The organism is Massilia frigida, from assembly GCF_011682175.1.
Classification (GTDB): domain Bacteria; phylum Pseudomonadota; class Gammaproteobacteria; order Burkholderiales; family Burkholderiaceae_D; genus Telluria_A; species Telluria_A frigida.
Genome location: NZ_WHJG01000041.1, coordinates 1 through 56,125, shown reverse-complemented (window position 1 = coordinate 56,125; position 56,125 = coordinate 1). Strand labels below are relative to the sequence as shown.

At 64.6% G+C, this 56,125-nt stretch carries 54 protein-coding genes and 1 riboswitch (1 of these 55 cut by a window edge); of the genes, 34 read left to right on the top strand and 20 right to left on the bottom strand.

From position 1 onward, the window contains the following. The 6 genes from F2P44_RS28005 to F2P44_RS27980 all read right to left on the bottom strand — a co-directional run. Nucleotides 1-70: the beginning of a DUF2147 domain-containing protein gene (locus F2P44_RS28005; protein ID WP_167091944.1), read on the bottom strand. It extends 386 nt beyond the left edge of the window; only the first 70 of its 456 coding nucleotides appear in the window; the start codon lies at nt 68-70; its stop codon lies off the left edge, out of view. A gap of 165 nt (nt 71-235) precedes the next feature. Continuing rightward, nucleotides 236-922, bottom strand: coding sequence for a hypothetical protein (locus F2P44_RS28000; RefSeq protein WP_167091941.1), 687 nt, complete (start codon nt 920-922; stop codon nt 236-238). Between the two features lie 320 nt (nt 923-1,242). Next, nucleotides 1,243-4,053: a valine--tRNA ligase gene (locus F2P44_RS27995; RefSeq protein WP_167091938.1), complete on the bottom strand. Its 2,811-nt coding sequence runs from the start codon at nt 4,051-4,053 to the stop codon at nt 1,243-1,245. Nucleotides 4,054-4,143: 90 nt separating this feature from the next. Further along, a complete protein-coding gene (locus tag F2P44_RS27990) occupies nt 4,144-4,812 on the bottom strand; it encodes an SRPBCC family protein (RefSeq protein ID WP_229423793.1) in 669 nt (222 codons plus the stop codon). Then, nucleotides 4,809-5,930, bottom strand: coding sequence for an MGDG synthase family glycosyltransferase (locus F2P44_RS27985; RefSeq protein ID WP_229423792.1), 1,122 nt, complete (start codon nt 5,928-5,930; stop codon nt 4,809-4,811). Before F2P44_RS27985 ends, F2P44_RS27990 begins: the two co-directional genes overlap by 4 nt. A gap of 85 nt (nt 5,931-6,015) precedes the next feature. Then, nucleotides 6,016-7,581, bottom strand: a complete 1,566-nt coding sequence (locus tag F2P44_RS27980; protein WP_167091935.1) for a S8 family serine peptidase — start codon at nt 7,579-7,581, stop codon at nt 6,016-6,018. A 379-nt stretch (nt 7,582-7,960) separates the two neighbouring features. Continuing rightward, nucleotides 7,961-8,066: riboswitch (TPP riboswitch) on the top strand. Nucleotides 8,067-8,136: 70 nt separating this feature from the next. Between F2P44_RS27980 and thiC the strand changes: the two genes are divergently transcribed. The 18 genes from thiC to F2P44_RS27890 all read left to right on the top strand — a co-directional run bounded on the left by thiC (nt 8,137) and on the right by F2P44_RS27890 (nt 27,088). After that, a complete protein-coding gene (gene thiC, locus F2P44_RS27975) occupies nt 8,137-10,062 on the top strand; it encodes a phosphomethylpyrimidine synthase ThiC (protein WP_167091932.1) in 1,926 nt (641 codons plus the stop codon). 2 nt (nt 10,063-10,064) lie between these two features. Then, entirely contained in the window at nt 10,065-10,271 is a 207-nt protein-coding gene (thiS, locus tag F2P44_RS27970; RefSeq protein ID WP_167091929.1) for a sulfur carrier protein ThiS, read from the top strand. Nucleotides 10,272-10,287: 16 nt separating this feature from the next. Beyond that, the gene (locus tag F2P44_RS27965; RefSeq protein WP_167091926.1) at nt 10,288-11,094 is read left to right on the top strand and encodes a thiazole synthase; all 807 of its coding nucleotides are present in this window, start codon (nt 10,288-10,290) and stop codon (nt 11,092-11,094) included. Nucleotides 11,095-11,111: 17 nt separating this feature from the next. Then, nucleotides 11,112-11,849, top strand: coding sequence for a bifunctional hydroxymethylpyrimidine kinase/phosphomethylpyrimidine kinase (thiD, locus tag F2P44_RS27960; protein WP_167091970.1), 738 nt, complete (start codon nt 11,112-11,114; stop codon nt 11,847-11,849). Between the two features lie 20 nt (nt 11,850-11,869). Next, a complete protein-coding gene (gene thiE / locus F2P44_RS27955; RefSeq protein ID WP_167091923.1) occupies nt 11,870-12,517 on the top strand; it encodes a thiamine phosphate synthase in 648 nt (215 codons plus the stop codon). Between the two features lie 36 nt (nt 12,518-12,553). Further along, on the top strand, nt 12,554-13,189 hold the full coding sequence (locus F2P44_RS27950; RefSeq protein ID WP_167091920.1) for an ANTAR domain-containing response regulator: 636 nt from the start codon (nt 12,554-12,556) through the stop codon (nt 13,187-13,189). A gap of 303 nt (nt 13,190-13,492) precedes the next feature. Then, nucleotides 13,493-14,080: a DNA-binding transcriptional response regulator gene (locus F2P44_RS27945; RefSeq protein ID WP_167091917.1), complete on the top strand. Its 588-nt coding sequence runs from the start codon at nt 13,493-13,495 to the stop codon at nt 14,078-14,080. Nucleotides 14,081-14,082: 2 nt separating this feature from the next. Beyond that, nucleotides 14,083-14,493: a response regulator gene (locus F2P44_RS27940; RefSeq protein ID WP_167091914.1), complete on the top strand. Its 411-nt coding sequence runs from the start codon at nt 14,083-14,085 to the stop codon at nt 14,491-14,493. A 90-nt stretch (nt 14,494-14,583) separates the two neighbouring features. Further along, nucleotides 14,584-15,690 (top strand): S-(hydroxymethyl)glutathione dehydrogenase/class III alcohol dehydrogenase, encoded by a 1,107-nt coding sequence (locus F2P44_RS27935; protein WP_167091911.1) that lies wholly within the window; start codon nt 14,584-14,586, stop codon nt 15,688-15,690. A gap of 281 nt (nt 15,691-15,971) precedes the next feature. Continuing rightward, the gene (locus F2P44_RS27930; protein WP_167091908.1) at nt 15,972-16,421 is read left to right on the top strand and encodes a hypothetical protein; all 450 of its coding nucleotides are present in this window, start codon (nt 15,972-15,974) and stop codon (nt 16,419-16,421) included. A gap of 93 nt (nt 16,422-16,514) precedes the next feature. After that, nucleotides 16,515-16,955, top strand: a complete 441-nt coding sequence (locus F2P44_RS27925; RefSeq protein WP_167091905.1) for a hypothetical protein — start codon at nt 16,515-16,517, stop codon at nt 16,953-16,955. Nucleotides 16,956-16,963: 8 nt separating this feature from the next. Beyond that, complete coding sequence (locus F2P44_RS27920; RefSeq protein WP_167091901.1) at nt 16,964-19,642, top strand: class III lanthionine synthetase LanKC N-terminal domain-containing protein; 2,679 nt, start codon at nt 16,964-16,966, stop codon at nt 19,640-19,642. 266 nt (nt 19,643-19,908) lie between these two features. Beyond that, on the top strand, nt 19,909-21,861 hold the full coding sequence (locus F2P44_RS27915; protein WP_167091898.1) for a M56 family metallopeptidase: 1,953 nt from the start codon (nt 19,909-19,911) through the stop codon (nt 21,859-21,861). A gap of 109 nt (nt 21,862-21,970) precedes the next feature. Further along, nucleotides 21,971-22,375 (top strand): hypothetical protein, encoded by a 405-nt coding sequence (locus F2P44_RS27910; protein ID WP_167091895.1) that lies wholly within the window; start codon nt 21,971-21,973, stop codon nt 22,373-22,375. A 135-nt stretch (nt 22,376-22,510) separates the two neighbouring features. Continuing rightward, on the top strand, nt 22,511-22,930 hold the full coding sequence (locus F2P44_RS27905; protein WP_167091892.1) for a hypothetical protein: 420 nt from the start codon (nt 22,511-22,513) through the stop codon (nt 22,928-22,930). Nucleotides 22,931-23,051: 121 nt separating this feature from the next. Further along, nucleotides 23,052-23,438 carry a BlaI/MecI/CopY family transcriptional regulator gene (locus F2P44_RS27900; RefSeq protein WP_167091888.1) on the top strand — a complete coding sequence of 129 codons (387 nt, stop codon included), beginning with the start codon at nt 23,052-23,054 and terminating at the stop codon, nt 23,436-23,438. Then, a complete protein-coding gene (locus tag F2P44_RS27895; RefSeq protein ID WP_167091885.1) occupies nt 23,428-24,714 on the top strand; it encodes a M56 family metallopeptidase in 1,287 nt (428 codons plus the stop codon). The genes F2P44_RS27900 and F2P44_RS27895 overlap by 11 nt, the downstream gene beginning before the upstream one ends. Before the next feature lie 61 nt (nt 24,715-24,775). Further along, nucleotides 24,776-27,088, top strand: coding sequence for a UvrD-helicase domain-containing protein (locus tag F2P44_RS27890; RefSeq protein ID WP_167091882.1), 2,313 nt, complete (start codon nt 24,776-24,778; stop codon nt 27,086-27,088). 39 nt (nt 27,089-27,127) lie between these two features. Here F2P44_RS27890 and F2P44_RS27885 read toward each other — a convergent pair whose 3' ends face one another. The 3 genes from F2P44_RS27885 to F2P44_RS27875 all read right to left on the bottom strand — a co-directional run bounded on the left by F2P44_RS27885 (nt 27,128) and on the right by F2P44_RS27875 (nt 29,354). Further along, nucleotides 27,128-27,901, bottom strand: a complete 774-nt coding sequence (locus tag F2P44_RS27885; protein ID WP_167091880.1) for a BPSS1780 family membrane protein — start codon at nt 27,899-27,901, stop codon at nt 27,128-27,130. Next, nucleotides 27,898-28,857: a homoserine kinase gene (locus tag F2P44_RS27880; protein ID WP_167091877.1), complete on the bottom strand. Its 960-nt coding sequence runs from the start codon at nt 28,855-28,857 to the stop codon at nt 27,898-27,900. Before F2P44_RS27880 ends, F2P44_RS27885 begins: the two co-directional genes overlap by 4 nt. Before the next feature lie 77 nt (nt 28,858-28,934). Beyond that, complete coding sequence (locus F2P44_RS27875) at nt 28,935-29,354, bottom strand: hypothetical protein (RefSeq protein WP_167091874.1); 420 nt, start codon at nt 29,352-29,354, stop codon at nt 28,935-28,937. Between the two features lie 632 nt (nt 29,355-29,986). Between F2P44_RS27875 and polA the strand changes: the two genes are divergently transcribed. The 6 genes from polA to F2P44_RS27845 all read left to right on the top strand — a co-directional run bounded on the left by polA (nt 29,987) and on the right by F2P44_RS27845 (nt 36,728). Beyond that, nucleotides 29,987-32,731, top strand: a complete 2,745-nt coding sequence (gene polA / locus F2P44_RS27870) for a DNA polymerase I (RefSeq protein WP_167091871.1) — start codon at nt 29,987-29,989, stop codon at nt 32,729-32,731. Nucleotides 32,732-32,781: 50 nt separating this feature from the next. Further along, the gene (locus tag F2P44_RS27865; protein WP_167091868.1) at nt 32,782-34,035 is read left to right on the top strand and encodes a DUF4382 domain-containing protein; all 1,254 of its coding nucleotides are present in this window, start codon (nt 32,782-32,784) and stop codon (nt 34,033-34,035) included. 129 nt (nt 34,036-34,164) lie between these two features. Then, nucleotides 34,165-34,983 (top strand): ZIP family metal transporter, encoded by an 819-nt coding sequence (locus F2P44_RS27860; RefSeq protein WP_167091866.1) that lies wholly within the window; start codon nt 34,165-34,167, stop codon nt 34,981-34,983. 220 nt (nt 34,984-35,203) lie between these two features. Further along, nucleotides 35,204-35,470: a beta/gamma crystallin-related protein gene (locus F2P44_RS27855; protein ID WP_167091864.1), complete on the top strand. Its 267-nt coding sequence runs from the start codon at nt 35,204-35,206 to the stop codon at nt 35,468-35,470. Nucleotides 35,471-35,551: 81 nt separating this feature from the next. After that, nucleotides 35,552-35,824: a beta/gamma crystallin-related protein gene (locus F2P44_RS27850; protein WP_167091862.1), complete on the top strand. Its 273-nt coding sequence runs from the start codon at nt 35,552-35,554 to the stop codon at nt 35,822-35,824. A 118-nt stretch (nt 35,825-35,942) separates the two neighbouring features. Further along, nucleotides 35,943-36,728, top strand: coding sequence for a UCP032817 domain-containing protein (locus F2P44_RS27845; RefSeq protein WP_167091860.1), 786 nt, complete (start codon nt 35,943-35,945; stop codon nt 36,726-36,728). 59 nt (nt 36,729-36,787) lie between these two features. On the opposite strand, the gene F2P44_RS27840 is transcribed toward F2P44_RS27845, so the two are convergent. From F2P44_RS27840 to F2P44_RS27825, 4 genes are read right to left on the bottom strand one after another with little or no spacing between them, the layout of a single operon-like run. After that, nucleotides 36,788-37,639, bottom strand: coding sequence for a sulfurtransferase (locus tag F2P44_RS27840; protein ID WP_167091858.1), 852 nt, complete (start codon nt 37,637-37,639; stop codon nt 36,788-36,790). An 8-nt stretch (nt 37,640-37,647) separates the two neighbouring features. After that, nucleotides 37,648-38,571 (bottom strand): DMT family transporter, encoded by a 924-nt coding sequence (locus tag F2P44_RS27835; RefSeq protein WP_167091856.1) that lies wholly within the window; start codon nt 38,569-38,571, stop codon nt 37,648-37,650. A 17-nt stretch (nt 38,572-38,588) separates the two neighbouring features. After that, a complete protein-coding gene (locus F2P44_RS27830; RefSeq protein WP_167091854.1) occupies nt 38,589-39,491 on the bottom strand; it encodes a DMT family transporter in 903 nt (300 codons plus the stop codon). Nucleotides 39,492-39,501: 10 nt separating this feature from the next. Beyond that, nucleotides 39,502-40,602 (bottom strand): aromatic ring-hydroxylating oxygenase subunit alpha, encoded by a 1,101-nt coding sequence (locus tag F2P44_RS27825; protein ID WP_167091851.1) that lies wholly within the window; start codon nt 40,600-40,602, stop codon nt 39,502-39,504. 314 nt (nt 40,603-40,916) lie between these two features. Between F2P44_RS27825 and F2P44_RS27820 the strand changes: the two genes are divergently transcribed. From F2P44_RS27820 to F2P44_RS27800, 5 genes are all read left to right on the top strand, one after another. After that, nucleotides 40,917-41,177 carry an exodeoxyribonuclease VII small subunit gene (locus tag F2P44_RS27820; protein ID WP_167091848.1) on the top strand — a complete coding sequence of 87 codons (261 nt, stop codon included), beginning with the start codon at nt 40,917-40,919 and terminating at the stop codon, nt 41,175-41,177. Beyond that, on the top strand, nt 41,174-42,064 hold the full coding sequence (locus F2P44_RS27815) for a polyprenyl synthetase family protein (RefSeq protein WP_167091845.1): 891 nt from the start codon (nt 41,174-41,176) through the stop codon (nt 42,062-42,064). The genes F2P44_RS27820 and F2P44_RS27815 overlap by 4 nt, the downstream gene beginning before the upstream one ends. Next, nucleotides 42,065-43,933: a 1-deoxy-D-xylulose-5-phosphate synthase gene (gene dxs / locus F2P44_RS27810; protein WP_167091842.1), complete on the top strand. Its 1,869-nt coding sequence runs from the start codon at nt 42,065-42,067 to the stop codon at nt 43,931-43,933. A gap of 202 nt (nt 43,934-44,135) precedes the next feature. Continuing rightward, nucleotides 44,136-44,957 (top strand): MBL fold metallo-hydrolase, encoded by an 822-nt coding sequence (locus F2P44_RS27805; RefSeq protein ID WP_167091839.1) that lies wholly within the window; start codon nt 44,136-44,138, stop codon nt 44,955-44,957. A 2-nt stretch (nt 44,958-44,959) separates the two neighbouring features. Then, complete coding sequence (locus F2P44_RS27800) at nt 44,960-45,352, top strand: nuclear transport factor 2 family protein (protein WP_167091836.1); 393 nt, start codon at nt 44,960-44,962, stop codon at nt 45,350-45,352. A gap of 115 nt (nt 45,353-45,467) precedes the next feature. Here the strand turns inward: F2P44_RS27800 and F2P44_RS27795 are convergent, their stop codons facing one another. The 3 genes from F2P44_RS27795 to F2P44_RS27785 are packed head-to-tail and all read right to left on the bottom strand — an operon-like array spanning nt 45,468 to nt 47,323. Next, entirely contained in the window at nt 45,468-46,400 is a 933-nt protein-coding gene (locus F2P44_RS27795; RefSeq protein WP_167091833.1) for a hypothetical protein, read from the bottom strand. Then, nucleotides 46,401-46,763 carry a YfeK family protein gene (locus F2P44_RS27790; protein ID WP_167091830.1) on the bottom strand — a complete coding sequence of 121 codons (363 nt, stop codon included), beginning with the start codon at nt 46,761-46,763 and terminating at the stop codon, nt 46,401-46,403. Nucleotides 46,764-46,768: 5 nt separating this feature from the next. Beyond that, the gene (locus F2P44_RS27785) at nt 46,769-47,323 is read right to left on the bottom strand and encodes a cob(I)yrinic acid a,c-diamide adenosyltransferase (RefSeq protein ID WP_166892667.1); all 555 of its coding nucleotides are present in this window, start codon (nt 47,321-47,323) and stop codon (nt 46,769-46,771) included. 73 nt (nt 47,324-47,396) lie between these two features. On the opposite strand from F2P44_RS27785, the gene F2P44_RS27780 reads away from it, so the two are divergent. From F2P44_RS27780 to glcF, 3 genes are read left to right on the top strand one after another with little or no spacing between them, the layout of a single operon-like run. Next, nucleotides 47,397-48,878, top strand: coding sequence for an FAD-linked oxidase C-terminal domain-containing protein (locus F2P44_RS27780; RefSeq protein ID WP_167091827.1), 1,482 nt, complete (start codon nt 47,397-47,399; stop codon nt 48,876-48,878). A 1-nt stretch (nt 48,879) separates the two neighbouring features. Continuing rightward, the gene (gene glcE / locus F2P44_RS27775; protein ID WP_167091824.1) at nt 48,880-49,947 is read left to right on the top strand and encodes a glycolate oxidase subunit GlcE; all 1,068 of its coding nucleotides are present in this window, start codon (nt 48,880-48,882) and stop codon (nt 49,945-49,947) included. Next, nucleotides 49,947-51,173 carry a glycolate oxidase subunit GlcF gene (gene glcF, locus F2P44_RS27770; RefSeq protein WP_167091822.1) on the top strand — a complete coding sequence of 409 codons (1,227 nt, stop codon included), beginning with the start codon at nt 49,947-49,949 and terminating at the stop codon, nt 51,171-51,173. Before glcE ends, glcF begins: the two co-directional genes overlap by 1 nt. Nucleotides 51,174-51,175: 2 nt before the next feature. Here the strand turns inward: glcF and F2P44_RS27765 are convergent, their stop codons facing one another. The 4 genes from F2P44_RS27765 to F2P44_RS27750 all read right to left on the bottom strand — a co-directional run bounded on the left by F2P44_RS27765 (nt 51,176) and on the right by F2P44_RS27750 (nt 54,300). Beyond that, nucleotides 51,176-51,385 carry a hypothetical protein gene (locus tag F2P44_RS27765; protein ID WP_167091819.1) on the bottom strand — a complete coding sequence of 70 codons (210 nt, stop codon included), beginning with the start codon at nt 51,383-51,385 and terminating at the stop codon, nt 51,176-51,178. Nucleotides 51,386-51,621: 236 nt separating this feature from the next. Next, nucleotides 51,622-52,107, bottom strand: coding sequence for a glutathione peroxidase (locus F2P44_RS27760; protein WP_167091816.1), 486 nt, complete (start codon nt 52,105-52,107; stop codon nt 51,622-51,624). After that, nucleotides 52,104-53,240, bottom strand: a complete 1,137-nt coding sequence (locus F2P44_RS27755) for a PilT/PilU family type 4a pilus ATPase (RefSeq protein WP_167091813.1) — start codon at nt 53,238-53,240, stop codon at nt 52,104-52,106. The genes F2P44_RS27760 and F2P44_RS27755 overlap by 4 nt, the downstream gene beginning before the upstream one ends. Nucleotides 53,241-53,256: 16 nt before the next feature. Next, nucleotides 53,257-54,300, bottom strand: a complete 1,044-nt coding sequence (locus tag F2P44_RS27750; RefSeq protein WP_054266383.1) for a type IV pilus twitching motility protein PilT — start codon at nt 54,298-54,300, stop codon at nt 53,257-53,259. 91 nt (nt 54,301-54,391) lie between these two features. Between F2P44_RS27750 and F2P44_RS27745 the strand changes: the two genes are divergently transcribed. Together F2P44_RS27745 and proC are read left to right on the top strand one after the other, a co-directional pair. Beyond that, nucleotides 54,392-55,093 (top strand): YggS family pyridoxal phosphate-dependent enzyme, encoded by a 702-nt coding sequence (locus tag F2P44_RS27745; protein ID WP_167091810.1) that lies wholly within the window; start codon nt 54,392-54,394, stop codon nt 55,091-55,093. A gap of 23 nt (nt 55,094-55,116) precedes the next feature. Beyond that, nucleotides 55,117-55,932: a pyrroline-5-carboxylate reductase gene (proC, locus tag F2P44_RS27740; RefSeq protein ID WP_167091807.1), complete on the top strand. Its 816-nt coding sequence runs from the start codon at nt 55,117-55,119 to the stop codon at nt 55,930-55,932. Nucleotides 55,933-56,125 lie beyond the last annotated feature (193 nt).

The following is a 56,125-nucleotide window of genomic DNA, read 5'->3' as shown; positions in this document are numbered from 1 at the left end:
GCGCCAGTGCCAGGGCCGGCGTCATGGCCAGCATCGCGGCGATCAGGGTGGCTGTTGTCAGTGCTTTCATGGTGTCTCCAGTATTGTTGGTTTGTCCAGCGTTGCTAGTGTAGCAAACTGGCTTTGCACTGGAGCCACAACTTTGTATCAGCTTGTGAGGGCTTTTACCGGGACCGGCACGGCGCGCACCGTCCCCGGATGAGGCAGCCCCGCGACCGGGGGCCACCTGCGGCACTCAGGGTGCCGTGATGATCGCAACGATCTCGTTGCGGGTGCCGGCCACCAGCGTGCCCGTGGCGCCCTGTTCTTCGGTGCGGATCCAGCCGAAGCCTTTCGCCATCCACCCCACGGCAAGCTGGCCCTGGACATCGGACGCCCCGGTTATTTTGCAGGTATTGGCAAAGATCCGGCCCGCCACGGTGATGGTCTCGAATCCGGCGAACGTCAATTCATCGTTGACGGCCTTGACTTCGGTGGTGAGCGAGTTGGCCCTGGTAATTGTCTCGGTGAAGTGCAATACGATGGCCTGGCCCGGTACCTTGTTCAAGACCATGGCCGCCTCTTTGGAATAGACGTATTTGTCCTCGTACACACCGGCTTCATTGTACTGGATCAGTCCCAGCGGCGTGAAGACCTTGCCGTCGAACGCATTGTAGACTGCGCCCAGGCGCGTGCCGTTCTCGCGCAGATAGACGTCGGCATACGCCATCGCGCCTTCAAACATCTCCTGGACGATCATGTGGGTGTACTTGTCGGTCGTCGTGAATTTCACGCCCGGCGTACGCTCGTAGCAGTCGGCGAAGGCGGGTGCCGCCGGCACCACCACGGGCTTGGCCGGCGCGGTATTGTTATCGGACGAGCCGCCACCGCAGCCGGCAACGAGGACGCAGGACAGGGCGATGCCCCAGGCTGAATGTTTCATGTACTTCCTTCTTCTTAAAAAATCGTTGTGCGCGGCGCGTCCGTGGAAATCCATCGTGACAACGCCGCTGGCCCGGCAGACGGTGTTTGCCGCCTGCGTGGACCGTTGAATGATGTTGTTGTGCGCGTCAAAAATGCTGCTCGTGCACGCACACGCGGGATCGGGCAACAGGGAATCGGCCGACGCTGAACGCCGACGAAGCGGAACGAATCAGGAACGCGCCGGCTCGCGCGGCGCTCGCATGAACATGCCCCCCGCGCCGGGTGTGGCGCTGGCGCGGGGAGACGGGGTGCGCGACTTGAAGCGCGCTACACGGCGCCTTACGCCGCCGGCAGCTTGGCCAGCTGCTCGCGCAGTTTTTCTATCGTGGCCGAGAAATTGACCAGACGTTCTTTTTCCTGCGCCACCACCGCCGCAGGCGCGCGCGCGACGAAGCTTTCGTTACCCAGCTTGCCGTTCACCTTGGCGATCTCGCCTTCGATGCGGGCGATTTCCTTCGCCATGCGCTCGCGTTCCGCCGCCACGTCGATCTCGACCTTGAGCATCAGCTTGGTGGCGCCCACCACCGCCACGGCCGCCGGCGATTCCGGCAGCGTGTCGACGATGTTCACTTCCGACAGCTTGCCCAGGGTCTGCACGTAGGCCGCATAGCTTTCCAGGCGCGCGCGGTCGGGGGCATCGGCCGCTTCCACGATCAGCGGCACGCGCATCGACTCCGGCAGCTTCATCTCGCCGCGCAGGGTACGGGTGCCATCGGTCAGCGCCTTCAACTGGCCCATCCACTCTTCCGCGCGCTCGTCGATGAGCGCCGGATTAGCTTGCGGATACGGCTGCACCATGATCGAGTCGCCGGCCGGGTTGAGCTGCTTGCCCGCCAGCGGCGCGACGGTCTGCCACAGCGTTTCGGTCACGAACGGGATGATCGGATGCGCCAGGCGCAGGATCACTTCCAGCACGCGCAGCAGCGTGTTGCGGGTAGCGCGCTGCTGGCCTTCGCTACCGTGCTGGATCTGCACCTTGGCCATTTCCAGGTACCAGTCGCAGTAGTCGTACCACACGAACTTGTGGATGGCCGAGGCGATGTTATCGAAGCGGTAGTCGTCGAAGCCCTTGGCCACTTCCATTTCGGCGCGCTGCATGGTCGACAAGATCCAGCGGTCGCCCTGCGACAGGTCGGCATCGGCCGGCACGCCGCAATCCTTGTCCTGGGTGTTCATCAGCACGAAGCGGGTGGCGTTCCACAGCTTGTTGTTGAAGTTGCGGTAGCCTTCGGCGCGGCCCAGGTCGAAATTGATGTTGCGGCCCAGCGAGGCATAGCTGGCCATCGTGAAGCGCACCGCATCGGTGCCATAGGCCGCGATCCCTTCGGGGAATTCCTTGCGCGTGGCCTTGGCGATCTTTTCGGCGTCGCGCGGATTCATCAAGCCGGTGGTGCGCTTCTCGACCAATGCTTCCACGTCGATGCCGTCGATCAGATCGATCGGATCGAGCGTATTGCCCTTCGACTTGGACATCTTCTGCCCGCTCGAATCGCGCACCAGGCCATGCACGTACACGGTCTCGAACGGCACCTTGCCGGTGAAGTGCGCGGTCATCATGACCATGCGCGCAACCCAGAAGAAGATGATGTCGAAGCCCGTCACCAGCACCGACGATGGCAGGAAGGTCTTCAGGTCGACCGTCTCTTCCGGCCAGCCCATGGTGGAGAAGGGCACCAGCGCCGACGAGAACCAGGTATCGAGCACGTCGTCGTCACGGCGCAGCGGCGCCGTCACGCCGGCTGCCAGCGCCTTGGCCTTGGCTTCTTCCTCGGTCTTGGCGACAAAGATATTGCCGGCATCGTCGTACCATGCCGGGATCTGGTGGCCCCACCACAGCTGGCGCGAGATGCACCAGTCCTGGATGTTGTTGAGCCACTGGTTGTAGGTGGTGTTCCAGTTCTCCGGCACGAACTTGATCTCGCCCTGGGCGACTTTGTCGAGCGCGACTTCGGCGATCGATTTACCCGGGAAGAAGGTGCCTTCCGGCGCCGGCTTGGTCATGGCCACAAACCACTGGTCGGTCAGCATCGGTTCGATGACCACGCCGGTACGGTCGCCGCGCGGCACCATCAGCTTGTGCGGTTTGACTTCCTGCAGCAGCCCTTGCGCATCGAGGTCGGCCACGATCTTCTTGCGCGCCACGAAACGGTCCAGGCCACGGTAGGCTTGCGGCGCTTCATCGTTCATCTTGGCGTCGAGCGTCATCACGCAGATCATCGGCAGCTTGTGGCGCTGGCCGACCGCATAGTCGTTCAGGTCGTGCGCCGGGGTGATCTTCACGCAGCCGGTGCCGAAGGCCTTGTCGACGTATTCGTCGGCGATGATCGGAATCTCACGGTCCGTCAGCGGCAGCTTGAGCATCTTGCCCACCAGCGCCTCATAGCGCTCGTCGGTCGGATCGACCGCCACGGCGACGTCGCCGAGCAGCGTTTCAGGACGCGTGGTGGCGACCGTGAGGTGGCCGCTGCCGTCCGCGAACGGATAGCGGATGTACCACATCGAGCCGTCTTCTTCTTCCGATACCACTTCCAGGTCCGACACGGCGGTGCCCAGTTTCGGGTCCCAGTTCACCAGGCGCTTGCCACGGTAGATCAGGCCCTGCTCGAACAAACGCACGAAGACGTCGGTAACGACTTTCGAGCGCGGCTCGTCCATCGTGAAGTATTCGCGCGCCCAGTCGGGGGAGGTTCCCATGCGGCGCATCTGGCCGGTGATGATGTTCCCCGACTTTTCTTTCCATTCCCAGACTTTTTCGACGAATTTTTCGCGGCCCAGGTCATGGCGCGAGATTTTCTGCGCATCGAGCTGGCGCTCCACCACGATCTGGGTGGCGATGCCGGCGTGGTCGGTGCCCGGGACCCAGGCGGTATTGAAGCCGCGCATGCGGTAGTAGCGGGTCAGGCCATCCATGATGGTCTGGTTGAACGCGTGACCCATGTGCAGGGTGCCGGTGACGTTCGGCGGCGGCAGCTGGATGCAAAACGACGGCTTGTCGGCGTCGGTGGTCGCGGCGAAGTAGCCGCGTTTTTCCCACTCCGCGCGCCAGTATCGTTCAATGTCGGCGGGCTCGAAAGATTTGTCTAATTCCATGGTTTGTCGTGTATTTTTGCGAAAACGTACATTATAGAGGACTGCCGCCAAGCCGCAGCCCAGAATGCCGGCCGGCCTGGCCGCGGACAGTTATTGCGCCGCGGCGCGCTGGCGCAGCGCTTCCAGGGTTTTGGGCATGCTGCCACGGCTCATGCTGTCGACGATCCAGCCCAGTCCCAGCGGCACCGGACCCGGATCGGTGTACACCATGTACTTGACGACGGTCTTGGTTTTGTCCGCGGCGTGGGGTGCCAGCAGCCAGAAACCGGTGGTGTCGGCGATCGCTTCCTCGGCCTTCACACCTTCCCACGGCAGCATTTTCCACGACAGCTGGCAATGATAGGCGGTCACCTTCGGCTCCATGCGCAGGCGGTATTTCTTGACCTTCCCGAGCGGGAGCTTGAGCGTCATGTCGACCTGCGCCGCGTCATCCTTGCGCAGCACCGCCACCTTCTCGACGTTGGGCATGAAGCTCGGGTAGGCCGCGTAATCCTGGATCATCGCGCACAGCTTCGGCACGGGGGCGTTGATGATGGTGGCGGCCATGAAGGCCTTGCCGGGCTGGCCGGGCTTGCTGACGTCGGCGAGGGAGACCACCGTCGCGGTCAGTTTGGCGGTGTCGATGCCGGGGTCCGCGTAAGCGCCGGCGCAGGCGGCGGACAGCGCCGCGTACAAGAATAGTCTGGTCGTGGTCATGAGGCGTTTTTCTGAGTTGGTCAGGCTGGTGGCGTTCATGGTAATCGGTCCGCGTGCGCTCATGCCGGCTGGCCCAGCACCTGGGCCAGGACAACGCCGGCCGCATGCGGGCGGCCCAGCGCGCGCGCGCGTTCGCCCATGGCGGCCAGCTGGCCGGGATGCGCCAGCAGGTGGGCGATGCGGTATTCCAGCGTCGGCCCATCGACCGCCTTGAGCGCGACGCCCTGTTCGAGCAGGTAATCGGCGTTGCGCTCCTCCTGCCCCGGAATCGGCGAGTTGACGATCATCGGCAAGCCCATGGCCAGGCATTCCGAACTTGTCAGCCCGCCCGGCTTGGTGATCACCAGGTCGGCGCAGGCCATCAGGCGTTCCACGTGATTGGTAAAGCCCTGCGCCAGCAGGCGCCCCGGATAGCGCGCTTCGAGCAGCTTGAGCGCCGCCAGCGCCTTGGCGTTTTTGCCCGCCAAAACGATCAGCTGGAAGCTGCCCTCAAGGCCCAGCAGGCGTTCGGCCACGGTCTCCAGGCTGCCCAGGCCCGCACCGCCGCCCATCAGCAAAAAGGTGGTGGTGCCCGGATCGAGCCCGAATTCGCGCGCGCACACGGCGCGCTCAGGCACCTGGCCGAAGGCCGGCATGATCGGAATCCCGGTGACGTGGATGCGTTCCGGCGCGATGCCGCAGCGCCGCATGCGATACGCCACTTCCTCGTTGCCGGCGAAGTAGCCGGCCATGTTCTCGTGCACCCACATGCGGTGCAGGTCGAAGTCGGTCACCTGCACCCACACCGGGGTCGTGAAACCGCGCTTGCGGATCGCGCGCGCCAGGATCTCGGCCGGCAGGAAGTGGGTGCAGACGATGGCGTCCGGCCGGGCGTCTTCGATAGCCTGCATCAGCGCGCGCGTATTGAGGCGTTCCAGGCCGCGCCGCAATTGCTGCATGGTGCTGTCCGGGCGCGCATCGTTGCTGGCCTGGTACAGGTAGCCCCACAGCGCCGGCGCCTTGTTGACCAGCTTCAGATAGAACTCGGTGTACAGCTTGCGAAAGCCGGACGTCACGTAATCCATCACGTCCAGGTGGGTGGCGTCGATGCCGCCTGGCGCCGCGTGGGCGCGGATCGCTTCGGCCGCGCGCATATGGCCGGCGCCGGCGGAAACGCTTAACAGTAAAATCTTTTTCGTCATACTTGCCCGGGATGGTAGGGGCGCCAGGCGCCCCGGATAAACAAAAGTCTATCAGCGTACCATCTCCGCAAGATCGTGCGTCAGTTCAATTCCCGCAACCCTTCAACTTGATGCGGTCGTAGGCGGCCTTGGCCTGCACCAGGCCGTAACCGTACTTGGTGTCGCGTCCCGCCGTGCCCAGGTCGAGCGCGCTCTTGCCGAGCGAGCTGCGGATCTGGGCGCCGCTGCAGGTCGGGAAGTAGCTCCACACCAGCGCCGCCACCGCCGACACGTGCGGGGTCGCCATCGACGTGCCATCGAACCAGGCGTAGCTGGCCGGCTTGACCGCCACCGTGGCGCTCTGGCCCAGCTGGGTCTTGAGCTGCGCACCCTCGGTGTTCGATGCCGATACCGATGGGATGAGCGTGGCCGTGCCGACCGTGCCGCTAAAGCCGCCGGCCACGTTGTTGTACACGACCGCGCCCACGCCGCCGCTGTTCTGGCAGTTGGCCACCTTGGTGGCGAAATCGATGCTGCCGCGCGCGATCAGGCACACCTTGCCCGAGACGGCGGTGTTGACTTTGTCGCCCAGGCCAAAGTCGGCCAGCGGCGCGCTAGCCGTTTTCAGCGGCGAGCCATCCATCGCCCCCGGCGCATACACGGTGGCGCCCACGGTCAGCGATGGCGTCGAGCCGCTGTTCATCGGCACGGTCGACAGCACGCCCACGCCAGGGCCGGAAATTTCGACCTTGCTGTTGTACTGCGAGAAGCTGGCCCAGGCCTTGTTCTCGTCCAGCGCGCCGACCATCATCACGCTGGCGTAGCCGGCCGGGTAGGAGACCACCGTGTTGCCATCGTTGCCGGCGGCGGCGATGCTGAGCACACCCTTGGCGGCCAGCGCATCGAAGGCGCGCTGTTCGGTCTTGCTGGCGCGCGCGCCGCCGAGCGACATGCTGATCACGTTGGCGCCGGCGCTGCCGCACTTGTTGGCGGCCGTCGCCAGGGATGAGGAATAGGCCCAGCCAGCCGCGCCGAACACCTTCACGATGTGCAGCTTGAGCAGGCGGTTGGGATTCACGCCCACCACGCCGGTGCCGCTGTTGTTGATGGCCGCGATGGTGCCCGCCACGTGCGTGCCGTGATGGTTTTCGTCGGTGTACCAGTTGCCGGTGCCGGCATCGTATTCGCCGGCGACGCTGTTGGCGCTCAAGTCTTCGTGGGCGCGGTCGTAGCCGGAATCGATGATGCACACCTTGCGGTTGGCGGCGTTCGTGTCCGGCAGCAGGTCGGCCTGCACCAGCTTGATCCCGTACGGGACCAGCTGGCCGGCCGCGTAAGGCGTGCCGGTCGACGCCGAGGTCAGGGCGAACGCCTTGCGCAGCACGTCTTCTTCGATGTAGTCGACGTTCGGATTACGCTGCAAGCCTTTCAGGGCCTGGGCCGGCACCTCGATCGCCATCGCATCCATGCCGTGAATCTCGTGCTTGACCGCACCGTGGGCGCCCGCCACCGCTGCCCGCACGATGGCAGCCTTGCCCGGTTTGAACGCGACAATCACGCGGGTCGTGTCCGCCGCCGCCGAGGCATGCGTGACGACGCCAGCGGCGACGCTGGCCAACAACAATGTGACCGCGTTGGCGATCGGGGACATTTCAGGCTTGGTGTGCATCATGGCAGTTCTCCGGAATGATCGTTTCGAGGGTGCCGCAGGCGTTGCTGACCGGCTTACCCATGGGACCAGAAAATAAGTGTATAGGGAAACTGTTAGAGCAAGCAATCAAGATGTTTGATTACTTCGACAATTGTTGTTTTAACTTGGAAATCTGGTTTTCTGCCGTGTGCTCACTGCCAAGCGGGAGAATTGGTGATATTGTTTTGGGCTCCCCATCGCAACAGTCTGATTGAAATGGCAATCATGGCAGGCAAGCCAACGGTTCAGTGTCCCACGCCGACCCGCGCGCCGCTTGTGGCAGGTCACCGTGACTGGCATGCCGAAAAAGCCATCTTGTCGGGCGGATCAACAGGTATAATTGCGCTCGCTGCCGCAAGGCGGCACACGCTAGGGGTCCTGCAAGTCGCAACGCGATGCGCGGGTGAGAAACACCCTCTGAACCTGATCTGGATAATGCCAGCGAAGGGAAGCCAGTGAGTTCAATGGGTGCGCCATCATTGCCGCAATCCCGGCCGCTCCGACTCCTTTGCTGGCTCCTGCACGCAATGGAGCCACATGAACGCACCGCTTAAAACCCCGCTCAAATTCGATTCCGCCACCGCCACCGTGGACGAAGCCGCCATCGCGCCTTTCCCGAATTCCCGTAAAGTCTATGCCCAGGGCAGCCGCGCCGACCTGCGCGTGCCGATGCGCGCCGTCAGCCAGGCCGATACAGCCGCCTCGTTCGGCGCCGAGCCGAATCCGCCCGTGTATATCTATGACACGTCCGGCCCGTACAGCGACCCGGAAGCGGCGATCGACATCCGCTCGGGCCTGGGTACGCCGCGCCTGCCATGGATTGTCGAACGTGGCGACACCGAAGAACTGGCCGGCCCCAGCTCGGCCTACGGCCAGGCGCGCCTGGACGATCCGGCCCTGGCCGCGCTGCGTTTTCAATTGCAGCGCACCCCGCGCCGCGCGCTGGCCGGGGCCAACGTGACGCAGATGCACTACGCGCGCCGCGGCATCATCACGCCTGAAATGGAATACGTGGCGATCCGCGAAAACCTGCGCCGCCAGGAATACCTGCAGGAGCTCGAAGCGTCCGGCCCGATGGGCAAGCGCAGCGCGCAGCTGCTGGGCCGCCAGCATCCGGGCCAGTCGTTCGGCGCCAGCATCCCGGACACCATCACCGCCGAATTCGTGCGCGAGGAAATCGCGCGCGGACGCGCCATCATCCCGGCCAACATCAACCACCCGGAAGTCGAGCCGATGATCATCGGCCGCAATTTCCTGGTCAAGATCAACGCCAACATCGGCAATTCGGCCGTGACCTCGTCGATCGGCGAGGAAGTCGAAAAAATGACCTGGGCCATCCGCTGGGGTGCCGACAACGTCATGGATCTGTCGACCGGCAAGCACATTCACGAAACGCGCGAATGGATCATCCGTAACAGCCCGGTCCCGATCGGCACCGTGCCGATTTACCAGGCGCTGGAAAAGGTCAACGGCAAGGCCGAAGACCTGACCTGGGAAATCTTCCGCGACACCCTGATCGAACAGGCCGAGCAAGGCGTCGACTACTTCACCATCCACGCCGGCGTGCTGCTGCGCTACGTGCCGATGACGGCCTCGCGCCTGACCGGGATCGTCTCGCGCGGCGGCTCGATCATGGCCAAATGGTGCCTTGCGCATCACAAGGAATCGTTCCTGTACACGCATTTCGAAGACATCTGCGCCATCATGAAGGCGTACGATGTTTCGTTCAGCCTGGGCGACGGCCTGCGTCCGGGCTCGATCTACGACGCCAACGACGAAGCCCAGCTGGCCGAACTGAAGACCCTGGGCGAACTGACCCAGGTCGCCTGGAAGCACGACGTGCAGGTCATGATCGAAGGCCCCGGCCACGTACCGATGCAACTCATTAAAGAGAACATGGACCTGCAGCTGGACCAGTGCGGCGAAGCGCCGTTCTACACCCTCGGACCTTTGACCACCGACATCGCCCCCGGCTACGACCACATCACCTCGGGCATCGGCGCGGCCATGATCGGCTGGTACGGCACCGCCATGCTGTGCTACGTCACGCCCAAGGAGCATCTGGGCTTGCCGAACAAGGATGACGTCAAGGACGGCATCATCACCTACAAGATCGCCGCGCATGCGGCCGACCTGGCCAAGGGCCATCCGGGCGCGCAGATCCGCGACAACGCGCTGTCGAAAGCGCGCTTCGAGTTCCGCTGGGACGACCAGTTCAACCTGGGCCTGGACCCGGACAAGGCGCGCGAATTCCACGACGAGACCTTGCCCAAGGATTCGGCCAAGGTGGCGCATTTCTGCTCGATGTGCGGTCCGCATTTCTGCTCGATGAAGATTACCCAGGAAGTACGCGACTACGCCGCCACCATGAACGTGAGCGAACAAAGCGCGCTGCGCCAGGGGATGGAAGTGAAAGCCATCGAATTCGTGCGCCAGGGCGGTGAGCTCTATAAAAAGGTGTGACCGTGATCGAGATCGAAGTCAACGGCGAGACACGGCGCGTGGCGCCGGGCGCCTCCTTGCTCGACCTGGTCGAGCAACTTGACCTGCCGCCAGGGCAGGCCATGGCGCTGGCGGTCAACCGCCAGGTGGTGCCGCGCCAGCAATGGCCGCAACGCGCGCTGCTGGCGCTGGACAAAATCGAGATCGTGCGCGCCATCGGTGGCGGCTGACATAAAGGAATCGACAATGAACATGAACGACAACAACGGGGACGGCAGCGACCTCCTCACCATCGCAGGCAAGACCTACCGTTCGCGCCTGCTGGTCGGCAGCGGCAAATACCGCGACCTGGCGCAAACGCGCGAGGCGACCGACGCCGCCCAGGCGGAAATCATCACCGTGGCGATCCGCCGCGTGAACATCGGCCAGGACCGCAACGCCCCCAGCCTGCTGGACGTGCTGCCGCCCGACCAGTACACCATCCTGCCCAACACGGCCGGCTGCTACAACGCGAAAGATGCGGTGTACACGCTGCAGATGGCGCGCGAGCTGCTGGGCGGGCGCAATCTGGTCAAGCTCGAAGTGCTGGGCGACGAAAAGACCCTGTTCCCGCACATGCCCGAAACCCTGGTCGCGGCCGAAGCGCTGGTAAAAGACGGCTTCGACGTCATGGTCTACTGCAGCGACGATCCGATCCAGGCGCGCCTGCTGGAGGAAATCGGCTGCGTGGCGGTGATGCCGCTGGCCTCCCTGATCGGCTCCGGCATGGGCATTCTCAATCCCTGGAACCTGTCCCTGATCATCGAGCAGGCCAAGGTGCCGGTGCTGGTCGACGCTGGCGTGGGCACCGCGTCGGACGCGGCGATTGCCATGGAACTGGGCTGCGACGGCGTGTTGATGAACAGCGCCATTGCCGGCGCGCGCGATCCGGTGCGCATGGCCGGCGCCATGCGCCTGGCGGTGCAGGCCGGGCGCGAAGCCTTCTTGGCTGGACGCATGCCCAAGCGCTTCGCCGCCGTGCCATCGTCGCCGGTGGCTGGAAAAGTCGCGTGACAGGGCAGGGCGCGTTCATGCCGGCGGTGCTGGTGTTCTCCGGCCTCGATCCATCGGGTGGCGCCGGCATCGCCGCCGACCTGGCCGCGATCGCGGCCCAGGGCGCGCACGCGCTGCCGGTGGTCACCGCGCTGACGGTGCAGGACCATAACCGCGTCCACGACGTGGTGCCGGTCGATTGCGCCCTGCTGACGCGCCAGGCGCAGGCGCTGATCGACACGGTCGAGGTCAAAGCCGTCAAACTCGGCATCCCCGGCAACCGCGCCAATGCCGAGGCGATTGCCGCGCTGATCGTGCAACTGCGCCAGCGGATTCCCTCGCTGCCGGTGGTGCTCGACCCGGTGCTGGCCAGCGGCCATGGCGATGCGCTGGCGCGCGGCGATGCCCTGGCGGCCCTCATGCCCCTGCTGGCCGTGGCCACGCTGGTGGTGCCGAACCTGCGCGAGGCGGCCGCCCTTGGCCGGGTCGCGTGCCCGCATGTGCTGGTCACCGGCGGCCACGGCGACGGTCCGGATGTCGTCAACCGCTGGCACGCCGGGGGCCACGAGCAGGAGTGGCGCTGGCCGCGCCTGCCCGGCGAGTTCCATGGCAGCGGCTGCACCCTGGCGGCGGCGATTGCCGCCCGCCTGGCGCTGGGCGAATCGATGGCCGACGCCCTCGAACGCGGCCAGTCCTATACCCATCAAAGCCTGGCGCAATCGTTCGCGATCGGTGCCGGGCAGCGCATTCCACAGCGCCTACCTTCCTTACTATGACACTGAAAGCGACACTCCCCATGCGAGGACTTTACCTGGTCACCCCCAACTGGGACGATACCGAACGCCTGCTCGACTGCACCCGCGCCGCCCTCGATGGCGGCGTGGCGCTGGTCCAGTACCGCCACAAGGATGCCAGCCCGGATCTGCGCCGGCGCCAGGGCGCGGCCTTGCTGGCATTGTGCCGCCGCTACGGCCGGCCGCTGGTCATCAACGACCACCTGGACCTGTGCCTGACCCTGGGCGCCGACGGCGTGCACGTGGGCGGGACCGACGCCACAGTCGCCCAGGTGCGCGCCGCCCTGGGGCCGGGCAAGATCGTCGGCGCCTCCTGCTACGGCGACCTGGAACTGGCGCGCGCGGCCGAACGCGATGGGGCCACCTACGCGGCCTTCGGCGGCTTCTATCCCTCGCCGGTCAAGCGCTACAGCTTCACCACCGCGCCGGATATTTTGCTGGAAGCGCGCCGCCAGATCGCGCTGCCGCTGGTCGTCATCGGCGGCATGACGCCGAAGAACGCGGTGCCGCTGGTCGAACGCGGCGCCGACATGGTGGCGGCGATTACCTCGGTCTATGCAAGCGCCGATCCGACCTGCGCGGCGCGCCAGTTCGATACCCTGTTCGGCGCACAGCGGAAATCGTGCGCGAACATGACCGGGGCCGTATAATCTTTTTACACTTCCTCATAGCGTAAAAGGACTTCCGTGCCAACTTCCGCCCCTGTCGTGAAACGCCGCATCCTCATCGTCGACGACGATCCGCTGCTCCTGCAGTTTCTCAATGAAGTCATCGGCCACGCCGGCTACGACACCGTGACCGCGTCGTCCGGCGAAGAAGCGCTGCGCGAAATCGCTGCGGGCGAGCCGGACATGGCGCTGCTCGACATCACCATGCCCGGCATGACCGGACTGGAACTGGCGCACCACCTCAAGACCCACACCACGGTGCCGTTCATGTTTTTGTCGGCCATCGGCGACAGCGAATCGAGCAAGCAGGCCGCCGCCTACGGCGCGCTCGGCTACCTGGTCAAGCCGGTCGACGCCGAGCGCCTGATGCCGGCTTTCGAGGCGGGCCTGGCGCGCGCCGACGATATCCGCCAGCTGCGCCGCACCGAACTGAACCTGAACGCGGCGCTCGCCGCCGGACGCGAAACCAGCCTGGCCGTGGGCTTGCTGATGGGCAAATTCCAGACCGACCGCAACACCGCCTTCGAAGTGCTGCGCGACCACGCCCGTTCGAGCCGGCGCAAGATCAACGAAGTGGCCGACCAGTTGCTGGCGGCCGAAGAAACCTTGAATAGTTTGCATGCCGGCTTCGCCATTCGTCTCAAATCGAAATGATGTGATGCAAAGGCGTTGCGTATTGCGGACGCTTTCAAAATAAAAAGCTGGCATACTGTTCCCGTAGAGCAAAACTTTGCTACACTGGTTTTGTGACTTGCATTTCTTCACACAGTTTTGCGTGACCGAGCCCTGACCCGCTCGCGTCCGCCCCCCTCAGTGCCGCCTTTCCCCTGCGGCCGATAGATGTTTCTCGGCCCAGCTCCGCCGATTGTTCCCCTGATGTCGTTGCGCTTTTGCCCATGCATTGTTGCGCCGTACGCTTCAGGATGTCGATCGAACCGGTTCAGAAAGGACGTCGTCATGAAAGCGACTGCAAATTACAAACTCTGCATCTCCGAGGCTGGCCCGCAAGTCGTCGCCAAGGAGCGCCGCACCCTGTTTTCCCACACCCCCCGGCGCCGGGATGTCGGTTCTTCCCTGATCGCGCCCGACGCCGACGCGCTGCTCCTGGACGCGCCCTTGATGGACGCGGCGCTGGTGCCCGGCCACGCGAAGGATGCCGGCCCGGGCGACCTTGGCGGCGGTGCCCGCAGCGTGCCGCGCGTGCTGCACATCGACAGCGATGAAAAGACCGCGCTGGTGCTGGCCACCCTCTTGCAGCCGGAAGCGCGCGTGACCCATGTGACGACGATCGCCGCAGCGCGCCGCCTGCTCGGCACGGAACTGTACTCGCTGGTGGTGCTCGATCCAGGCCTGTCCGACGGCGACGGCCGCGCCCTGATGCCGGAGCTGCTGACCACCCCCCTGCTGGTGTACTCGGCGCGCCTGCCCGACGGGCGCGATCCGGTGCGCGCCTTCTTGCCCAAGCCATGGACCTCGCCGCGCCAGCTGTGGAGCACCATTTCGACCATGCTCGGGATTGCGCCCGGCGTGACGGCGGGAGACTAGGCATGGATACCGCCATCCACAACGCCCTCAAGACCATCCTGTACGTCGAAGACGACCTGCATGTGCGCACCACGGCCAAACTGGTGCTGGAAGTGATCGGCAAATTCGAGGTGCGCGACTGCGGCTCCGGGCGCGAAGCGCTGCTCGCGGCCACGGATTTCAAGCCCGACCTGATTTTGCTGGACGTGATGATGCCCGAACTGGACGGCCTCGCGACCCTGGCCATGCTGCGCCGCATACCGCACCTGGCCGACACGCCGGCGCTGTTCGTGACCGGGCTGACATCGGAAGCGGACATCGCGCGCTATGTCGAAGCGGGGGCGATCGGCGTCATTCCCAAGCCCCTGATGCCGCTGCGCCTGACCGGCCAGCTGCATTCGCTGTGGGAGCAGCACGCGATGGCCGCGCACTGACGCGGAAGGTGCACGCTTGGTTCCAGCTTGATATGATGGCGGCAGTGCGCCCACGCGGCGCGATCCGATCATCTCAGGGACAGGAACAACATGAAAACCAAGGCAGCGATTGCATGGAAGGCGGGCCAGCCGCTGACGATTGAAGAAGTCGACCTGGCGGGCCCGCGCGAGGGCGAGGTACTGGTGGAAATCAAGGCCACCGGCATCTGCCACACCGACTACTACACTCTGTCGGGTGCCGATCCGGAAGGGATTTTCCCCGCCATTCTCGGGCACGAAGGCGCCGGCGTGGTGGTCGACGTGGGCCCGGGCGTGAAAAGCCTGAGCAAGGACGACCACGTCATCCCGCTGTACACCCCCGAATGCCGCCAGTGCAAATTCTGTCTGTCGCAAAAAACCAATCTGTGCCAGTCGATCCGCTCGACCCAGGGACGCGGCCTGATGCCCGATGCGACCAGCCGCTTTTCGATCGACGGCAAGCCGATTTTCCACTACATGGGCACGTCGACCTTCTCCAACTACATCGTGGTGCCCGAGATCGCGCTGGCCAAGGTGCGCTCGGACGCGCCGTTCGACAAGATCTGCTACATCGGCTGCGGCGTGACCACCGGCGTGGGCGCGGTGCTGTTTACCGCCAAGGTGGAAGCGGGCGCCAATGTGGTGGTGTTCGGCCTGGGCGGCATCGGCCTGAACGTGATCCAGGCGGCGAAAATGGTCGGCGCCGACAAGATCATCGGCGTCGACCTGAACCCCGCGCGCGAAGCGATGGCGCGCAAGTTCGGCATGACCCATTTCATCAATCCGTCCAAGGTGGAGAACGTGGTCGACACCATCATCGAGTTGACCGACGGCGGCTCCGACTACAGCTTCGAGTGCATCGGCAACGTGACCACCATGCGCCAGTCGCTCGAATCGTCGCACAAGGGCTGGGGCCAGTCGATCATCATCGGCGTGGCGGCGGCCGGGCAGGAGATTTCGACCCGTCCGTTCCAGCTGGTCACCGGCCGCGTATGGAAAGGCTCCGCCTTCGGCGGCGCGCGCGGACGCACCGACGTGCCCAAGATCGTCGACTGGTACATGGAAGGCAAGATCAATATCGACGACCTGATCACGCACCGCCTGCCGCTCGAACGCATCAACGAAGGCTTCGACCTGATGAAGAGCGGCGAGTCGATCCGCTCGGTCGTACTGTACTGACTACCTGGCCACCGCTTGCGCCCTTGCGCAAGCGGCGCCATGCGTCCTCTCCGGCGGCGGGCCTGCCCGTTGCCGCCGGCGCGTCCCCCTCGCACACTTCCGCTTCCCACCAGCAAGCCGCCCGCTTCCTTGGTCCGCCATAAGGCCGCGCCTGACGCCGATCATGTCCTGGGTCCTTTCGCAGAACTATATTGAACTTCCCCGGGGTGTCGTTTCACCCGTAGCCATGCAGCAAGTGCACCCCCTGTTCCGCGTAGCGCTTCTTCCTGTGGAGGTTTCAAATGGATCCCAAAGTATTCCAGAGCCTGGTCGAAAAGGCACAATCCGACCCTGCGTTTTTCCATCAGCTGGTGTTCAATCCAGAAAAAATCATTGACCAGGTTAATGATCTCGACCGCCGGGCCAAAGGTGCCCTGATGGGACAAGAGCCGGGAGCCTTGATCGCCAGCCTGCTGGGCATTCTCCAGCGCTGCGGCAATACCTGCTCGAGCAGCTGCGACAACACCTGCGGCGGAAGCTGTGGCTACACCACCAACCTGACCGAGGAAATGACGTCGGCCAACCCCGCCGCCGTGAGCTATTTCTCGATCTCCCGTGGCGCCTTGGCTGGCTGCGGCAACACCTGTACCAGCAGCTGCGACAACACCTGCGGCGAGAGCTGTGGCTACACCACCAACTTTACCGACCGTGGTGGCGCCGTCATCAATCCGGCCAACGTCTTCGGCCGCTGAGCGGCACGCGCCCTGGCGCAGCATGTGACGCGCCTCGCTCGTCCGGCGCGTCACCTCGTCTTTCACACCCAATCCATTTACAAGGAGACCGCCGTGGACAGAACGACTTTCACACGACTCGTCGGCCACTTGCGCGGCGACGCGCAGCTGTTCGCCACCTTCCTGTCCGATCCCGCCGCCGCGTTGGAAACGCTGGCCTATCTGGATGACGACACGCGCCGCGCGATCGCGGCAATCGATCCGCAAACCTTCATCGCCGATGCCGCCGCGCTGCTCGGCAGGGACCGCGCCCTGGGCGCATGCGGACCCCAGTACACCTGCTCCTGCACTTCGTACACCTGCGGCGGCGTCACCTGCGGCGGCTCCACCTGCGACGTCACCTGCACCGACACCAGTTGCGGCAACACCTGCGGCGACAGCTGCGGCTTCACCACGAACATCGATGCCCGCTACCTCGGCCTTGACCTCTGGCGCAATGAAGGCGCGCGGGCCGCCGGCCAGGTCCGGGATGACGCCTACCTCGTCTGGAAATGAGCCACCACATGAATCCATCCATTGACAGCGCCCCGCCGAACACCACTTCCTACCACGACCATCTGCAGCGTTGGGGCCTGTCGCCCGAGATCAGCGGCGTGTGGCTCAAGGCCGCCCGCACCGACCGCGTGCAAGGCTGGAAACTGCACGTGTCCAGCGTTCCGGCCGAAGCGCACGCCTTGCTCGACGCGATCCTTCCGATCCTGCTGGCCCGCCAGGTGCCGTTCAAGATCGCCAGGGACGCCACCATCCTGGGGCTGCTCAACGAAGGCAACCTGGGCGCCACCCAGGTCGGCAAGTTCTGCACCATCTACCCCGCCAGCGACGCCGATGCCAGCGCGCTAGCCGCGCAGCTGGTGCCGGCCACGCAGGGCTTGAGCGGCCCGGTGATCACGTCGGACATGGCCTTGGGTAATCTGGTGTATGCGCGCTACGGCGGCTTCAACACCATCGTCGAGCGCGACCTGCTCGGCCAGCACCACCTGTATATCAAGGGCGCCGACGGCGAACTGATTGCCGACGCCTATACCCAGCCCTTCGTGGCGCCAACCTTCGCCGCCTGCCCGTTCGATATTGCCAGCGCCCCGGCACCCGCCGAGGCCAATCGAACGGGTGGCCCGGCGACCTTCGGGCCAGGCTATGTGCTGGTCGACGTCATCAGGCATCACGCCAAAGGCAATGTCTACCTGGCCATCCTGGCGCGCTCGCAGGACTGCGTGGCCGGGCGCGTGATCAAGGAAGGGCGCAAGCACTGCCTGTCCGACATCCATGGGCGCGACATCCGGGTGCGCCTGCAACGCCAGGGCGCCATCCACGCCCAGTTGGGCGGCCTGGTGCCGCTGCCCGCCTGCGATCCGTACTTTGAGGCCGACGGCAACGGCTACCTGCCGATGGCCTTCCTGCCCGGCGCCGACCTGGAAACGGTGGTGCAGGCGAGCCTGAAACGCGGCCCCTGGAGCGCCGCCGGCCGCGCGGGCCAGCTGCGCCTGCTGGACGCATTGCGCCAGCTGGTTGACGCCGTGCAAGCGCTGCACTGCGCCGGCTTCGTGCACCGCGACCTGAGCGTGTCGAATGTCTGGCTCGGGGATGATGGGAAAACCTGGCTGCTGGACCTGGAGATCGCCCAGCATGTGGGCGACTGCGGCCCGGTGTTCGGCAAGGGCACGCCGGGCTTCATGGCGCCGGAACAGGAAGCCGGCGCCGCGCCCACGTTCGCGCAGGATATCCACGCGACGGCGGCGCTGATCCTGTTCGCATTGACCGGCCTCGATCCGCGCCGCACGCTGTTTGCGCGCGGCGACTCGCGCGCGCGGAACGTGCGCTACCTGGCGGCGTCGGTGCCCGACGATCTGCTGGCCGTGCTGCTGGCCGGCCTGGACGACGATCCGCTGGCGCGGCCCGCGCTGGCCGCGATCGGGGAGCGGCTGGCCGCCTACGATGCCAGCCTGCGCGCCGGCACCGCACCCGACGCCGGCGCGCCGCCGCAGCGGCACGATTTTAGCGCCTGCGCGCTGGGCGCCGGACTTGGCCTGCTGCGCCACGCCTTGCGCGACCCGCAATCGGGCCTGTGGCTGTCGGCCGGCTTGTCGAATGCGGGCGGCGGCCAGGAACAAGCCTCCTCGTACGAATTGCGGCGCGGGGCCAACCGCGGCGTGGCTGGCGTGGTCTACGCGCTCGCGCGCCTTGGCCGCGCCGGTATCGCCATCGACGAGGCTGCGCCGGCCGCCGCCACGGCCGTGGCCTGGCTGCTGGCGGACGCCATCACGCCCGACCGCGGCATGCCAGGCCTGCATTTCGGCGACGCCGGCGTGGCCGTCGGCATGGCCGAAGCGGTGCGCGCCGGGCTGGTACCGGCAACGCCGCAGCTCAGCGACTGGATCGCCCGCGTGTTCGAGGCGCCCGTCACCTGGCCCGACGTCACCCACGGCGCGGCGGGGCAGGGCATGGCCGCCCTCATGTGCGCGCACAGCCTTGGCACGGATGCCCCGCTGGCCATGGCGCACCGCTGCGCGCGCTATCTCACCGGCTCGCAGGCGGCGGATGGATCCTGGGTCATGCCCGAAGGCGTGCCCGGCATGTCCGGCGAAACCCTGACCGGCTTCGCCCACGGCGTGGCGGGCATGGTGTTCTTCCTCCTTGAACATGGCGAACGCTTCGGCGACGACACCAGCCGCGCGGCCGCCCAGCGCGGCCTGCGCTGGCTGGAACAGCATGCCTTGCGCGCCGCTGGCGAGCAGGCGCTCGCGTGGCGCTACAGCGACCGCCAGGGCGCCGTCTGGCAGTGGTGGTGCCACGGCGCGCCCGGCATCGCGCTGACCTTCCTGCGCGCTTACCGGCTCACCAAAGACCCGGGCGCGGCACTGTTCGCGCGGCGCGCGCTCGACGCCATCGATCCCGCCCTGCGCGCGCCCAACCTCACCATCTGCCATGGATTGAGCGGCCTGGGTGAGATCTTGCTGGAAGGGGCGCAGGCGCTCGGCGAGCCGGCTTACCGCGACAAGGCCGCCGCGCTGGCCGATACCATCCTGCACCTCGGGCACCGCTGCGCCGACGGCAGCCTGATCTGGCTGGCGGAAGACCCGGTCGCACCTACCGCCGACCTGATGGTCGGCATGGGCGGCATCGCCCATTTCCTGGCGCGCCTGGGCAGCGGCGGCACGGCGCTGGGTTTTCCCTTGCTGCCGTAGTCACCACCCAAGCCGGCGTTGGCGCAACAACGCCGGCTTGGGCCCGTCCGGCGCGCGCCAGCCGCGCCTTTTGGTCGCCTGTTCCCCCGAATCGACCGTCCATCGCCCGCCGCTGGAGCACGGTCCGCCTCCTGTCTAGAGTACGGTCAGCACGCCGCGCCCGCGGCTGCCTGCAAAGTAGAAAAATAGTTCTAGACAAAAGTATCTAGATATTTTATTCTACATTGACCCTTTGACGGAGAGACCATGCACGCAGGAAGCCCCCCATGAACGACATGCTCGCCGTCATCGTGCCCAGCCTGGGCTGGGCGCTGCTCGATTTTGTCTGGCAGGGTTTGCTGATCGGCTGCCTCGCCGCCATGGTGCTGGGATTGCTGCGCGCTGCGCGGCCCCAGCTGCGCTACGCGGTCGGCTGCGCCGCGCTGCTGCTGTGCGCCGCCTTGCCGCTGGCCGGCACGGTGCAGCGCGTGCTCGATGCGCAGGCGGTTACGACCATGTTGCCGCTGGCCGCCAGCGGCATGCCGCAGATTCCCGGCGGCGCCCCCCTGCTGGCGGTGCAGGTCGCCTCATGGGAGCCGGCGCTGCGGCAGCGCCTGCCCCTGCTGATGTTTTTCTGGAGCTGCGGCGCCGGCCTGCTGGCGCTGCGCCTGCTGCTCGGCCTGGCCTGGGTGCGGCGCCGCAGCCAGAGCAGCCAGTACACGCACAACGCCGCATGGCAGGCGCGGGTGGACCGGCTGGCGCTGCGCTTCGGCGTGGCGCGCCAGGTCGCGCTGGGGCTGGTGGACGACCTTCCCGGCCCGGTCACGGCCGGCTGGTGGCGTCCGGTGATCCTGGTGCCGGCCGCGCTGGTGAGCGGCATGCCGCCCGACTTGCTGGAGGCGCTGCTGGCGCACGAAATGGCGCATATCCGGCGCTTCGATTACCTGGTCAACCTGATGCAAAGTGCGATCGAAATCGTGCTGTTCTATCACCCGGCAGTGTGGTGGCTGTCGCACCGGGTGCGCATCGAGCGCGAACAGATCGCAGATGATTTAGCAGCAAGCATGCTCGGCGAACCGCGGCGTCTGGCGCTTGCATTATCCGAACTGGACCAGTTCCAGTTCTCCACACCTCAACTCGCCCATGGGGCTCACGGAGGAAATCTTATGTCCCGCATCAAACGCCTGGTCCGCCCGGATACCGAACCGCTCAACTGGAAGATGGCGCTGCCGATTCTCGGCCTGTCGGCCGCCTGCGCCGCCTTCTACGCCAACGCGCAGAGCGCGCCTTTAGCGCAGCCCCAGGCCGCGCGCGCCGTGCGTGCGCCGCTGCCGCCGGTCCCCCCCGCGCCGCCGGCCCCCCCGGCTGCGAAGGCGGTTCCGGCCGTTTCCGCCGCAGCGATGGATATGCCGGTACCGCCGGCGCCACCGATGCCGCCGGCGCCACCGGCGCCGCCCGCACCGCCGCGTCTTCCCGTGAGCATCACCAAAGGCGTCGGCGAGATGTCGTACGCGCTGGTGCAGGGCGCCGAGCGCAAGGGCATGCTCAGTGGCGACAGCCGCGACTTCGACGACATCGACGCCGCCAAGCACAGCGTCAAGGGTGATTTCCTCTGGTTCCGCCAGGGCGGCAAGGCGTACGTGGTGCAGGACCCTGCGCTGATCGCCCGGGTGACCGAAGCCTATGCGCCGCTCAAGCGCCTCGGCGACCAGATGGACGTCCATGGCAAGGAGATGGAAAAGCACGGCAAGGTGGTCGAACAGCTGGGGCGCGAGATGGAACGCACCGCCGGCGCCCATCGGCCCGCCGACGCCGACACCCAGCGCATCGCCGGCCTGATCGCGGCGCTGGCGGCGCAGCAGGGCCGCTTGCAGCGCGACATCGTGCTGCTTGAGCGCCAGATCGACGACGCCAGCGGTGCCGCGCGCGCCCAGTTGTCGGGCAAGCGCGACCAGCTCAACACCAAGCTGGGCGACATCGAACGCCAGCTCGACGCGCAGCACGCCCAGCTGGAGCGCCAGCATGGCAAGATGGAGGCGGCGCGCGCGCCGATGGATGCCATCGACAAGCAGATGAAGGAAGCCGCCAAGCCGATGGACGCGCTGGGCAAGCAAATGAATGTCCTGGGCCGCGAAATGGACCAGCATGGCAAAGCGGCCGAGCGCGTGATGCGCGAGGTCCTGCGCGACGCCGTCGCCAGGGGCCTGGCGCGGCCCGTGCCAGGGGACCGCGCGGGCTGAGCAGCTTGATCAGATTGGCAAATTGTTAATCTGGTCGAATGAGCAGGCGATTAGAATAGGGCTCCGGCGATGTGCCGGAGTGAACACCTATCTGACCATCAAGGGAAATATGAAACAATTTGTCAACGCCTGTCTCGCGGCGGCGGCCGTCCTGTGCGCCGCCCCATCGCGCGCCGCACCGGTCGATATCAAGGGGCGCTGGATGATTGACCTGGCGCCCATGGTGGTGGAGATGAAAGCGAGGAAGGCACCGGCGAAAGCGATCGCGTCGATGGAACAGACCTTCCGCGGCGGCATCATGACCATCGACGCGAACACGCTCAAGCTCACGATCGCCGGCCATGAGGACCGACAGCCCGTGACCCTCAAATACACAGTGGTCGGGACCAGGGATGACTGTATCGCGCTGCACGTGGATGGCTCGCCGCGTCCCATTGCGTACTGTCTGGTGCCCGGCGGCATGGTGGTCAAGGACCCGGCTGCCGGCATGAGGCAGTTCTACCGGCGCCATTGATCGCGCACGCAAGCAGGGCTACATGTTAACTTAATTGCATGTCAATTGTGCAATTGTTTAGAACCCCCGCTTGCGGTCAGGCTTCCGCTCACGCGCCTGGAGCGTTACGACCATCGACTCACTGTTAAGGAAAACATGAACAAAGCTCTACGCGTTGGTTGTGCGGCGATTGCCGTGCTGTGCGCCGCCCAGTCGCACGCCGCCTCGGTCGATATCAAGGGAAACTGGGAGATCGACATGGCGCCCATGCTCGAACAGGCGAAGAAAAACAAGGCCCCGGCCGAACAGGTGGCGCAGCTTGAGCGCAGGTTCCAGGGCAGCCAGATGGTGATCGACGCCAAGACGATCACGCTGTCGCTGGCCGACAGCGCCGCCAAGCCGATGACCTGTCAGTACAAGATCGCCAAGCCCGCCAAGAGCGCCCCGAACAAGGCGAACTGCGTCAGCCTGAGCATCGATGCCTTGCCCGCCCCGCTGGATTACTGCCTCAACGATGGCGCCCTGTCCGTCAACGACCCCACCAGCGTGCTGGTATCGGTCTACCGCCGCAAATAAATCATCAAGCAACAGCACTGAAGCACAAGCAGTGAAGCCCGCAACACGGGCTTGACCTTTGCGATTACACGTGTAATCATGAGTCATCGATTACACGTGTAATTAATAAGGGGAGTGACGCATGGAACAGCAAGCGGCAGCGATCAGCGACGCCGAGTCGAAGGTCATGGAAGTACTGTGGCGCTCTGGCAGCGCGATGCCGGCCGAGGATATCGTGGCCGCGCTCGTGAGCGGTCATCAGTGGCAGGAAGCGACCATCAAGTCGCTGCTCAACCGGCTGCTCAACAAGGGCGCGGTCAGCGCGCAGAAGGAGGGGCGCCGCTATCTGTACACGGCGGTGCTCAAGCGCGAGCACTGGCTCACCAGCGAAAGCACGGGCCTGCTCGACCGCCTGTTCGGCGGGCGCATCGCGCCGCTGGTCGCCCATTTCGGCCAGCACCGCAAACTGAGCAAGACCGATATCGCCGAGCTCAAACGCCTGATCGGAGAGCTCGACGATGATCAATAACCTGCCCGAGCTGCTGCTGCGCCTGGCCGTCTCCGCCAGCGCGGCCATTGCCGTCGTGCTGCTGGTGCGCCGCCCGCTGCGCCAGCGCATCGATGCCGGCCTGGCCTACCAGGCCTGGCTGATCGTCCCGCTGGCCATGGCCGCCGCCGCCTTGCAGCCGCTGTTTGCCGCCCCCGTCAAGGCACTGGTGCTGCTGCCCGCGCTGCCTGCGTTGGCGGCGTTCGGGCCGGCGGGCGCGCCGGGAGCCGCCAGCGCCGCCGCTCAGGCTTGGACTGGCTGGCTGCTGCCGGTCTGGGCCTGCGGCGCGCTGGCCACGCTGGCCTTGTTCTGCCTGAGCCACCGCGCCTTCGTGCGCAGCCTGGGAGCGCTGAGCGTGCGCGGCGGCATCGCCTACGCCGCCCATGCCGCCGCCGGCCCGGCCTTGCTCGGCTTGTGGCGTCAACAGATTGTGGTGCCGCTCGATTTCGACCAGCGCTACAGCGCAGAGGAGCAAGTCCTGATCATCGCCCACGAGCAGGTCCATGCGCAGCGCGCCGATGCCGCCGCCAACACCCTGCTGGCGCTGATCCAATGCGCGTTCTGGTTCAATCCCCTCGTGCACCTGGCCGCGCCGCGCTTTCGCTTCGACCAGGAACTGGCCTGCGACGCGCTGGTAATGCGGCGCCATCCATCCCAGCGCCGCACCTATGCCGGCGCCATGCTGAAAACCCAGGCCGGCGTGAGCCTCACGCCGTCCGTCTGCCACTGGCAATCCTGCCACCCACTCAAGGAGCGCATCATGCATCTGCAACAAACCCCACCGTCCCCCTCGCGCCGCCAGGCGGGCCGCATTCTGGTGGCGGCGCTGGCCGGCATCGCCGCCTTCGCCGCCCTGGCCGCCCGCGCCGACGCGAGCGCCGTACCTAGCGCCGTACCCACCGCCGTACCTACCGCCGTACCTACCACCGTACCCAATTACGCGGTTGCCATGACCCTGCGCGTGGGGACCGATGGCGCGCCGCAGCATATCCGTGCGCGTACGCCGTCCGACTTTTCGGTGCGCGTGGGAGAGGGCGCGGGCGGCTGGAGCGGCGATTTTTCGTTGAGCGCGGTCGGCAGCGACCAGGTGCTGGTCCGCAGCAAGATCTCCCTGGACGGCAAGCTGGTGAGCGAACCGGGCGTGCTTACGCGGCTCGGCGCCAGCAGCGCCATCCGGATCGCCGGCACCGGCGGCCAGGGCGACCTGGCGCTTGACGTGACGGTCACGCGCGAGGGCCAGGTGGTGCCCGGCGCCTGACAGGGCCGTTCGCCAGCGAACACGCCGCCGCCTGGCGGCGTCGCGCCGGTATAATCACGGGATGCAAAATCTCCTCCATAACCTCAATCCCGAACAACTCGCCGCCGTCACCCTGCCACCGCAGAGCGCCCTGATTCTTGCGGGCGCCGGCTCCGGCAAGACGCGCGTGCTGACGACCCGCATCGCCTGGCTGATCCAGACCGGCCAGGTGTCGCCGTCCGGGATCATGGCGGTGACGTTTACCAACAAGGCGGCGAAGGAAATGCTGACCCGCCTGTCGGCCATGCTGCCGGTGAGCACGCGCGGCATGTGGATCGGCACCTTCCACGGCCTGTGCAACCGCTTCCTGCGCACCCATTACCGCGATGCCGCGCTGCCGCAAACCTTCCAGATCCTCGATTCCCAGGATCAGCTGTCGATGATCAAGCGCTTGCTGAAAGCGAACAATATCGACGACGAGAAGTATCCGCCCAAAAACCTGATGTATTTCATCAATAACGCCAAGGACCAGGGCTTGCGCGCCAACCGGGTCGAGGCGCACGACCCGATCGAACGCAAGATGGTCGAGTTGTACGAGCTGTACGACAACCAGTGCCAGCGCGAAGGCGTGGTCGATTTCGCCGAACTGCTGCTGCGCGCCTACGAACTGCTCGAACGCAACCAGCCGCTGCGCGAGCACTACCAGGCGCGCTTCAAGCACATCCTGGTCGACGAGTTCCAGGATACCAATGACCTGCAATACAACTTGCTCAAGCTGCTGGCGGGGCATGGTCAGCAGGTGGCCGGCGCGCTGTTCGCCGTGGGCGACGACGACCAGAGCATTTACGCCTTCCGTGGCGCCAACGTCGGCAATATGAGTGCCTTCGAGCGCGAATTCCGGGTCGAGAACCTGATCAAGCTGGAGCAGAATTACCGCTCGCACGGCCACATTCTCGACAGCGCCAATCACCTGATCGCCAACAACAGCAAGCGCCTGGGCAAGAACCTGCGCACCGATGCCGGCCACGGCGAGCCGGTGCGCATCTACGAAGCCTCGTCCGACCTGGAAGAGGCGCAGTGGATCATCGAAGAAGCGAAGAGCCTGATGGCCGAAGGTGCGCTGCGCCGCGAGATCGCGATTCTGTACCGCTCCAATGCGCAGTCGCGCGTGATCGAACACGCCCTGTTCGCGGCCGGCCTGCCGTACACCGTTTACGGCGGCCAGCGCTACTTCCAGCGCGCCGAGGTCAAGCACGCCATCGCTTACCTGCAACTGATGGACAATCCGCACAACGATTCGGCCTTTTTGCGTGTGGTCAATTTCCCCACGCGCGGCATCGGTATGCGCTCGATCGAAGCGCTGCAGGCGGCCGCCGAACAGTATGGCATTTCGCTGTACGCGGCGGTGCCCTACGTGGCGGGCAAGTCCGGCTCCTCGCTGAACAGCTTCGTGAAACTGGTCGAAGGCGCCCGCTTCGAGACGCAGCAACTGGCGCTGCCCGAAACGGTGCGCGTGGTGCTGGAGGCCAGCGGCCTGCTGCAGCACTACCAGAACGAAAAAGAAGGCGCCGACCGCATCGAGAATCTGGAGCAGATGGTCAATGCGGCCACCCAGTTCGTGCAGGAAGAAGGCTTCGGCCAGGGCGCCCCGGCCTACATGGGACCGAAGGCGCAGGCCAGCGCGGGCGAACTGATTTTGAATGGCGACGGCACCGAAATCATCGACGCCGATATCCCGCTCAACACCATCATGTCGCCACTGTCGGCCTTCCTCTCGCACGCCTCGCTCGAAGCGGGCGACGCCCAGGCCCAGGCTGGGCAGGATGCGCTGCAACTGATGACGGTGCACTCGGCCAAGGGCCTCGAATTCGACGCCGTGTTCATCACCGGCCTGGAAGAAGGCTTGTTCCCGCACGAGAGCAGTTCGCGCGAGATGGATGGCGTCGATGAAGAACGGCGCCTGATGTACGTGGCCATCACGCGCGCGCGCAAGCGCCTGTACATGAGTTTCACGCAAACGCGCATGCTGCACGGCCAGACCCGCTACAACATGAAATCGCGCTTTTTCGACGAGCTGCCGGAAGACGCGCTCAAATGGATATCGCCGCGGGTGCAGTCACACTGGTTCGGGAATAAAAAATCGGCCTGGGATGACGCCAACTTGAGCAGCGGTGGTTCGGACAACAAGATCGCCCAGCAGATCAAGCAGAAAGCGGCCAGCAACGGGCCCGGATGGCGCATCGGCGAATCGGTGGCGCATGCCAAGTTCGGCGAAGGGGTGATCGTGAATATCGAAGGCGGCGGCAGCAATGCGCGCGCCCAGATCAATTTCGGCAAGGCGGGCATGAAAGTGCTCGACCTGTCGGTCGCCAAGCTCGAACGGGTGGGACGCTGAATCGATGGCGGGTGGGCCTGCGCCCACCCGCTGGCGTTGCTATTTGAGCGCCGCGTCCTTCGGCAGCAGCGACGGGTCGCCGAAGATTTGCCGGTAGCTGCAAAAAATCGCGCACTGCAACAGCAGTACGAATTGCAGCATCAGCCAGATGACGGCAATCCGTCCACCCTGGCTGTCGCCCAGCAGCAGCATGACTGCGATCGAGGCGCCGAAAAACATCGCGCACCACGCCAGCAGCATCACCATGAACGGGCGGATCGCCCCGAGAATACCGAACACGCTGTAAAAGGTCGCCTTGCCCGGTGACATCTGCTGCCAATAAGTCAGCGCTGGCGCAAAGCACAGCGCCAGCAGCGCCAGGCTTTGCAAGAGGCCGGTCAGCAGCACCGCCTGCATGTCGGCCGTGCTGATTTTCAGGTTGGCGCGATCGGCCAACGGTACGCTCATCTGCTTGATGAATGCGGGCGATACCATCAGCGCCAGCAGCACGCCGAGCAGGATCGACAGCGCCAGGTAGATCAGGCCCAGCTTGCACAGGCGGCGCAAGGCTGGCTGGCGCAATCCGGTCAGCAGCACGCCCGGGGTGACCGGCTGGTCTTGCCCGATCAGGTTGCAGGCTTGCAGGATCGCCACGCTGAACGAGGGCACCAGCACCATCGTGATCATTTGCCCGAGCAGGGGAATCGCGCTCAGGGCTAGGCTGAACAGGAGGGTGGCGAACAGCAGCATGGTGAGGATCGCCGGCTGCTTGCGGAACAGGGTGAAGCCCTGCTTGATCCAGAGCCATCCGGTGATGGCGGGAAGGCGGCTCATGCGAACAATTCCGGGGCCGGGGTGGCGATGCGCTCGCGCAGGATGCGCTCGAAATGGGCCGGATCGTGCGGGGTCAGCATTTCGGCTTCGCGCGGCTGGTAGAGGTCATACAGGCGCGAGAGCCAGAAGCGCAGCGCGGCGGCGCGCAGCATGGGCTGCCAGGCGGCCTGCTCGTCGGCCGTGAACGGGCGCACCGCATGGTAGGCGTCGAGCAGGGCGCGCACGCGGGCGGTGTCGAGCACGCCGGTATCGAGGTCGATGCACCAGTCGTTGACGGTGACGGCCACGTCGAACAGCCAGGTATCGCAGCCGGCGAAATAGAAATCGAAGAAGCCGGTCAGGCGCTCGCCGACGAACATCACGTTATTGCGGAACAGGTCCGCATGGACCGGGCCGCGCCCGAGCCGGTGGTAATGGTCGCAGGCCGCGAACGCGCTCTGGAAATGCATCTCGGCGCGCAGCAGGTGGGCGTTGCGCTCGTCGAGGAAGGGCAATACCTGCGGCGTGGTGTCGTTCCACCAGTCCAGGCCGCGCAAGTTCGGCTGTTGCAGCGCAAAGTCGCGCGCGGCCAGATGCATCTTGGCCAGCATGGCGCCGACCGCCGCGCAATGGACCGGCTGCGGCGCCATCTGCGAGCTGCCTTCGAGTTTGCTGACGATGGCGGCCGGCTTGCCGTGCAGCGGCACCACCAGTTCGCCCGACTCGTCCGGCACCGGGGCCGGCACCAGCACGCCGCGCTCGGCCAGATGACGCATCAGCTGCAAATAAAACGGCAACTGCGCGAAACTGAGGTTCTCGAAAATGGTCAGCACGTACTCGCCGTGCTCCGTATCGATGAAGAAATTGCTGTTTTCGATGCCGGAACTGATCCCTTTGATGGCGATGGCATTTCCTAATGGAAACTTCTTCAACAACAAGGTGAGGTCATCCAGGCTGACCGCGGTAAAAACTGCCATGTGCAAGCGAAGGGTAAGGTGAATCGGTCGATATCGGTACGCGCGCGCAAGAGGGCGCGCGCGGGCGGATGGGGGGATTACTTGGCTGGAGCGGGCGGTGGCGGCACCGGTGCTGCGTCGGTGTTGGCGGCGGCCTCGCTGGCGGCTTTTTTCTTTTTGTTCAGGTCGAATTCCCCGACTGTCCATTGAGGTGCGCGCAGGGTCGAGCCGGTGGCGTCGCCGGTCGAACTGCCGCCGGCGGGATTGTTGCCCTTCATCGTATAGCTGCTCTTGCCGGTTTTGACTTTGACTTCCGTGGTCCGGCCGCCCGCGCGTTTTTCGGTGATTTTCGGCTCATTCGCGCGCGGCGCGGGGGTAGCTGGCGCCATATTGCTCTCGTCGAGGCGTTCGAGCTTGGGCGGCGCGTCGCTCGGCTTGGTTTGCTGGGCGCCGGCCAGGTTCGCGTGGGCCAGCAGGCACAGGGCCAGGGTCTTGCAGAGAGAAGAAGTGCGCAGCATGATAGGGTCGCCTTGTGATCGTGTGGACCATTGTAACAAACCCCCGCCCCGCCTGTGAAAACACATCGTCCAGGCCAGTACAATTACTACCGCCCAAGGTCACCTCCTACAACCGGGGTCTGACCTCTGATTAGCAACAAAACCGCTGAAAGGCGCAAAACCGCTGCAAAACACGGCACAGGGCCCGGTTTTGCAAGGAATCGGCGTCAAAAGTTGCCTGGCCGTGGTCAAATCTCGGTTAGGCAACACAAAAGTTGCTAGTCAGAGCTCTGACCCCGGTTAGACATCGTCTAAGCCAGTGGAATTCCTACCGCCCGAGTCCACCTCCTACAACCGGGGTCTGACCTCTAATTAGCAACAAAACCGCTAAAAGGCGCAAAACCGTTGCAAAACACGGCACAGCGCCCAGTTTTGCGAGGAATCGGCGTCAAAAGTTGCCTGACCGGGGTCAAATCTCGGTTAGGCAACACAAAAATTGCTAGTCAGAGCTCTGACCCCGGTTAGGCGACACAAAAATTGCTAGTCAGAGGTCAGACCCCGGTTCGCGCTTCGGGCCAGCCGCGCTTTCTGCGATAATGACCGGTACGCTGCCGCGCCCGCTCCTGTCCCGGCTCAACCTCATTTTTGGCACTATGCAAAATACCCTGCTGTTAGTCGACGGTTCCAGTTATCTTTACCGTGCTTTTCACGCCCTGCCAGACCTGCGCAGCCCCGACGGCCATCCCACCGGCGCCATGCACGGCATGGTCAATATGCTGCGCCGCTTGCGCCAGGATTATCCGGCCGCTTACATCGCTTGCGTGTTCGATGCCAAGGGCAAGACTTTTCGCGACGATATGTATCCGGAATACAAGGCCACGCGCGCGTCCATGCCGGATGACTTGCGCCTGCAAATCGAGCCGATCCACGAAGTGGTGCGCCACATGGGCTGGCCGATCCTGATGGTCGACGGCGTCGAGGCCGACGATGTCATCGGCACGCTGTCGGTCCAGGCTTCCAGCCTGGGCATGGACACCGTCGTTTCCACCGGCGACAAGGACCTGGCGCAGCTGGTCAACGACAAGGTCACCCTGATTAACACGATGAGCAACGAGAAGCTCGACGAAGCCGGCGTACTGGCCAAGTTCGGCGTGCCGCCCAAGCGCATCATCGATTACCTCACACTCATCGGCGACACGGTCGACAATATCCCGGGCGTGGCCAAGTGCGGCCCCAAGACCGCCCTCAAGTGGCTGGCGCTGCACGATAGCCTCGATGGCGTGATCGCCAACGCGGCGTCCATCGGCGGCGCGGTCGGCGAGAACCTGCGCCAGGCCCTCCCATGGCTGCCGCAGGGCCGCGCCCTGATCACCGTCAAGACCGATTGCGACCTGGCCGCGCACATGGCGTCGATCACCGATACCCTGGTGGCGCAGCCGGAAAACAAGGATGGCTTGAAAGCCTTCTTCGAGCGTTACGGCTTCAAGACCTTGCTGCGCGAAGTGAGCCAGCGCGACGACGAGGGCGCTCCGCGCGCACTGCTCAATTCCCCCGAGGGCGACCTGTTCCCAGGCGCGCTGGTGCCGGTCATGCGCGGCGAGTACGAAACGGTGGTCACCGAGGCCGACCTGGAACGCTGGCTGGCGCTGGTCGATGCCGCCGAACTGACCTCGGTCGATACCGAAACCACCTCGCTCGACCCGATGACGGCGCAGATGGTCGGCATTTCGCTGTCGGTCGAAGCGGGCAAGGGCGCATACATCCCGCTGGCGCACCGCTACGCCGGCGTGCCCGAACAATTGAACCGCGAGGCGCTCCTGGCGCGCATGAAGCCGTGGCTGGAAGATGCGTCGAAACCGAAGGTCGGCCAGAACCTCAAGTACGACAGCCACATTTTCGCCAACCACGGGGTGACCCTGCGCGGCATCCGGCACGACACCTTGCTGCAGTCATACGTGTTCGAGTCGCACAAGCCGCACGACATGGACAGCATGGCCTTGCGCCACCTGGGCTACACCACGATTCCGTTTACCGATGTATGCGGCAAGGGCGCCGGCCAGATCTGCTTCGACCAGGTGGACCTCGAGCGCGCGACCGAATACGCGGCCGAGGATTCCGACATCACCCTGCGCCTGCACCAGGCCATGAAGGGCCATGTCGAGAGCGACGACAAACTCAATTTCATCTACCGCCAGATCGAGCTGCCCACCTCCGTGGTGCTGCACAAGATCGAGCGCAACGGGGTGCTGATCGACGCCGAACTGTTGAATGTGCAGTCGGGCGAACTCGGTGCGCGCATCATGGAGCTCGAACAGAAGGCCTACGAGCTGGCCGGCGGTCCGTTCAATCTCGGTTCGCCCAAGCAGATCGGCGAGATCTTCTTCGTCAAGCTGCAGCTGCCGGTGATCAAAAAGACCCCGAGCGGGGCGCCGTCGACCGACGAGGAAGTGCTGCAAAAGCTGGCCGAGGATTTTCCGCTGCCGAAAATCCTGCTCGAATACCGCGGCATGTCCAAGCTCAAGTCGACCTACACCGACAAGCTGCCCAAGATGGTCAACCGCGAGACCGGCCGCGTGCACACCAACTATGCGCAGGCGGTTGCCGTGACGGGACGCCTGTCGTCGAACGAGCCGAATCTGCAGAACATCCCGATCCGCACCGCCGAAGGGCGCCGCATCCGCGAAGCCTTCATCGCCGGTCCGGGCAATGTGATCGTGTCGGCCGACTATTCGCAGATCGAGCTGCGCATCATGGCCCATATTTCGGAAGACGCGGCCATGCTGCGCGCGTTCGCCGAGGGCGAGGATATCCACCGCGCCACCGCCGCCGAAATCTTCGGCGTGCCGCCGGCGGAAGTGCAGGGCGAGCAGCGGCGCTATGCAAAGGTCATCAACTTCGGCCTGATCTACGGCATGAGCGCCTTCGGGCTGGCCGCCAACCTGGGCATCGAACGCTCGGCGGCGCAAAACTATATCGACAAGTACTTCGCGCGCTTTTCCGGCGTGCGCCAGTACATGGAAGACACGCGCATGCAGGCCAAGGCGCGCGGCTACGTCGAAACCGTGTTCGGGCGGCGCCTCTGGCTGCCGGAGATTAATTCGCCGAACGGGCCGCGCCGCCAGGGCGCGGAACGGGCCGCGATCAACGCGCCGATGCAGGGCACGGCGGCGGACCTGATCAAGCTGGCCATGATCGCGGTGCAGGACTGGCTGGAGACGGACAAGCTGGCCACGCGCATGATCATGCAGGTGCACGATGAACTCGTGCTGGAAGTGCCGCAGGCGGAACTGGAGCTGGTCAAGACCAGGCTGCCGCAATTGATGGCGGGCGTGGCGGCCCTGAAGGTGCCCTTGCTGGCCGAAGTGGGTATTGGCAAAAACTGGGACGAAGCACACTAATATAACGTATAGATACCTACTAATATACATACCTACTGAAAGAGGGAACGATGAAGAGCACATTTATCCGCCTTGGCACGGCAAGCACCATATTGGCCGCCCTGGCGCTGACTGCCTGCGGCGGCGGCGGCGGCAATCCCGGCGCCAATCGCACCAACGGCAACGGTAATGGTAACGGCACGCCGCCGCCCATCGGCGGCACGACCGGCACCCTGAACGTGTCCCTGACCGATGCGCCGGCCTGCGGCTTCGATGCGGTCAACGTCACCATCAGCAAGGTGCGCGTGCACAAGAGCGCAGCCGCGGTCGATACCGATGGCGGCTGGTCCGATGTGGTGCTGGCGTCGCCGCGCAAGATCAATCTGCTCGACCTGACCAATGGCAAGCTCGATGCGCTCGGTTCGACCGAGGTGCCGGCCGGCCGCTACAGCCAGGTGCGCCTGATGCTCGATCCGAACACCGGCAACGGTTTCGCCAACACCGTCACGCCGACCGCCACCAAGTCTGAAACGACCTTGGAAACCCCGTCCGCCATCCAGTCGGGCGTGAAGATCATCAGCGACTTCGAGGTCGTGGCCGGCCAGCCTTATGGCCTGGTGCTCGATTTCGACGCCTGCCGCTCGGTCGTCACCAAGGCTGCCGGCGGCTACCTGCTGTCGCCGGTCGTGACCGTCGTGCCGGGCACGGCCAACGGCATCACCGGCTTTATCAGCCCGGTCTTCGCGCGCGATGGCGTGGTGGTGAGCGCCCAGCAAAACGGCAGCGTGGTCAGCAGCGTGGTGGCCGATCCGTCCAGTGGCGCGTTTGCGCTCAGCCGCCTGGTCCCGGGCGCCTACGACATCGTCATCGTCGGCAGTGGCCGCGCGGCGGCCGTGATCGGCGGCGTGCCTGTGGCCAGCACCACCGGCACCATCGCCATCAGCACGGCGGCCGCGCCGATCAGCATGCCGGTCAGCCTGACCCGCACCATCAGCGGCACGGTCACCTTGCTGCCCGCGAAAGCGACCGTGACGCCGTTTGTCAAGGTGATGCAGACTGTGTCTGCGGGCAAAACCGTGGTGATCCAGGCGCGCGATGCCGGCGCCGGCGGCGCGTATTCGATTAGCGCCCTGCCAGTCGTCGCGCCGCAGTACGCCAATTATGGTGCATCCCTGCCGCTGACCTTCGGCCCGGTCACGCCAGTCCAGGGCCTGGGCGGGTATCGCGTCGACGCGCTCGCTACCGGTTACATCAGCAAAACGGTGGCCGTGGTCGATGTGGCGGCTGGCGACAAGGCCAACGTCAACCTGCAACTGGCGCCGTAAGGCACCGGCCATCGCGCCCTGCGGCCCCCGATACGGGCGCTGCGGGGTGCGATGGCGCCTGCGCTAGCGGCGCGCCCGGTTTGGTCCCGATGGCACCGAACTGGGCGGCCGGCGGCCCGGAGCGGTACAATGCCCGGCTTGCGATTGTCGCAAGACCGTTCAAGAGGCTTCAAAATCGATTCGACCCTCATTTCCATCCTGCTGGCAACGACCATCGGGGGTGTGCTCAGCATTTCCGCCGCTGCCGTGTTTTCGTTCGCCCTGCTGTCGAAAATGGTCGAGCGCATGGTCAGCCTGTCGGTCGGGATCATGCTGTCGACCTCGCTCCTGCATGCCTTGCCGGAAGCGTTCGAGTCGGGCGCCGATGCGCGCAGCCTGTTCGCTACCTTGCTGGCCGGATTGCTTGCGTTTTTCATGCTGGAAAAGTTCGCCATCCTGCGCCATTCGCACCATCATGAAGGCGATGGTCATCATCATGCCCACGGCCACGACAAGCGCGAAGCAGGCAAGGCTGGCTGGATGATCTTGCTGGGCGACGGCATGCACAATTTTACCGATGGCATCCTGATCGCCGCGGCCTTCCTGGCCAATCCGGAACTGGGCATCGTCACCGGGCTGGCCATCATCGCCCATGAAATCCCGCAGGAAATCGGCGACTTCATCGTCTTGCTCAATGCCGGCTTTTCGCGCACGCGCGCCTATCTGTTCAACCTGCTGTGCAGCCTGATGGCCGTGGCCGGCGGTTTGCTCGGCTATTTCACCCTGGACCGCGCCAGCGGACTGATTCCGTACGTGCTGGTATTTGCTTCCTCGGGCTTCCTGTACATTGCCGTCAGCGATCTGATGCCGCAGATGCAACGCCGCGCCACTGTGCGCGAATCCGTTCCGCAAGTATTGCTGATCGGCGTGGGCGTGCTGATCGTGCTGTTTCTCACGCGCGGACGCTAGGCATCGCAGCGGCAATTTTGCCGCCCGCGATTGAAATTCTTCCGGTCCGGCTATCTAATTTCCCCATGTTATACACCAGGCGCGGTAATGCGCCTGCCTTTAGTCCCGCTCAAGTCCGCGCTATTGCCCGGCTCGCCAGCGTCTTTTATGCTGAAGGCTGAAGTAGCAAGCCGGTGAAGCGAGACCACCTTTTTGCCTCGCAGCCAGTTTGGGAGGATATATGGCTGAAATCGTCCTGTTTGAACATGCTAATTATCACGGTGCGCATAAACATTTATTCGGGTCGGAAACGAATCTGAATGCCCCCGACGATAATTTTTTCAACGATCGCATTTCTTCGTTTGTGGTGCTGTCGGGCCGCTGGCAGTTCTACCGCGATAGCAATTTCCATGGGCCGGCGTCGCAGGTATTCGGACCGGGCCGTTATAACTGGGTCGAAGCGGTGAACGTGCCGAACGATTCCATTTCGTCGGTCCGCCAGCTGTAAGCCGGACTGTCCGATGGAGCGGCATGCGCCCCGGCGTGACATGGGCCGCGCTTGCCGCCTGTAACCGGGTAAGGAGGATATATGGCTGAAGCCGTGCTATATCAGCATATCAATTTTCGGGGCCGCGAGAAACATCTGTATGGGTCGGAGCCGAACTTGAATGCGCCAGACGACAATTTTTTCAATGATAAAATATCGTCGTTCGTCGTCGTATCGGGACGCTGGAAGTTTTACCGCGACAGCAATTATCGCGGACCGGCATCGCGCGTATTCGGACCGGGCCGCTATTCCTGGGTCGAAGCGGTAAATATTCCGAATGATTCCATCTCGTCCGTGCGACTGATGGCGGCCTGAGCTGGGCCGCAAGCGATGACAAGCGCCATGCCGGAGTAGTCGGTGCGCTTGTCATCAAGCTGTCATGAAAGTATGCGAGGCTATGCTCATTACAAAAACAAAAAAGGAGAAGACGACCATGCTCAGCACCGTAGTGAATCACCTCAACACCTATCGCGCCGCCCGGGTCACGCATCAATCACCGTACCGCGCCGAAATGGCCGATCTCCCCGCGACGCTGTATCCCTTCTGGAAGCGCACCGCGCAGCACGAATTCAAAGGCATCCCGCAGGATGCCTTTTTTTTCGCCCGCGCCGCCGAAGGCTTGATGGCGTTTTTCGACTGCGTACGCCACAGCAGCATGACGTGCGGCTTGCCCTCGATGGCGGCCGATTCGGTGTGGCACGCCTGGATGCGCCTCTCGCCCACCGGCCTGAACGCGTTTTGCCGCAAGCATTTCGGTCGCGTCATCCCGCACGTGGAAGCGCTCGATATGGGGGACGGCATGGCGCGCGCGTTGGCGGCCTGCCTGGTGCACGCGCGCAGGATCGAGCGCATGCCGGTGGCCGGGCCCAACTTGCCGCGCCTGTTCGCACTGGACCGCGTGCTGGCCATGCCGGCTGGTCGCGGCTACCTGTTGTTCAACGGTGAGGTGGCTTCGCTCGCGCTCGACGCGCGCGGACGCGCCATCGGCGTGCCGGCGTATGTCCACAGCCTGTCGCCGGCGCTGTTGCTGGCCGCCGGCTTGATCAGTGATGACGAGTACCGCCGCCACGCGCGCAAGACCGGCACGCCCGCTGAAACCGGGGGAGGGCGCGGCAGCAGCGACAGCCAGGCGATCTGCGTCGGCGACGCCTGCGAGGGCGCGAGCGACGCCGGGGGCGACTCCGGCTGCGGAGGCGGCTGCGGCGGAGGCGGCGACTGATCCGCGCGGCGCTGGCGACCGATGCTGCGCGTTAGCGCAGGAGCGCGCCGCCCGGTGCTTTACGTTCCGGTGGCTACCGGGCGTGCCGGATCGGCGCACCACTCGCTCCACGAGCCCGGGTACAGCGCGGCGCCCGGCAGCCCGGCTACTTCCAGCGCCAGCAGGTTGTGGCAGGCGGTCACGCCCGAGCCGCACTGCATGATGGCGTCAGGCGGATTGCCCACCAGTGGCGCCAGTTCGGCCTTGAGCTGGGCCGCATCCTTGAAGCGCCCGTCCGGTGCCAGGTTATCCTTGAAGAAGCGGTTTTTCGCGCCCGGAATATGGCCGCCGACCGGATCGATGGTCTCGTTCTCGCCGCGAAAGCGGTCAGCCGCGCGGGCGTCGAGCACCACCCGTTTGCCGCCGCCGATGTTATCGAGTACGTCGGCCGCCGAGACGGTCGTTACCAGCGCCGCGCGTTCGGTGATGGCGCCGCTGCGCGGCGACTGCGGGGCCGTCGACAGCGCCAGTCCGGCCGCCTGCCATGCGGCCAGGCCGCCATCGAGCACCGCCACCGCCGGATGGCCGACCCAGCGCAGCATCCACCACAGGCGCGCCGCGAACATGCCGCCGTGCGCGTCGTAGGCCACCACCTGGCTGTCGTCGTCGATGCCCCAGCTGCGCAGGGTGGCGACCAGGTCGGCGCGCACCGGCAGCGGGTGACGTCCCCGGAACACGCCGTCGGCGCCGCGCTTGGCGCCCGACAGCTCGGTTTCGATATCGGCAAACAGGGCGTGCGGCAAATGGCCGGCGGCGTAGGCCTCGCGTCCGGCGGCCAGGTTCATCAGGTCATGGCGGCAGTCGACGATAACCCAGGCCGGGTTGTCGATATGGCCGGCCAGGTCGGCTGCGGAGATTAGTGTCGTGTACATGGGCGTCCTTAAAGTTCGCTTGCGATGGGATCGGTCTTGCTGACGGCGGCGCCGCGCGGCGTGCTTTGTGTATTGTAAAACGTTGCGGCGATGCCCGACACAAGAATCACCGCCATCCCGAGCCACACGTACCAGCTGAAGCGGTCGCCCCACAGCAGCATGCCCCACAGGCTGGAAAAGACGATGCCGGTGTACTGCAGGTTGGCCACCACCAGCACCTTGCCGATGCGGTAGGCGCGCGTCATGGCGATCTGCGCGAACAGGGCGGATACGCCAGTGGCCAGCAGCAGGCCGCCGCTGTACCAGGTATGCGAGGTCAATAGCGGCAGGCCGGCGCCGCGTCCTTCCAGCAGGGTGCCGGCCAGGCCGGCGCAGGCGCTCATCGCGGAAAAATAGAACACCACGCGGAACTCGGGTTCGCCCAGCTGGCCCAAACGCCGCACCTGCATGTAGGCCATCGCCGAGAGCACGCTCGAGAGCAAGCCGACCGCACCGCCCAGCCACTGGTTGGCCGCGATGGCCGGCTGCAGCACCAGCGTGACGCCGGCAAAGCTCATGATCACGGCCACGACCAGCGGCCACTCGACATGGTCTTTCGCATGCCACCAGCCGGCGCAGAACAGGAAGGCGGCGATCCAGATCGGCGCCATGTAATTGAGGGTGACGGCGGTGGCCAGCGGCAGTTTGCCGATCGCGAAAAACCACATCCACAGCGATACCACGCCCACGAAGCTGCGCCACAGGTGGTCTTTCACGAACACGGTGCGCAGGGTCAGTCCCTGGTGCCTGACCATGATGAGCAGCATGACGGTGCCGACCAGGCCCCGGTACATGACGATTTCGGAAGTCGAATACACGCTCGATGCCAGTTTCACGGCCGCGCCCATGGCGGCAAAGGCGAAGCTGGCAAATAACATCCACAGTGACGCCATGGTTCCCCTGCTCGTGTTCAGTCGTCGGCGCCGGCGGCGGCGCGCTTTTCAGTCACGGTATTGTAGAAAGTGGCGGCGATGCTGGAAGCGAGGATCAGCGCCATGCCGAACCAGACATGCCAGTCGAAGACATCGTGCCAGATCAGGATGCCCCAGACGCTGGAGAACACGATGCCGGTGTACTGCAGGTTGGCCACCACCAGCACCTTGCCGGTGCACCAGGCGCGCGTGAGCGCCATCTGGGCGAACACGCCGGAGGTGCCGATGAACAGCAGCAGGGCCGCACCGCGCGGGGAGTGCGCATGCCAGGCGGCGCTGTCGGGCGAGCCGCCGGGCAGCAGGCTGCCGGCCAGGCCGGCCGCGATGTTCACCGCCAAAAAGTAGAACACCACCCGGTATTCGGGTTCGCCGGCGCGGCTCAGGCGCCGCACCATGGTGTAGGCGATGGCCGCCAGCATGCCGGACAACAGCGCCATGAGCGCGCCGAACCACTGCTGCGCCTCGAAGGCCGGGCGCAGCGCCAGGATCACGCCGCCGAAACTCACGCCAATGGCCAGCAGCAGGGGCCGCGCGACGCGCTCCTTGCCGCGCCACCAGGCGAAGCCGATCACCGCGACCGCGGTCCAGATGGGCGACATGTAATTGAGGGTGACGGCGGTGGCCAGCGGCAGCTTGGTGGCCGCGTAAAACCACATCCACAGGGAGACGACGCCGATGGCGCCGCGGCCGATATGCCCGGCCAGGTGTTCGGTGCGCAGCTTGCCGCCCTGGTGGCGGATGAAAAAGTACAGCAGGAGGATGCCGACCAGGCCGCGGTAGAACACGATTTCGGCCACCGAATACTCGCCCGAGGCCAGCTTCACGGCCGCGCCCATGAGCGAGAACAGGAAGCTCGCTACCAGGATCCAGAGCGCGGCCATCGGTCGGCGCCTACAGCGCCAGGTTACTGCGGTACCACTCGTGGAAGTGCTGCATGCCGTCTTCCATCGGTGACTGGTACGGTCCCACCTCGCTGACACCGCGCGCCATCAGGATGCGGCGCCCGGCATCCATGCGCAGGGCGATTTCATCGTCTTCGATGCAGGTCTCGAAGTAGGCGGCGCGTTCGGCCTCGATGAAGTCGCGCTCGAACAGCACGATCTCTTCGGGATAATAGAACTCGACCACGTTGCGCGTTTTTTGCGGGCCGTCCGGCCACAGGGTCGAGACGATCAGCACGTGCGGATACCACTCGACCATGATGTTCGGGTACAGCGTGAACCAGATCGCGCCTTTTTCGGGCGGCACGCCGCCACGGAACTTGAGTACCTGTTCCTGCCAGCGCTGGTAGATGGGCGAACCGGCCTTGCCCAGGCCGCGGTTCACGCCGACCGTCTGCACGCTGTAATCGCGCCCGAATTCCCAGCGCAGGTCGTCGCAGCTGACAAAGCCGCCCAGGCCCGCGTGAAATGGCTCGACGTGGTAATCCTCCAGGTAGACTTCGATGAAGGTCTTCCAGTTGTAATGACAGGTCTGCACCTCGACATGGTCGAACATATAGCCCGAAAAATCGAAATCCCTGGTCACCGACAGGCCCGCCAGTTTTTCCATGACGTTGTAGCCGTTCTGCTCGAACAGCAGCCCGTTCCACTCCTGGAGCGGGGTCTTGGACAGGTTCAGGCACGGCGTTTCCGGGAAGTGCGGCGCACCGATCAGCTCACCCTTGAGGTCGTAGGTCCAGCGGTGCAGCGGGCAGACGATATTGTTCGCATTGCCGCGTCCGTTGAACATCAGCGCCTGACGGTGGCGGCACACGTTGGACAGGACCTCGATCCCGTTTGCGTTGCGCACCAGCATGCGGCCCTCATTCTCGGAAGCGAGCGTGGCAAAGTCTCCCGTTTCGGGCACCATCAGCGTATGCCCGACATAGCGCGGGCCATGCTGGAACAATTGCTGCATTTCGCGCTGTAACAGCGCTTCATCAAAGTAAGCATCTACCGGAAGCTGCGCGCATGAGCGCGCCAGCTTGGCGTGGGTAGCCAGATCGGACATCCCAACCCCCCTTTTATATGTGCATCAGCTAAAGAAGAGAAAGAATCCAAAGACCAGTATTTTTAGCGACGGAATACGGTATTTCGGACAGAACCGGCGATTATAGCGTGGAACGGGCCCTACCGTCTCGGTCCGGCGCGCGAATGTGGTGTGGACTGGTGTAAATGTTGAGGGAAAAACATGGTTTTCATCGATCCGGCCTCAATACGATAAAATGCCACATCGCCACCCGTTAGGATGGATTGTTCTAGAATAAGCGATTAGACTGGCGCGCCGCGCACAAGTTGTATGCTGCGGACTCACATAAAGTAACTATGGCAAAGAAATTATCAGTGGAAAGCGCGGCGGCGCCGGAATCGTTCGAACAGGCCATGGCCGAACTGGCCCAGCTGGTGACCCAGATGGAAGCCGGCCAGTTGCCGCTCGAAGCGTCGGTCGCGGCGTACGCGCGCGGTTCGGAGCTGGTGCGCTATTGCGCGGCGCAGCTTGAAAAAGTCGAGTCCCAGGTCAAGGTACTCGAAGGCGACATGCTCAAGCCCTTCGCGGCCGATGGCGCCGGCGAGGGCATGCAATGAGCGGCGCTTTCGACGACTGGATGAAAACCGTGCAGGCCGGCGTTGAAGAGGCGCTGGGCGCCTTGCTGCCGGCCGCCGGCGCGGTGCCGCACAAGCTGCACGAAGCGATGCGCTACACGGTGCTCGGCGGCGGCAAGCGGGTACGCCCGCTGCTGGTGTTTGCGGCCGGTGCGCTGTCCGGCGCCGGAACGCGCGCGCTGGAGCGCGCCGCCGCCGCGGTCGAAATGATCCACGCCTACTCGCTGGTGCATGACGACATGCCCTGCATGGACGACGACGCGCTGCGGCGCGGCAAACCGACCGTGCACGTGGCCTACGACGAAGCGACCGCGCTGCTAGTGGGCGACGCGCTGCAAGCGCAAGCCTTCCTGGTGCTGTCGGAAGACCTGGACGTGCCGCCGGCGCGCCAGGTCGCGATGCTGCGCCTGCTCGCGCACGCGGCCGGGTCAAGCGGCATGTGCGGCGGCCAGGCCATCGATCTTGACAGCGTCGGCATCAGCCTCACGCTCGAACAGCTCGAACAGATGCACCAGCTCAAAACCGGCGCCTTGCTGCGCGCTTCGGTGGTGCTGGGCGCGCTGGCCGGCGGCGATGTGAGCGACGCGCAGATGACGGCGCTCGACGCCTACGCCAAAGCGATCGGACTGGCCTTCCAGGTGGTCGACGACGTGCTCGATGCGACCGCCGATTCGGCCACCCTCGGCAAGACCGCGGGCAAGGATGCGGCGGCCAACAAGCCGACCTATGTATCGATTTTGGGCCTGGAACCATCCAGGGTCTTGGCAGAAAAATTGCGGAACGATGCGCATGACGCGCTCGCGCCGTTTGGTGACAAAGCAGATCGGCTGCGCCAGTTGGCGGACCTGATCGTGCAGCGGAAAGCGTAAATGAACTTGCTAGAGACAATCAACGAACCGGCCGAACTGCGCAAGCTGGCGCGCGCCCAACTCACGCCGCTGGCGCACGAGTTGCGCCATTTCCTGCTCGATTCCGTGTCCAAGACCGGCGGCCACCTCTCGTCCAACCTGGGCACGGTGGAGCTGACGATTGCGCTGCACTACGTGTTCAACACGCCGCATGACCGCATCGTGTGGGATGTGGGCCACCAGACCTACTCGCACAAGATCCTCACCGGCCGGCGCGACCAGATGCACAGCCTGCGCCAGTTGAACGGCATTTCGGGCTTCCCGCGCCGCGACGAAAGCGAATACGACACCTTCGGCACGGCGCACTCGTCGACCTCGATTTCGGCCGCGCTGGGCATGGCGCAGGCGGCCAAGATCAAGGGCGAGCATCGCCACGCGATCGCCGTCATCGGCGACGGCTCCATGACCGCCGGGATGGCCTTCGAGGCGCTCAACAACGCCGGGGTACAGGAAGACATCAACCTGCTGGTCGTATTGAACGACAACGACATGTCGATTTCGCCGCCGGTGGGCGCGCTCAATCGCTACCTGGCGCGCCTGATGTCGGGGCAGTTCTACGCGGCCGCCAAGAACGTCGGCAAGTCGGTGCTGCCCGGTCCCGTGCTGGAACTGGCCAAGCGCTTCGAAGAACACGCCAAGGGCATGGTGGTCCCGGCCACGATGTTCGAGGAATTCGGCTTCAACTACATCGGCCCGATCGACGGCCATGACCTGGACTCGCTGATTCCTACGCTGGAAAACATCAAGAAGCTCAAGGGTCCGCAATTCCTGCACGTGGTGACTAAAAAGGGGCAGGGCTACAAGCTGGCCGAAGCCGACCCGGTGCTGTACCACGGGCCGGGCAAGTTCAACCCGACCGAAGGCATCCTGCCGGCCAAGGCGGGCAAGACCACTTACACGGAAGTCTTTGGCAACTGGCTGTGCGACATGGCCGCCTTTGATAAGCGCCTGGTCGGCATCACGCCGGCCATGCGCGAAGGCTCGGGCATGGTGCGCTTTGAAGAGCAGTTCCCGGACCGCTATTTCGATGTCGGCATCGCCGAGCAGCATTCGGTGACCTTCGCCGGCGGCCTGGCGACCGAAGGTTTGAAGCCCGTGGTGGCGATCTACTCCACCTTCCTGCAGCGCGCCTACGACCAGCTGATTCACGACGTGGCGCTGCAAAACCTGGACGTGCTGTTCGCGCTCGACCGCGCGGGCCTGGTGGGTGCCGATGGCGCCACCCACGCCGGCAACTATGATATTGCCTACCTGCGCTGCATTCCGAACATGGTCGTCATGGCCGCCTCGGACGAAAACGAATGCCGCCAGATGCTCAGCACCGGTTACCAGTACAAGGGGCCGGCGGCGGTGCGTTATCCGCGCGGCGCCGGCATTGGCGCGGTCATCGAGAAGGAACTGACGACGCTCCCGATCGGCAAGGGCGAAATCAAGCGCCAGGGCGCCAGCGTGGCGATCCTGGCTTTCGGCTCGATGGTGGCGCGCAGCGTGGTGGCTGGCGAGGAATTGAACGCGACGGTGGCCAATATGCGCTTCATCAAGCCGCTCGACGTGGAGCTGGTCAAGCAACTGGCGCAGGATCACGACTACCTGGTGACGGTGGAAGAGGGCGCAGTCATGGGCGGCGCCGGTTCGGCCGTGGCCGAAGCGCTGGCGGCCGAAGGCATCCAGAAGCCGCTGCTGATTCTCGGCCTGCCCGACAAGTTCATCGACCATGGCGACCCGGCGGCCCTGCTGGCCAGCGTCGGACTCGACGCCAAGGGCATCGCCGCGTCGATCCGCCAGCGCTTCGGTGCAGCGGAGCCGCGCCTGGTGGTCAACAACACCTGACACGAGGTTCGCGCGAAACACTGCGCGACGCCCGGTCAAGTACCAACGCCAGCCTTCGGGTTGGCGTTGTTGTTTGGGCGAGTTGATCGTTCGCCGTATTTGTCCGATCCATGAAACAATCTGTTTCATTCGCGGCTATATATCCAGCAAGTCAAACGGTCTACTCTTCTCTCACGCAATTCAATTTTTGACGAGAGACGATATGACAAGCACTACCAAGCTGACATGGAAACACTTCCCCGCCGGCCAGAACGGTTTCTTCCGCGCGCCGGTGCTGCTGGAAGGACCGACTGAAGCGCTGCTGATCGATGGCGGCTTCACGCTCTCCGACGGCAAGGCCGTGGCCGACGCCATCGCCGCCGGTGGCAAGCCGCTCAAGAGCGTCTACGTCAGCCAGAGCGACCCGGATTACTATTTCAGCCTGGGCGCAGTGCGCGCCGCTTATCCCGAGGTGCCGGTGCTTGCCGCGCATGCCACGGTAGCGGCGATCCACGCCAACGTTCAAAAGAAGCTCGATGTCTGGGGCCCGCAACTGAAGGCCAACGGCCCGCAAACGCTGGCCGATGTCGTGCTGCCAGCCGCATCGGATGCGTCCACCATGAGCCTCGACGGCGAAACCATCGAGATCGTGAATGCCGAAGGGATGAGCAACCGGCGCTACCTGTGGGTGCCTTCGCTCGAAGCCATCTTCGGTGGGGTGCTGGTGTTCTCCGGCGTGCACGTGTGGGTAGCCGATACCGCCACGCCCGAACTGCGCGCCGCCTGGGTGAAAAACCTGGACGCGATGGCCGCCCGCCAGCCGCGCATCGTGGTACCGGGACATGGAACGGTCGATGCGCCAGCCGATGCATCGGCCATCGCCTACACGCGCGACTACCTGCTCGCGTTCGAGGAAGAAGCGGCCAAGGCGGCCGACAGCGCCGCGCTGATCGCCGCCATGAAGCAGCGCTACCCTGACGCCGGCATGGAAGTGGCCCTCGCCACCGGCGCCAAGGTGGTGCTGGGCGAAATGAAGTGGGCTTGATCGTGAGTCCGAATCTGGAGATGCTGCGTTCGACCTACGAAGGCCAGTCCAGCGAGAATGCAACGCGCCTGCTGGACTTGCTCGCGGCCGATGCCGAATGGGTTGAAGCGGATGGTTTTCCGTACGCCGGCACCTTCCGCGGTCCCGACGCCATCGTGGCCAATGTGTTCAAGCGGCTTGCCACCGAGTGGATCGGCTACCGCGCCGAGGCGCATAGCTACCTTGAACAGGGCGACCAGATCGTGGCGTTCGGCTTTTACTCGGGCACCTGCAAGGAAACCGGGCGCGCCATGCGGGCCGCCTTTGCCCATCACTACACTTTCAGGGATGGCAAGATCGCGCGCATGGTGCAGTACGTCGACAGTCACACGGTGCGCCTGGCGATGCAAGCCTGATGCACGCCTGCGCGGGCGACGGAGATCCTGGTTTTCTCGGACGGCAAAGTCGTGGAAGAGGGAAGCCACAAAGATCTGCTGGCGCACACAGGCGGGTATTTCACCCTTGATCGCCCTAAGCCAAGTCGATATCGATAATGGACGGCAGCGCTTCGAGCGCGAGATAATCGACCTGCGCGATTGACTCGCGCCAGTCGTCCAGGTGCAGCGCCAGCAAGGGCCGCAATGCTTCCGTGAACGCGCACCGGTTCTCCCCGGTGATGAATGGCGCTCCCAGCCTGGCGTCGAGCAAATACGTTTCCGACCATGTCGCTTGCGGCGCTTGGCTTCCCAGATCGGCGCGGAAGGCGCTTCCCGCATCCCATATCTGCCGGGTCTGGCCGAGCCACAACAGTATCTGCGCGCGCCAATGCGGATCGCCGATCGCAAAAATCGAATCTACCCAAGCCTTGATGTCACGCGGATGGAGATACTTCAGGCAGAAAAACAGCGATGCCGACAGCTCGCTGCAGACATTCCACCACCCCCACGTCTCATGAGGACTGGCGGGCGGGCCATTGAACAGATGGTCGAGGATCAGCCGGCCGTCGCGCCAGCGCGACGGTCCCATGAAGACCTGTCCCAGTGTCTGCAACACCTCGTCATAGGTCCAATCGTGGATGCGGACCGGGTAATGGATAAAGAATGCCGTCGCCAGCATCTCGATGGTCTCACGCTCCGACGGCGCTTGTTTTATCGCGATCAGCCGGGGGAGCAGGTAAACGAACCAGTCATCCCATTCGTCCATATGGCCGAAGCTTGATGTCCCGCTGGCGATTTCCCACAGTGCCTCCGTGATCTGGCTATCGGAGAGCTGGTCGACGGCCGTGGTACGGAGATAGCCGAACATCTTGCGGTCGTCACCCATGAACCACGCTTCGCCCATGAGCACCGATGGCATGGGCGCCGCCTGTTGCATGCGCGCGAGCGCTTGCGGGTCAGGTCCGGTGCCGGGCTGCCACGTCAAGCCCGGGCCAGGCGCCGGCTCGCGCTTGGCGCGCTTGCCCACTTACTTGCGCACCCGTGCCAGTTCGGCCTTGAGCCAGTCGGCGCTGTTGACCACCGCCGTGCCGGGACAGCGCATCTGGTACGGGGCGCCGCTCATGCTGCTGCCGGTCGCGCCACGCTCGATGAAGCTTTCGGTAGTGGTCAACAGCTTCTTGTTGTCGAGATAGTCGTACTTCTTTTGCAGGTGGGCGCGCGCCGCCTTCGCATCGTGCCAGGTGCCGTTGCGGCTGAACTGGCACTGCGACTTTTCGACCGTGTCGAGCAGGCGCGTGACTTCGGTGCGGGTGACGTCGGGCGTGGCGGCGAACGCGCCGCCGGTGCTGCACAGGGCAGCGCTCAATGCGGCGATCAGTATCTTTTTCATGGAGCTTATCCTCGCTTGCGCTCGTGCTGCCACAGCACGTCGCTGCCGCCGGCGAAGCGGTTCAACACGCGCGAAAGCACGAACATCAGGTCCGACAGACGGTTCACATACTGGCGCGGGTGCTCGTTGATGGTCTCGGTTTTTCCGAGCGTGACGATGCTGCGCTCCGCGCGCCGGCACACTGTGCGGCACACGTGCGCAATCGACGCCGCGCGCGAGCCGGCCGGCAGGATGAAGTCCTTCAGCGGCGGCAGGTCGGCATTGTATTTTTCGAGCAGGTCGTCCAGCCGCGCCACATGCTCGTCGGTGATCAAGGTGTAGCCGGGGATGCAGATCTCGCCACCCAGGTCGAACAGGTCGTGCTGGATCGAGACCAGTTCCTCGCGCAGCTCGGCCGGCATGTCTTCGCACAGCAGCAGGCCGACGAAGGAATTGAGTTCGTCGACTTCGCCCAGGGTGTGCACGCGCACGCTGTCTTTTTCGGTGCGGCTGCCGTCACCCAAGCCCGTGGTGCCATTGTCGCCGGTGCGGGTGGCGATTTTAGAAAGTCGGTTGCCCATGATTGTTTTCCGGTAGCTGAATCATAATCAGGCAGGATACGACAAAAGCGGCGATAACGCATACAATCGATGCATGTCCGCCTCCCTTCCCATCGATCCCGAACGCAGGCAGCAGGTCGCCCAGGCGCTGCTGGCGGTGCTGCCGGCGCGCTGCGTGCTGTCCGACCCCGAAGACACCCGCCCCTACGAGTGCGACGGCCTGGCCGCCTATCGCCAGCTGCCGATGATCGTCACCCTGCCCGACGACGAAGAGCAGGTGCTGGCCATCCTCAACGTGTGCCGTGAACTGAAGGTGCCGATCGTGCCGCGCGGCGCCGGCACCGGCTTGTCGGGCGGGGCGTTGCCGATTGCCGACGGCGTGGTGCTGTCGACTGCGCGCATGAACCGCATCGTGCGCACGGAACCCTACGCGCGGCTGGCGGTGGTGCAGCCGGGCGTGCGCAACCTGGCCATTTCCGACGCGGCCGCGCCGCATGGCCTGTACTACGCGCCCGATCCATCTTCGCAGATCGCCTGCACCATCGCCGGCAACGTGGCCGAAAATTCGGGCGGCGTACATTGCCTCAAATACGGACTCACCGTGCATAACGTGCTGCGCGTGCGCGTTGCCACCATCGATGGCGACATCATCGAACTTGGCGGCGAGGCGCTCGATGCACCGGGCCTGGACCTGCTGGCCGTGTTCATCGGTTCCGAAGGCATGCTGGGCATCGTCACGGAAGTCACGGTCAGGCTCATTCCCAAGCCGGCCACCGCGCGCGTGATCATGGCCTCGTTCGACAGCGTCGTCACCGGCGGCAATGCGGTGGCCAGCGTGATCGCCGCCGGCATCATCCCGGCCGGGCTGGAGATGATGGACCAGACTTCCTCGCGCATGGTCGAACCGTTCGTCCATGCCGGCTACGACACCGACGCCGCAGCGATCCTCCTGTGCGAAGCCGATGGCACCCAGCTTGAAGTGGATGAAGAAATCGAACGCATGTCGGCGGTGCTGCACGCTGCCGGCGCGAGCGCCATCGCCGTGTCGCAGAGCGAGGCCGAACGCCTGCGTTTCTGGTCGGGCCGCAAGAACGCCTTTCCGGCGGCGGGCCGCATCTCGCCCGACTACTACTGCATGGATGGCACCATCCCGCGCAAGAGCCTGGCGCAGGTGCTGACCGGGATTGCGCAGATGGAAGCGACCTACGGCCTGCGCTGCGCCAACGTGTTTCACGCCGGCGACGGCAACCTGCATCCGCTAATCCTGTTCGACGCCAACCAGCCGGGCGAATTCGACCGCGCCGAAGCCTTCGGGGCGGCCATCCTGGCGCTGTGCGTCGAAGTGGGCGGCACCATCACCGGCGAGCATGGCGTGGGCATGGAAAAAATCAATTCGATGTGCGTGCAGTTCACGCGCGCCGAACTCGATGCCTTTTTCGCCGTCAAGCGCGCCTTCGACGCGCCGCACCTGCTCAATCCCGACAAGGCCATCCCCACGCTGAACCGCTGCGCCGAATTCGGCAAGATGCGCGTCAGCGGCGGCGTGCTTCCCTTCGCCGGGTTGCCGCGTTTCTGACATGGGAGACAATTTGCAGCAGATCGAACATTTCAGTGAACAGATACTGGCGGCGGCAAGGGATGGCCGCACCCTGCGCATTCGCGGTGGCGGCAGCAAGGACTGGTACGGCCAGGCCACCGATGGCGATATCCTCGACACGCGCGGTTTCAGCGGCATTGTCGACTACGAGCCGACGGAACTGGTCATCACCGCGCGCTGCGGCACGCCGCTGGCCGAGATCGAGGCGGCGCTGGCAGAACACAAGCAAATGCTGGCGTTCGAGCCGCCGCACTTCGGCGCCGGCGCCACCATCGGCGGCGTGGTCGCCAGCGGCCTGTCCGGCCCGCGCCGCGCCAGCAGCGGCGCGCTGCGCGACTTCGTGCTCGGCGCGGTCCTCATGGACGGCAAGGGCGAGGTGCTCACCTTCGGCGGCCAGGTCATGAAGAACGTGGCCGGCTACGACGTATCGCGCCTGCTGGCCGGTTCCATGGGTACGCTGGGGCTGATGCTGCAGCATTCCATCAAGGTGCTGCCACGTCCGTTGTGCGACACCACCTTGCGCTTTGCGATGGATGAAATCGACGCGTTGCGGCACCTGAACGAATGGGCCGGCCTGCCGCTGCCGATATCGGCCAGTTGCTGGCATGCCGGCGTGCTCACTGTGCGCCTGTCGGGCGCGCAGGCGGCCGTCGTTGCCGCCGCGCTCACGCTGGGCGGGCAGCCGGTCGATGACGGCGATGCCTTCTGGGCGGCGCTGCGCGAGCAGCGGCATGCGTTTTTCGATGGCGAGGGCAGCCTGTGGCGGCTGGCGGTGCCGTCGACCACGGGCGCCATCATCCTGCGCGGCGCGCAGCTGATCGAGTGGGGCGGCGCGCAGCGCTGGCTCAAGGTCGATGCCGACGCGGCGATGGCGCAAAATATACGGCGCGCGGTGACGGCGGTGGGCGGCCACGCGACCCTGTTCCGGGGCGGCGACAAGGGCGTAGGCGTGTTCCAGCCGCTGGCGCCAGGCGTCGCCAGGATTCATCAACGCCTGAAGGCGGCCTTCGATCCGTCGCAGGTTTTCAATCCCGCACGGATGTACTAATGCAAACCAATCTCGCCGATTTCATCAAGGGCACGCCCGATGGCGACGAAGCCGAAGCGATCCTGCGCGCCTGCGTGCATTGCGGCTTCTGCACCGCCACCTGTCCCACTTACCAGCTGCTGGGCGATGAACTCGACGGCCCGCGCGGGCGCATCTACCTGATCAAGCAGGTGCTCGAAGGTGCGCCGGTCACCGCCAAGACCCAGACCCACCTGGACCGCTGCCTGACGTGCCGCAACTGCGAGACGACATGCCCATCGGGCGTGCGCTACGGGCGCTTGGCCGACATCGGCCGCAGGGTGGTCGAAGAACGCGTCCAGCGGCCGCTCGGTGAACGCATCAAGCGCGCGGTGCTCAAGGAAGCGCTGCCGCGCGCGTGGATTTTCCGGCCGGCGTTCAAGGCCGGCCAGCTGGTCCGGCCGCTGCTCTCGCCGGCACTGCAAGACAAGCTGCCCAAGACGCGCAGTGCCGGCCACTGGCCGGCGCGGGAACATGCGCGCAAGATGCTGGTGCTGCAAGGCTGCGTGCAAAGCACGATGGCGCCCGATATCAACGCCGCCACCGCGCGGGTGCTCGATGCCTTTGGCGTGCAGTTGCTGGCCGCACCCAAGGCCGGCTGCTGCGGCGCGCTGCGCTACCATCTGAACGACCAGGAAGGCGGCCTTGATGACATGCGCCGCAATATTGACGCCTGGTGGCCGCTGGTCGAGCGTGGGCAAATCGAGGCGATCGTGATGACGGCGTCGGGTTGCGGCGTCACGGTCAAGGAATACGGACACCTGCTGGCGCACGACAGCGCCTACGCCGCCAAGGCTGCGCGCATTGCGATGCTGACGCGCGACCTGAGCGAGATCATGCCGCAGTTCGAGGCTGAACTGGTAGCGAAGCTGAAGGGGAAAGTGGCGAAGCGGGTGGCGTTTCATCCGCCTTGCACCCTGCAGCACGGACAGCAGATCCGCGGCAAGGTGGAAGGGGTATTGCGTGCTGCCGGCGTCGATGTGACGCTGTGTGCAGACAGCCATCTGTGCTGCGGTTCGGCCGGTACCTATTCGGTGCTGCAGCCTGCGCTGGCGACTGAATTACGGGATCGCAAGCTGGCCAGTTTGCAGGCCACCAACCCGGAGCTGATTGTGTCGGCCAATATCGGCTGCCAGACACACCTTCAATCAGGCACGCGGACGCCTGTCGCGCACTGGATCGAGTTGATCGACCAGGCGCTGGCCTGAGATTACGCGGCCTGCTTTGCTTTTTCTGCTGCGGAGAGGCGCTTGCCGGTGACGACGATGGTCGTCATGTCGGTGTCGGCCTTGGCGGCGGCAGCCGGCGAGGTCGGTGCGGCGCTGCGGGCGCGCGGTGCTTCAGCCGAGGCCATGGCGGTGACGAAGGTCAGTGCGACTGCGGCGATGAGGACGGCTTCCATGTTCTTCACGATGTTCATATCGATCCTTGTTTAATGTGTCTTGTTGGTATGTACACATTATGCGGCATCGCAGCATATAACTCCAATTTCAAATTCGAATGCTTGTCATTCATTTTTTGAATGATGTAAGCACATTATTTGATGAAGGATATTTGTTTTGTGAATGTAGGAGCCCTCGTCATTCCTGTGCGGGAACGACGGTGGAGGATGACGGTGGGATGCGGATGAAGCGGGTACTGCGTGACAAGCAGTGTCTATTCGGTGAGCAGCCTTTCGATATCTGCCACCAGCTCTTCCGGCTTGGTGAGCGGCGCGTAGCGCTTGTACACGCTGCCGTCTTTCCCGATCAGGAACTTGGTGAAGTTCCACTTGATCCGCTGGGTACCCAGCAATCCGGGCGCCGCTTTTTTTAAGTGCTGGAACAGCGGATGCGCGTTGTCGCCATTGACATCGATCTTGGCAAACAGCGCAAACGTGACGCCGTAGTTCTTCTCGCAGAAGGCGCCGATCTCGCTCTCGCTGCCGGGCTCCTGTCCGCGGAACTGATTGCACGGAAAACCCAGCACCGCCACGCCCTTGTTCCTGAACTGCTGGTACACGATTTCAAGGCCCTTGTACTGCGGCGTAAAGCCGCACGCGCTGGCCGTGTTCACGACCAGCACAACCTGGCCCTTGTACATGGCCAGGTCCACCGGCGTGCCCGAAATATCGGCCGCCTTGAAATCGAGCGCGCCCGTCACACGATACCCAGATGCTCGGTGCCGTGCGAGAGATCGCGGTTCTTCGCTTCCTTGCCGTTCAACTTGATGTTCAGGCGCAGGTCATTGACCGAGTCGGCGTTGCGCAGCGCGTCTTCGTAGGTGATCTTGTCGGCTTCGTGCAGGTCGAACAGCGCCTGGTCGAAGGTCTGCATGCCCAGTTCGCGCGACTTCTTCATGATCTCCTTGATCTCGTGCACATCGCCCTTGAAGATCAGGTCCGAAATGAGCGGGGAGTTGAGCATGATTTCAATCGCCACGCAGCGGCCCTTGGTTTCCTTCATCGGAATCAGGCGCTGCGACACCATGCCCTTCAAGTTCAGCGACAAGTCCATCAGCAACTGCTGGCGGCGCTCTTCGGGGAAGAAGTTGATGATGCGGTCGAGCGCCTGGTTGGCGCTGTTGGCGTGCAGGGTGGCCATGCACAGGTGACCGGTTTCGGCGAAGGCAATCGCGTGTTCCATCGTTTCGCGGTCGCGGATCTCGCCGATCTGGATCACGTCCGGCGCCTGGCGCAGCGAGTTTTTCAGCGCCACTTCAAACGACTCGGTGTCGACGCCCACTTCGCGCTGCGTGATCACGCAGTTCTTGTGCGGGTGAACGTATTCGACCGGGTCTTCGATCGTGATGATATGCCCGTAGCTGTTTTCGTTGCGGTGCCCGACCATGGCCGCCAGCGTCGTCGATTTACCCGAACCGGTCGCGCCGACCATGATCACCAGGCCACGCTTGGTCATCACGATGTCTTTCAGGACATCCGGCAGGCCCAGGTCGTCGAGGCGCGGAATGGCCGTGGTAATGGTACGCAGGACCATGCCGACAGAACTCATCTGGATGAAGGCCGAGACCCGGAAGCGTCCCAGGTCGCCCGGGCTGATCGCGAAGTTCGCTTCCTTGGTCAGCTCGAAGCCGGCGGTCTGCTTGTCGTTCATGATCGCGCGCGCCAGGTCGGCGGTGTGCGATGGCGTGAGCGGCTGGGCCGACACCGGGGTGATCTTGCCGTCGATCTTGATCGCCGGCGGAAAACCGGCGGTGATGAACAAGTCCGAGCCGTTCTTGCTGGTCATCAGACGCAGCAGATCGAACATGAATTTTGAGGCCTGGTCGCGTTCCATTAAATATTCCTAAAAATTAGCCGGGGAAGTTTTCCGGCGTTTTGGCGGCCGAACGCGCAGCAGCGCCGGAGATGACGTTGCGGCGAACCAGGTCGGTCAGGTTCTGGTCCAGCGTTTGCATGCCGACCGAGCTGCCGGTCTGGATCGCGGAGTACATCTGCGCGATCTTCGCTTCGCGAATCAGGTTGCGGATCGCCGGCGTGCCGATCATGATTTCGTGCGCGGCGATACGGCCGGAGCCATCTTTCGTCTTGAGCAGGGTCTGCGAAATGACGGCCTGCAGCGATTCGGACAACATCGCGCGGACCATTTCTTTTTCTTCGGACGGGAACACGTCGACGATACGGTCGATGGTTTTTGCGGCCGAGGAGGTGTGCAGCGTGCCGAACACAAGGTGGCCCGTTTCCGCGGCCGACAGGGCCAGGCGGATGGTTTCCAGGTCGCGCAGCTCGCCCACCAAAATACAGTCCGGATCTTCGCGCAGCGCCGAGCGCAGCGCGTTGTTGAACGACAGCGTGTGCGGGCCGACTTCGCGCTGGTTGATCAGGCACTTCTTCGAGTCGTGCACGAATTCGATCGGGTCTTCGATGGTCAGGATGTGGCCATACTCGTTTTCATTGAGGTGGTTGACCATCGCCGCCAGCGTGGTCGACTTGCCTGAACCGGTCGGGCCGGTGACCAGCACCAGGCCGCGCGGGCGCATCGCCAGTTCGGCGAAAATGCGCGGGGCGTTGAGGTCTTCCAGGCTCAGGATTTTTGAAGGGATGGTCCGCAGTACCGCCGATGCGCCGCGCTCCTGATTGAAGGCGTTGACGCGGAAGCGCGCCAGGCCCGGAATCGCAAACGAGAAATCGCATTCGAGCATTTCTTCGTACTGCTTGCGCTGGCCGTCATTCATGATGTCATAGATCATGCCGTGCACATCCTTGTGCTCCAGCGGCGGCAGATTAATGCGGCGAACGTCGCCGTGCACGCGTATCATCGGCGGCAAGCCGGATGAGAGGTGCAAATCGGATGCCTTGTTCTTGACGGAGAATGCGAGTAATTCGGAGATGTCCATTTATAATCCCTGTGCCGTGATTGGGCGCGTGCCGATGGTGTGCGCATTTCGCAACGACCGACCTGCATTGAATTGCCCGCCGAAAATGATTATGTCCACAATCGTCCAGAACTTGCAAGCTGTCGATGCGAGTATTGTTGCTGCGGCCGACGCCGCAGGCCGCTCCCGGAACGACGTGCAATTGCTCGCCGTTTCCAAGACTTTTCCTGCCGAGGCCGTACTGGAAGCCGCTGCCGCCGGGCAGTATGCGTTCGGAGAGAATTACTTGCAAGAAGCATTGGATAAAATTGCCGCGGTTTCGCACGCGCTGCCGGCCGCGCCAATGGAATGGCACTTCATCGGCCCCATACAGAGCAACAAGACGCGCCCCATCGCGGCCGGCTTCGCGTGGGTGCATACCGTCGAACGGCTCAAGATAGCGCAGCGTTTATCGGAACAACGCCCGCCGCAACTGGGGCCCTTGAATGTCTGTCTACAAGTTAACATCAGTGGTGAAGCTAGCAAGAGTGGTGTCACTCCGGAAGCATTACCCGAATTGGCCCGCGCAGTGGCGCAACTGCCACACTTGCGCCTGCGCGGGCTGATGGCGATCCCGGAAGCGCAGGCCCAGGTCGACCGGCAGCGCGCGGCGTTTCGCCAATTGCGGGTGCTGTACGAGCGGCTGCGCGCGGGCGGGTTGGCGCTCGATACGCTGTCGATGGGCATGTCGGCCGACCTGGGCGCGGCGATCGCGGAAGGGGCGACCATCGTGCGGGTCGGCAGTGCGATCTTCGGCTCGCGGCACTACGAATAAAGACAATACTAATAAGGGTGGCTATGAAAATTGCGTTTATCGGTGGTGGGAACATGGCGTCGGCGCTGATCGCAGGCCTGGCGGGCAAGCTGGCCGCGGGGGCGGATATTCACGTGGTTGATCCGAATGCCGATGCGCTGGCGCGGCTCAAGGCGCAGTATGGCGTGAGCACCAGCGGCGCAATCGATGGCGCGCTGGCCGCGTGCGATGCGATCGTGCTGGCGGTTAAACCGCAGCAGATGCGCGAGGTGGCGGCGGCGCTGCTGCCGCAGTTGACCGGCGCGCCGCTGATTCTGTCGATTGCGGCGGGCATCCGGGCGGCGGATTTGTCGCGCTGGCTCGGTGGTTATGGCGCGATTGTGCGGACCATGCCGAATACGCCGGCGCTGATCGGGCTTGGCATCACCGGCATGGTGGCCACGGCGGGCGTGAGCGAGGCGCAGAAGGCGGCGGCGGACGGCATCATGAAGGCCGTGGGCCAGACCGTATGGCTCGATGGCGAGGACATGATCGATCCGGTGACGGCGGTGTCGGGCAGCGGGCCGGCGTATGTGTTCTATTTTATCGAGGCGATGCAGCAGGCGGCCGAGGAGATGGGCTTGTCGGCGCAGCAGGGCAAGCAACTGGCGCTGGCCACCTTCACGGGGGCGGCGCAACTGGCGGCGCAGTCGGATGACGCGGTGTCGGTGCTCAGGGAGCGCGTCACGTCCAAGGGCGGCACGACCTATGCGGCCTTGCGCAGCATGGAGGACAGTGGCGTGAAGGAGAAGGTGGTGGCCGCGATCAAGGCGGCTGCGGCGCGGGGCAGGGAGTTGGGGGATGAGTTGGGGGCGGGCTGACTGCCCGTCGTTCGCGACACTTCCATCGTCGTTCCCCTCGTCGTCGTTCCTGCGCCGAGTGCCGCCTTGGCGCAGGACCGCCGCGCCTATTTTTTACGCCCCAGCCCCCTTACACTGCGCGCCGCCGGGATCAGCGACAGTCCAATGGTCCGCATCGGCAGCACCTGGCCCGAGTTGGCCCCCACCAGGCCGC

What these genes read in the sequence shown, in the direction of transcription:
- F2P44_RS27900 (WP_167091888.1), top strand. Translation starts at nt 23,052, where the DNA reads ATGGAACAGCAAGCGGCAGCGATCAGCGACGCCGAGTCGAAGGTCATG.
- thiD (WP_167091970.1), top strand. Translation starts at nt 11,112, where the DNA reads ATGCCGGCGGTGCTGGTGTTCTCCGGCCTCGATCCATCGGGTGGCGCC.
- F2P44_RS27875 (WP_167091874.1), bottom strand. Translation starts at nt 29,354, where the DNA reads ATGCTGCGCACTTCTTCTCTCTGCAAGACCCTGGCCCTGTGCCTGCTG.
- F2P44_RS27750 (WP_054266383.1), bottom strand. Translation starts at nt 54,300, where the DNA reads ATGGACATCTCCGAATTACTCGCATTCTCCGTCAAGAACAAGGCATCC.
- dxs (WP_167091842.1), top strand. Translation starts at nt 42,065, where the DNA reads ATGAACTTGCTAGAGACAATCAACGAACCGGCCGAACTGCGCAAGCTG.
- F2P44_RS28000 (WP_167091941.1), bottom strand. Translation starts at nt 922, where the DNA reads ATGAAACATTCAGCCTGGGGCATCGCCCTGTCCTGCGTCCTCGTTGCC.
- F2P44_RS27980 (WP_167091935.1), bottom strand. Translation starts at nt 7,581, where the DNA reads ATGATGCACACCAAGCCTGAAATGTCCCCGATCGCCAACGCGGTCACA.
- F2P44_RS27835 (WP_167091856.1), bottom strand. Translation starts at nt 38,571, where the DNA reads ATGGCGTCACTGTGGATGTTATTTGCCAGCTTCGCCTTTGCCGCCATG.
- F2P44_RS27935 (WP_167091911.1), top strand. Translation starts at nt 14,584, where the DNA reads ATGAAAACCAAGGCAGCGATTGCATGGAAGGCGGGCCAGCCGCTGACG.
- proC (WP_167091807.1), top strand. Translation starts at nt 55,117, where the DNA reads ATGAAAATTGCGTTTATCGGTGGTGGGAACATGGCGTCGGCGCTGATC.
- F2P44_RS27910 (WP_167091895.1), top strand. Translation starts at nt 21,971, where the DNA reads ATGAAACAATTTGTCAACGCCTGTCTCGCGGCGGCGGCCGTCCTGTGC.
- F2P44_RS27895 (WP_167091885.1), top strand. Translation starts at nt 23,428, where the DNA reads ATGATCAATAACCTGCCCGAGCTGCTGCTGCGCCTGGCCGTCTCCGCC.
- glcF (WP_167091822.1), top strand. Translation starts at nt 49,947, where the DNA reads ATGCAAACCAATCTCGCCGATTTCATCAAGGGCACGCCCGATGGCGAC.
- F2P44_RS27780 (WP_167091827.1), top strand. Translation starts at nt 47,397, where the DNA reads ATGTCCGCCTCCCTTCCCATCGATCCCGAACGCAGGCAGCAGGTCGCC.
- F2P44_RS27815 (WP_167091845.1), top strand. Translation starts at nt 41,174, where the DNA reads ATGAGCGGCGCTTTCGACGACTGGATGAAAACCGTGCAGGCCGGCGTT.
- F2P44_RS27920 (WP_167091901.1), top strand. Translation starts at nt 16,964, where the DNA reads ATGAATCCATCCATTGACAGCGCCCCGCCGAACACCACTTCCTACCAC.
- F2P44_RS27940 (WP_167091914.1), top strand. Translation starts at nt 14,083, where the DNA reads ATGGATACCGCCATCCACAACGCCCTCAAGACCATCCTGTACGTCGAA.
- thiE (WP_167091923.1), top strand. Translation starts at nt 11,870, where the DNA reads ATGCGAGGACTTTACCTGGTCACCCCCAACTGGGACGATACCGAACGC.
- F2P44_RS27840 (WP_167091858.1), bottom strand. Translation starts at nt 37,639, where the DNA reads ATGTACACGACACTAATCTCCGCAGCCGACCTGGCCGGCCATATCGAC.
- F2P44_RS27965 (WP_167091926.1), top strand. Translation starts at nt 10,288, where the DNA reads ATGAACATGAACGACAACAACGGGGACGGCAGCGACCTCCTCACCATC.
- F2P44_RS27905 (WP_167091892.1), top strand. Translation starts at nt 22,511, where the DNA reads ATGAACAAAGCTCTACGCGTTGGTTGTGCGGCGATTGCCGTGCTGTGC.
- F2P44_RS27990 (WP_229423793.1), bottom strand. Translation starts at nt 4,812, where the DNA reads ATGAGCGCACGCGGACCGATTACCATGAACGCCACCAGCCTGACCAAC.
- F2P44_RS27930 (WP_167091908.1), top strand. Translation starts at nt 15,972, where the DNA reads ATGGATCCCAAAGTATTCCAGAGCCTGGTCGAAAAGGCACAATCCGAC.
- F2P44_RS27850 (WP_167091862.1), top strand. Translation starts at nt 35,552, where the DNA reads ATGGCTGAAGCCGTGCTATATCAGCATATCAATTTTCGGGGCCGCGAG.
- F2P44_RS27995 (WP_167091938.1), bottom strand. Translation starts at nt 4,053, where the DNA reads ATGGAATTAGACAAATCTTTCGAGCCCGCCGACATTGAACGATACTGG.
- F2P44_RS27985 (WP_229423792.1), bottom strand. Translation starts at nt 5,930, where the DNA reads ATGACGAAAAAGATTTTACTGTTAAGCGTTTCCGCCGGCGCCGGCCAT.
- F2P44_RS27830 (WP_167091854.1), bottom strand. Translation starts at nt 39,491, where the DNA reads ATGGCCGCGCTCTGGATCCTGGTAGCGAGCTTCCTGTTCTCGCTCATG.
- F2P44_RS27865 (WP_167091868.1), top strand. Translation starts at nt 32,782, where the DNA reads ATGAAGAGCACATTTATCCGCCTTGGCACGGCAAGCACCATATTGGCC.
- F2P44_RS27805 (WP_167091839.1), top strand. Translation starts at nt 44,136, where the DNA reads ATGACAAGCACTACCAAGCTGACATGGAAACACTTCCCCGCCGGCCAG.
- F2P44_RS27790 (WP_167091830.1), bottom strand. Translation starts at nt 46,763, where the DNA reads ATGAAAAAGATACTGATCGCCGCATTGAGCGCTGCCCTGTGCAGCACC.
- F2P44_RS27880 (WP_167091877.1), bottom strand. Translation starts at nt 28,857, where the DNA reads ATGGCAGTTTTTACCGCGGTCAGCCTGGATGACCTCACCTTGTTGTTG.
- F2P44_RS27785 (WP_166892667.1), bottom strand. Translation starts at nt 47,323, where the DNA reads ATGGGCAACCGACTTTCTAAAATCGCCACCCGCACCGGCGACAATGGC.
- F2P44_RS27945 (WP_167091917.1), top strand. Translation starts at nt 13,493, where the DNA reads ATGAAAGCGACTGCAAATTACAAACTCTGCATCTCCGAGGCTGGCCCG.
- F2P44_RS27860 (WP_167091866.1), top strand. Translation starts at nt 34,165, where the DNA reads ATGCCCGGCTTGCGATTGTCGCAAGACCGTTCAAGAGGCTTCAAAATC.
- glcE (WP_167091824.1), top strand. Translation starts at nt 48,880, where the DNA reads ATGGGAGACAATTTGCAGCAGATCGAACATTTCAGTGAACAGATACTG.
- F2P44_RS27765 (WP_167091819.1), bottom strand. Translation starts at nt 51,385, where the DNA reads ATGAACATCGTGAAGAACATGGAAGCCGTCCTCATCGCCGCAGTCGCA.
- F2P44_RS27820 (WP_167091848.1), top strand. Translation starts at nt 40,917, where the DNA reads ATGGCAAAGAAATTATCAGTGGAAAGCGCGGCGGCGCCGGAATCGTTC.
- F2P44_RS27745 (WP_167091810.1), top strand. Translation starts at nt 54,392, where the DNA reads ATGTCCACAATCGTCCAGAACTTGCAAGCTGTCGATGCGAGTATTGTT.
- F2P44_RS27915 (WP_167091898.1), top strand. Translation starts at nt 19,909, where the DNA reads ATGAACGACATGCTCGCCGTCATCGTGCCCAGCCTGGGCTGGGCGCTG.
- F2P44_RS27825 (WP_167091851.1), bottom strand. Translation starts at nt 40,602, where the DNA reads ATGTCCGATCTGGCTACCCACGCCAAGCTGGCGCGCTCATGCGCGCAG.
- F2P44_RS27890 (WP_167091882.1), top strand. Translation starts at nt 24,776, where the DNA reads ATGCAAAATCTCCTCCATAACCTCAATCCCGAACAACTCGCCGCCGTC.
- polA (WP_167091871.1), top strand. Translation starts at nt 29,987, where the DNA reads ATGCAAAATACCCTGCTGTTAGTCGACGGTTCCAGTTATCTTTACCGT.
- F2P44_RS27755 (WP_167091813.1), bottom strand. Translation starts at nt 53,240, where the DNA reads ATGGAACGCGACCAGGCCTCAAAATTCATGTTCGATCTGCTGCGTCTG.
- thiC (WP_167091932.1), top strand. Translation starts at nt 8,137, where the DNA reads ATGAACGCACCGCTTAAAACCCCGCTCAAATTCGATTCCGCCACCGCC.
- F2P44_RS27885 (WP_167091880.1), bottom strand. Translation starts at nt 27,901, where the DNA reads ATGAGCCGCCTTCCCGCCATCACCGGATGGCTCTGGATCAAGCAGGGC.
- F2P44_RS27855 (WP_167091864.1), top strand. Translation starts at nt 35,204, where the DNA reads ATGGCTGAAATCGTCCTGTTTGAACATGCTAATTATCACGGTGCGCAT.
- F2P44_RS27845 (WP_167091860.1), top strand. Translation starts at nt 35,943, where the DNA reads ATGCTCAGCACCGTAGTGAATCACCTCAACACCTATCGCGCCGCCCGG.